This window comes from Flavobacterium bernardetii (genome assembly GCF_011305415.1).
Lineage (GTDB): Bacteria > Bacteroidota > Bacteroidia > Flavobacteriales > Flavobacteriaceae > Flavobacterium > Flavobacterium bernardetii.
Genome location: NZ_JAANOQ010000006.1, coordinates 57672 through 115342, shown reverse-complemented (window position 1 = coordinate 115342; position 57671 = coordinate 57672). Strand labels below are relative to the sequence as shown.

The 57671-nt window shown below is 31.7% G+C and carries 59 protein-coding genes, 1 tRNA gene and 1 riboswitch (2 of these 61 cut by a window edge); of the genes, 22 read left to right on the top strand and 38 right to left on the bottom strand.

Annotated features, from left to right (window positions below; all coding sequences use genetic code 11):
- Both G6N05_RS11650 and G6N05_RS11645 read left to right on the top strand, forming a co-directional pair.
- Positions 1-46: the final stretch of a cell division protein FtsX gene (locus G6N05_RS11650; RefSeq protein WP_166129270.1), read on the top strand. It extends 830 nt beyond the left edge of the window; only the last 46 of its 876 coding nucleotides appear in the window; its start codon lies beyond the left edge, outside the window; the stop codon is at positions 44-46.
- 55 nt (positions 47-101) lie between these two features.
- A complete protein-coding gene (locus G6N05_RS11645) occupies positions 102-347 on the top strand; it encodes a DUF3098 domain-containing protein (protein WP_166129265.1) in 246 nt (81 codons plus the stop codon).
- 272 nt (positions 348-619) lie between these two features.
- Here the strand turns inward: G6N05_RS11645 and G6N05_RS11640 are convergent, their stop codons facing one another.
- The 5 genes from G6N05_RS11640 to G6N05_RS11620 all read right to left on the bottom strand — a co-directional run bounded on the left by G6N05_RS11640 (position 620) and on the right by G6N05_RS11620 (position 7633).
- Entirely contained in the window at positions 620-1561 is a 942-nt protein-coding gene (locus tag G6N05_RS11640) for a hypothetical protein (protein ID WP_166129261.1), read from the bottom strand.
- Positions 1562-1583: 22 nt separating this feature from the next.
- A complete protein-coding gene (locus tag G6N05_RS11635; RefSeq protein WP_166129258.1) occupies positions 1584-3251 on the bottom strand; it encodes a beta strand repeat-containing protein in 1668 nt (555 codons plus the stop codon).
- A gap of 381 nt (positions 3252-3632) precedes the next feature.
- Positions 3633-4259 carry a response regulator transcription factor gene (locus tag G6N05_RS11630; protein ID WP_166129255.1) on the bottom strand — a complete coding sequence of 209 codons (627 nt, stop codon included), beginning with the start codon at positions 4257-4259 and terminating at the stop codon, positions 3633-3635.
- Positions 4260-4318: 59 nt separating this feature from the next.
- Positions 4319-5680 (bottom strand): glycoside hydrolase family 19 protein, encoded by a 1362-nt coding sequence (locus G6N05_RS11625; protein WP_166129250.1) that lies wholly within the window; start codon positions 5678-5680, stop codon positions 4319-4321.
- An 87-nt stretch (positions 5681-5767) separates the two neighbouring features.
- Entirely contained in the window at positions 5768-7633 is a 1866-nt protein-coding gene (locus tag G6N05_RS11620; RefSeq protein ID WP_166129247.1) for a tetratricopeptide repeat-containing sensor histidine kinase, read from the bottom strand.
- A gap of 81 nt (positions 7634-7714) precedes the next feature.
- Between G6N05_RS11620 and G6N05_RS11615 the strand changes: the two genes are divergently transcribed.
- Positions 7715-8524 (top strand): undecaprenyl-diphosphate phosphatase, encoded by an 810-nt coding sequence (locus G6N05_RS11615; RefSeq protein ID WP_166129243.1) that lies wholly within the window; start codon positions 7715-7717, stop codon positions 8522-8524.
- The gene (gene truB / locus G6N05_RS11610; protein WP_166129239.1) at positions 8524-9228 is read left to right on the top strand and encodes a tRNA pseudouridine(55) synthase TruB; all 705 of its coding nucleotides are present in this window, start codon (positions 8524-8526) and stop codon (positions 9226-9228) included. The genes G6N05_RS11615 and truB overlap by 1 nt, the downstream gene beginning before the upstream one ends.
- Here the strand turns inward: truB and G6N05_RS11605 are convergent.
- The gene (locus G6N05_RS11605; RefSeq protein WP_166129236.1) at positions 9194-9784 is read right to left on the bottom strand and encodes a thioredoxin family protein; all 591 of its coding nucleotides are present in this window, start codon (positions 9782-9784) and stop codon (positions 9194-9196) included. The genes truB and G6N05_RS11605 overlap by 35 nt on opposite strands.
- Before the next feature lie 117 nt (positions 9785-9901).
- On the opposite strand from G6N05_RS11605, the gene G6N05_RS11600 reads away from it, so the two are divergent.
- The 3 genes from G6N05_RS11600 to frr all read left to right on the top strand — a co-directional run bounded on the left by G6N05_RS11600 (position 9902) and on the right by frr (position 12167).
- Positions 9902-10681, top strand: coding sequence for a patatin-like phospholipase family protein (locus tag G6N05_RS11600; protein WP_166129232.1), 780 nt, complete (start codon positions 9902-9904; stop codon positions 10679-10681).
- A 101-nt stretch (positions 10682-10782) separates the two neighbouring features.
- A complete protein-coding gene (gene pyrH / locus G6N05_RS11595) occupies positions 10783-11490 on the top strand; it encodes a UMP kinase (protein WP_166129228.1) in 708 nt (235 codons plus the stop codon).
- Positions 11491-11603: 113 nt separating this feature from the next.
- Positions 11604-12167 (top strand): ribosome recycling factor, encoded by a 564-nt coding sequence (gene frr / locus G6N05_RS11590; protein ID WP_166129224.1) that lies wholly within the window; start codon positions 11604-11606, stop codon positions 12165-12167.
- A gap of 164 nt (positions 12168-12331) precedes the next feature.
- Here frr and G6N05_RS11585 read toward each other — a convergent pair whose 3' ends face one another.
- The 3 genes from G6N05_RS11585 to G6N05_RS11575 are packed head-to-tail and all read right to left on the bottom strand — an operon-like array spanning position 12332 to position 13916.
- Positions 12332-13348 carry an NAD-dependent epimerase/dehydratase family protein gene (locus G6N05_RS11585; RefSeq protein WP_166129221.1) on the bottom strand — a complete coding sequence of 339 codons (1017 nt, stop codon included), beginning with the start codon at positions 13346-13348 and terminating at the stop codon, positions 12332-12334.
- A 50-nt stretch (positions 13349-13398) separates the two neighbouring features.
- Entirely contained in the window at positions 13399-13701 is a 303-nt protein-coding gene (locus G6N05_RS11580; protein WP_166129217.1) for a type II toxin-antitoxin system RelE/ParE family toxin, read from the bottom strand.
- A complete protein-coding gene (locus tag G6N05_RS11575; RefSeq protein WP_225875171.1) occupies positions 13701-13916 on the bottom strand; it encodes an addiction module protein in 216 nt (71 codons plus the stop codon). Before G6N05_RS11575 ends, G6N05_RS11580 begins: the two co-directional genes overlap by 1 nt.
- A 122-nt stretch (positions 13917-14038) precedes the next feature.
- Here G6N05_RS11575 and asnS point away from each other — a divergent pair, with 122 nt between their 5' ends.
- The 3 genes from asnS (at position 14039) to G6N05_RS11560 (ending at position 17676) form a co-directional block, all read left to right on the top strand.
- On the top strand, positions 14039-15490 hold the full coding sequence (gene asnS / locus G6N05_RS11570; protein WP_166129210.1) for an asparagine--tRNA ligase: 1452 nt from the start codon (positions 14039-14041) through the stop codon (positions 15488-15490).
- Between the two features lie 70 nt (positions 15491-15560).
- Positions 15561-17033, top strand: coding sequence for an RNA polymerase factor sigma-54 (gene rpoN / locus G6N05_RS11565; protein ID WP_166129206.1), 1473 nt, complete (start codon positions 15561-15563; stop codon positions 17031-17033).
- A gap of 31 nt (positions 17034-17064) precedes the next feature.
- Entirely contained in the window at positions 17065-17676 is a 612-nt protein-coding gene (locus G6N05_RS11560) for a hypothetical protein (RefSeq protein ID WP_166129202.1), read from the top strand.
- Here the strand turns inward: G6N05_RS11560 and G6N05_RS11555 are convergent.
- The 11 genes from G6N05_RS11555 to G6N05_RS11505 all read right to left on the bottom strand — a co-directional run bounded on the left by G6N05_RS11555 (position 17664) and on the right by G6N05_RS11505 (position 27936).
- Positions 17664-18329: a porin family protein gene (locus G6N05_RS11555; protein ID WP_166129199.1), complete on the bottom strand. Its 666-nt coding sequence runs from the start codon at positions 18327-18329 to the stop codon at positions 17664-17666. The genes G6N05_RS11560 and G6N05_RS11555 overlap by 13 nt on opposite strands.
- A gap of 14 nt (positions 18330-18343) precedes the next feature.
- Positions 18344-18428 (bottom strand) — tRNA-Ser (locus tag G6N05_RS11550).
- Positions 18429-18432: 4 nt separating this feature from the next.
- A complete protein-coding gene (locus G6N05_RS11545) occupies positions 18433-19470 on the bottom strand; it encodes an asparaginase (protein WP_166129196.1) in 1038 nt (345 codons plus the stop codon).
- Entirely contained in the window at positions 19454-20599 is a 1146-nt protein-coding gene (locus G6N05_RS11540) for a 1-acyl-sn-glycerol-3-phosphate acyltransferase (RefSeq protein ID WP_166129192.1), read from the bottom strand. Before G6N05_RS11540 ends, G6N05_RS11545 begins: the two co-directional genes overlap by 17 nt.
- A 57-nt stretch (positions 20600-20656) precedes the next feature.
- On the bottom strand, positions 20657-21424 hold the full coding sequence (locus G6N05_RS11535; RefSeq protein WP_187003016.1) for a TatD family hydrolase: 768 nt from the start codon (positions 21422-21424) through the stop codon (positions 20657-20659).
- A gap of 53 nt (positions 21425-21477) precedes the next feature.
- Positions 21478-21771, bottom strand: coding sequence for a GIY-YIG nuclease family protein (locus G6N05_RS11530; protein WP_166129188.1), 294 nt, complete (start codon positions 21769-21771; stop codon positions 21478-21480).
- A gap of 58 nt (positions 21772-21829) precedes the next feature.
- Complete coding sequence (locus G6N05_RS11525; protein WP_166129184.1) at positions 21830-22810, bottom strand: LuxE/PaaK family acyltransferase; 981 nt, start codon at positions 22808-22810, stop codon at positions 21830-21832.
- Between the two features lie 106 nt (positions 22811-22916).
- Positions 22917-24671, bottom strand: a complete 1755-nt coding sequence (locus G6N05_RS11520) for a T9SS type A sorting domain-containing protein (protein ID WP_166129181.1) — start codon at positions 24669-24671, stop codon at positions 22917-22919.
- Between the two features lie 104 nt (positions 24672-24775).
- On the bottom strand, positions 24776-26500 hold the full coding sequence (locus G6N05_RS11515) for a T9SS type A sorting domain-containing protein (protein ID WP_166129177.1): 1725 nt from the start codon (positions 26498-26500) through the stop codon (positions 24776-24778).
- Between the two features lie 178 nt (positions 26501-26678).
- On the bottom strand, positions 26679-27017 hold the full coding sequence (locus G6N05_RS11510) for a T9SS type A sorting domain-containing protein (RefSeq protein ID WP_166129173.1): 339 nt from the start codon (positions 27015-27017) through the stop codon (positions 26679-26681).
- Positions 27018-27138: 121 nt separating this feature from the next.
- Positions 27139-27936: a THC0290_0291 family protein gene (locus tag G6N05_RS11505; RefSeq protein WP_166129169.1), complete on the bottom strand. Its 798-nt coding sequence runs from the start codon at positions 27934-27936 to the stop codon at positions 27139-27141.
- A gap of 219 nt (positions 27937-28155) precedes the next feature.
- On the opposite strand from G6N05_RS11505, the gene gdhA reads away from it, so the two are divergent.
- On the top strand, positions 28156-29499 hold the full coding sequence (gene gdhA, locus G6N05_RS11500) for an NADP-specific glutamate dehydrogenase (RefSeq protein WP_166129165.1): 1344 nt from the start codon (positions 28156-28158) through the stop codon (positions 29497-29499).
- 86 nt (positions 29500-29585) lie between these two features.
- Here gdhA and G6N05_RS11495 read toward each other — a convergent pair whose 3' ends face one another.
- The 4 genes from G6N05_RS11495 to G6N05_RS11480 form a co-directional block, all read right to left on the bottom strand.
- A complete protein-coding gene (locus G6N05_RS11495; protein ID WP_166129161.1) occupies positions 29586-30230 on the bottom strand; it encodes an HD domain-containing protein in 645 nt (214 codons plus the stop codon).
- Positions 30231-30306: 76 nt separating this feature from the next.
- Positions 30307-31296, bottom strand: a complete 990-nt coding sequence (locus G6N05_RS11490; RefSeq protein WP_166129156.1) for an acyl-ACP desaturase — start codon at positions 31294-31296, stop codon at positions 30307-30309.
- 5 nt (positions 31297-31301) lie between these two features.
- Positions 31302-32036, bottom strand: a complete 735-nt coding sequence (locus G6N05_RS11485; RefSeq protein WP_166129152.1) for a lysophospholipid acyltransferase family protein — start codon at positions 32034-32036, stop codon at positions 31302-31304.
- A gap of 95 nt (positions 32037-32131) precedes the next feature.
- Positions 32132-32542 carry a BrxA/BrxB family bacilliredoxin gene (locus G6N05_RS11480; RefSeq protein WP_166129149.1) on the bottom strand — a complete coding sequence of 137 codons (411 nt, stop codon included), beginning with the start codon at positions 32540-32542 and terminating at the stop codon, positions 32132-32134.
- A gap of 150 nt (positions 32543-32692) precedes the next feature.
- On the opposite strand from G6N05_RS11480, the gene G6N05_RS11475 reads away from it, so the two are divergent.
- Entirely contained in the window at positions 32693-33520 is an 828-nt protein-coding gene (locus G6N05_RS11475) for a hypothetical protein (protein ID WP_166129144.1), read from the top strand.
- 133 nt (positions 33521-33653) lie between these two features.
- On the opposite strand, the gene G6N05_RS11470 is transcribed toward G6N05_RS11475, so the two are convergent.
- The 5 genes from G6N05_RS11470 to G6N05_RS11450 form a co-directional block, all read right to left on the bottom strand.
- Positions 33654-34790 carry a lycopene cyclase family protein gene (locus G6N05_RS11470; protein ID WP_166129141.1) on the bottom strand — a complete coding sequence of 379 codons (1137 nt, stop codon included), beginning with the start codon at positions 34788-34790 and terminating at the stop codon, positions 33654-33656.
- Positions 34791-34831: 41 nt separating this feature from the next.
- Positions 34832-35218 (bottom strand): acyl-CoA thioesterase, encoded by a 387-nt coding sequence (locus G6N05_RS11465; protein ID WP_166129137.1) that lies wholly within the window; start codon positions 35216-35218, stop codon positions 34832-34834.
- A 9-nt stretch (positions 35219-35227) separates the two neighbouring features.
- Entirely contained in the window at positions 35228-35710 is a 483-nt protein-coding gene (locus G6N05_RS11460) for a PAS domain-containing protein (protein WP_166129133.1), read from the bottom strand.
- 71 nt (positions 35711-35781) lie between these two features.
- A riboswitch (adenosylcobalamin (AdoCbl) riboswitch) is annotated at positions 35782-35916 on the bottom strand.
- Positions 35917-36062: 146 nt separating this feature from the next.
- The gene (locus G6N05_RS11455; RefSeq protein ID WP_166129130.1) at positions 36063-36686 is read right to left on the bottom strand and encodes an HmuY family protein; all 624 of its coding nucleotides are present in this window, start codon (positions 36684-36686) and stop codon (positions 36063-36065) included.
- Positions 36687-36711: 25 nt separating this feature from the next.
- Positions 36712-38781: a TonB-dependent receptor plug domain-containing protein gene (locus G6N05_RS11450; protein WP_166129126.1), complete on the bottom strand. Its 2070-nt coding sequence runs from the start codon at positions 38779-38781 to the stop codon at positions 36712-36714.
- Between the two features lie 114 nt (positions 38782-38895).
- Here G6N05_RS11450 and G6N05_RS11445 point away from each other — a divergent pair, with 114 nt between their 5' ends.
- Positions 38896-39807, top strand: coding sequence for a DUF6607 family protein (locus G6N05_RS11445; RefSeq protein WP_166129122.1), 912 nt, complete (start codon positions 38896-38898; stop codon positions 39805-39807).
- A gap of 7 nt (positions 39808-39814) precedes the next feature.
- A complete protein-coding gene (locus G6N05_RS11440) occupies positions 39815-40165 on the top strand; it encodes a DUF6686 family protein (RefSeq protein WP_187003017.1) in 351 nt (116 codons plus the stop codon).
- A 53-nt stretch (positions 40166-40218) separates the two neighbouring features.
- On the opposite strand, the gene G6N05_RS11435 is transcribed toward G6N05_RS11440, so the two are convergent.
- Positions 40219-42261: a TonB-dependent receptor plug domain-containing protein gene (locus G6N05_RS11435; RefSeq protein ID WP_394351476.1), complete on the bottom strand. Its 2043-nt coding sequence runs from the start codon at positions 42259-42261 to the stop codon at positions 40219-40221.
- Between the two features lie 83 nt (positions 42262-42344).
- Between G6N05_RS11435 and G6N05_RS11430 the strand changes: the two genes are divergently transcribed.
- From G6N05_RS11430 to G6N05_RS11420, 3 genes are read left to right on the top strand one after another with little or no spacing between them, the layout of a single operon-like run.
- The gene (locus G6N05_RS11430) at positions 42345-42992 is read left to right on the top strand and encodes a metal-dependent transcriptional regulator (RefSeq protein ID WP_166129114.1); all 648 of its coding nucleotides are present in this window, start codon (positions 42345-42347) and stop codon (positions 42990-42992) included.
- A gap of 1 nt (position 42993) precedes the next feature.
- Entirely contained in the window at positions 42994-43812 is an 819-nt protein-coding gene (locus G6N05_RS11425; protein WP_166129111.1) for a ZIP family metal transporter, read from the top strand.
- Between the two features lie 20 nt (positions 43813-43832).
- Entirely contained in the window at positions 43833-44231 is a 399-nt protein-coding gene (locus G6N05_RS11420; protein ID WP_166129106.1) for a hypothetical protein, read from the top strand.
- A 1-nt stretch (position 44232) separates the two neighbouring features.
- Here G6N05_RS11420 and G6N05_RS11415 read toward each other — a convergent pair whose 3' ends face one another.
- From G6N05_RS11415 to G6N05_RS11400, 4 genes are read right to left on the bottom strand one after another with little or no spacing between them, the layout of a single operon-like run.
- Positions 44233-45075, bottom strand: coding sequence for a hypothetical protein (locus G6N05_RS11415; RefSeq protein WP_166129103.1), 843 nt, complete (start codon positions 45073-45075; stop codon positions 44233-44235).
- Positions 45076-45115: 40 nt separating this feature from the next.
- Positions 45116-45235, bottom strand: a complete 120-nt coding sequence (locus G6N05_RS11410) for a FeoB-associated Cys-rich membrane protein (protein WP_166129100.1) — start codon at positions 45233-45235, stop codon at positions 45116-45118.
- A 1-nt stretch (position 45236) separates the two neighbouring features.
- Positions 45237-47330 carry a ferrous iron transport protein B gene (gene feoB / locus G6N05_RS11405; protein WP_166129095.1) on the bottom strand — a complete coding sequence of 698 codons (2094 nt, stop codon included), beginning with the start codon at positions 47328-47330 and terminating at the stop codon, positions 45237-45239.
- Positions 47331-47549 carry a FeoA family protein gene (locus G6N05_RS11400; RefSeq protein ID WP_166129689.1) on the bottom strand — a complete coding sequence of 73 codons (219 nt, stop codon included), beginning with the start codon at positions 47547-47549 and terminating at the stop codon, positions 47331-47333. It lies immediately after the preceding gene.
- A gap of 145 nt (positions 47550-47694) precedes the next feature.
- Between G6N05_RS11400 and G6N05_RS11395 the strand changes: the two genes are divergently transcribed.
- Together G6N05_RS11395 and G6N05_RS11390 are read left to right on the top strand one after the other, a co-directional pair.
- Entirely contained in the window at positions 47695-48432 is a 738-nt protein-coding gene (locus G6N05_RS11395; protein WP_166129092.1) for a metallophosphoesterase, read from the top strand.
- A 591-nt stretch (positions 48433-49023) separates the two neighbouring features.
- Positions 49024-51135, top strand: coding sequence for an autotransporter outer membrane beta-barrel domain-containing protein (locus G6N05_RS11390; RefSeq protein ID WP_166129088.1), 2112 nt, complete (start codon positions 49024-49026; stop codon positions 51133-51135).
- 543 nt (positions 51136-51678) lie between these two features.
- On the opposite strand, the gene G6N05_RS11385 is transcribed toward G6N05_RS11390, so the two are convergent.
- Entirely contained in the window at positions 51679-52341 is a 663-nt protein-coding gene (locus tag G6N05_RS11385) for a transcriptional regulator (RefSeq protein ID WP_166129083.1), read from the bottom strand.
- A 451-nt stretch (positions 52342-52792) separates the two neighbouring features.
- Here G6N05_RS11385 and G6N05_RS11380 point away from each other — a divergent pair, with 451 nt between their 5' ends.
- Together G6N05_RS11380 and G6N05_RS11375 are read left to right on the top strand one after the other, a co-directional pair.
- On the top strand, positions 52793-53317 hold the full coding sequence (locus G6N05_RS11380) for a DUF6646 family protein (protein ID WP_166129080.1): 525 nt from the start codon (positions 52793-52795) through the stop codon (positions 53315-53317).
- A gap of 3 nt (positions 53318-53320) precedes the next feature.
- Complete coding sequence (locus G6N05_RS11375) at positions 53321-53896, top strand: PhnA domain-containing protein (protein ID WP_166129076.1); 576 nt, start codon at positions 53321-53323, stop codon at positions 53894-53896.
- Positions 53897-53999: 103 nt separating this feature from the next.
- Here the strand turns inward: G6N05_RS11375 and amaB are convergent, their stop codons facing one another.
- From amaB to G6N05_RS11360, 3 genes are all read right to left on the bottom strand, one after another.
- Positions 54000-55553, bottom strand: coding sequence for an L-piperidine-6-carboxylate dehydrogenase (gene amaB / locus G6N05_RS11370; RefSeq protein WP_166129071.1), 1554 nt, complete (start codon positions 55551-55553; stop codon positions 54000-54002).
- Between the two features lie 95 nt (positions 55554-55648).
- Complete coding sequence (locus G6N05_RS11365; RefSeq protein WP_166129068.1) at positions 55649-56176, bottom strand: 3-hydroxyanthranilate 3,4-dioxygenase; 528 nt, start codon at positions 56174-56176, stop codon at positions 55649-55651.
- Positions 56177-56286: 110 nt separating this feature from the next.
- Positions 56287-57381, bottom strand: coding sequence for an endonuclease/exonuclease/phosphatase family protein (locus G6N05_RS11360; protein WP_166129065.1), 1095 nt, complete (start codon positions 57379-57381; stop codon positions 56287-56289).
- A 137-nt stretch (positions 57382-57518) separates the two neighbouring features.
- On the opposite strand from G6N05_RS11360, the gene G6N05_RS11355 reads away from it, so the two are divergent.
- Positions 57519-57671: the 5' portion of a carboxypeptidase-like regulatory domain-containing protein gene (locus G6N05_RS11355; protein ID WP_166129062.1), read on the top strand. The gene runs 2631 nt beyond the window's last position; only the first 153 of its 2784 coding nucleotides appear in the window; the start codon lies at positions 57519-57521; its stop codon lies beyond the right edge, outside the window.

Here is a 57671-nt window from a genome sequence, read left to right as displayed (position 1 = left end):
TGCAACTACACGTTTCTTAAATTTAAGAACGGACGATTTGTACTAGAAGAGTCAAGTAAAAAGAGCCAAGTAAAAAGTAAAAAGAGTCAAGTAAAAAAATTATGAAAGAAGATACAAACAAGCAGGAATTTTTATTCGGTGCTGCGAATTATAAAATATTAATTATCGGATTAGTCGTGATTGCCATAGGTTTCATTTTAATGAGCGGTGGTGCAAACGAAAACCCAAATGTTTTCAATGAAGAAGTGTATAATTTCAGAAGAATCAGATTAGCGCCAACAGTGGTGTTAATTGGTTTTGGAATTACTATTTATTCGATTCTTAAGAAAAGCACAAAAAAAGAGTAATCTCCTTAAAAGGATAGTTATAAATTATAAAATAAAAACATAGCTGTACTTATACAAAAAAAGAAAACCAACAGAAGAGTAAGTTCTATATAATCTAGTTCAGTTAGTATTTCTTTAATTTTATTTTTCATATTTTGTGTTGTTAAATTAGTTAAATGGATAATACTCATAGCTTTTTATGATTATTATCCATTTTTTTCATTCGATAGTCCAAGATTTGAATTCAAATGGTAGTGTAATTACATCAAAATATTTTACCCAACTGGTTTTTGTCAATTACATATAAGTTGTACAGAATAAATCGTACCATTATTACTAGCTCCAGAAAAAGCACTAAAATCTAACAAAACAGATGCGGAATTATTTATGTTATAGCTCATAGTTCCGTGACCTGAGCCTACATTTCCTGTAGCATCAGATGCTCCTAACCAAGTACATCGAACGCAACTTCCTGAAATAAATGTTCTACAAGCTGCCGTTAGTGTTGGCGTTACAGCTAATCCACTCGTTTCATTAGTCACACATAATTGCTCGCCACCCATTGCATTTGCCACAATAATTATTCTACCGGTAAAATGATTAGAAAAAGTTAGTCGTAAATCACCATCAGAACTGCTACTTGAAAAAAATGGACCAGTAGCAACAGAAACAGAACAAGCAGTTTGGGTAAATGAAAATGTCGTTGTTCCATTTAATGCAGTTGCAGTAACCGATCCTATACCAAAAGGAAATGTTCCAAATCCTGTTAGCGTTCTGCTAGCGCCAGAAACATTACATAATGGTGGTGCGGGGTTAACTATTCTAGTAAAAACACAAGTTTGCCCACCAATAACAATAGTAAAGGAAGCTGTTCCTCCTGTAATACTTGATAGAGTTCCTGTAATGGTAAATATTAATGTTCCTGAACCCGCAACAAAGTTACCTGCTGTAAGTGTGGCTGTTAATCCTGTTACTCCTGTTGAGGCTATACTCAAACCAAGATAATACCCTCCATTTCCTCCTGTATATGGTATTGAAGTACTTACGCCCGAAGCAACTTGTCCTCCAACCAATGTGCCAATATTTGTAGCTGAACCACAGTTTAGTGCAGCTATTGATCCAACAATTCGATTTGGTCTTATTTGTCCACCAAATAATTGTGCTTGAGTATTTATAACTATAAATAAATTAATAATTATAAATAAAACTTTTAAATTTTTGTTTTTAAAAAGCATATGTAATATGGGGTTTGAGTTATTAATTTTCTACAGACATTGAAACATAACATACTGTTCCAACAACTATTATACTATAAATATGTCTTTTACTTGTAACTCTAGGGAATGTACCCATATAAGCAAAAGTAAAACCTGCTGCCGTAAACACTACATTGCCTGCAGTAGCAGTTGTACTTGAAAAAATAATTGTATATGCAGCGCCATCTTTTAGGTTGGTTAATGTAATAGCGTTAGTAGATGCAGATGTAGTTGCTAAATTGCTTGTTGCTAAGTCAATTGTTGTTGATGCACCAGCATTAAAAGTACTAGAATTTGCAGCTGCTCCATTAACTTCCAATTTAACAGTTTGAGTTGAAGTGCCCACTCCAACATTACCGTTGGCATCAACATTAATTCTTCTATTTCCAGCTCCATCAGCCAAAACAATATTATTTGAAGTTGCTGCGGGCAAGCTAATATTTGAACCAATTATGGTGTTGTTTGATCCATTGCTTATTGTAGTTCCTGTGTTATGACCAACAAATGTATTGTTATTACCACTAGTAATATTTGTTCCAGAATTTTCACCAATTGCAATATTTCTAGACCCAGAATTATTTAAAAATAAAGATTGATTACCAATAGCAATGTTGCTACTTCCTGCACTATTAGAAAATAAAGTTTGATATCCCAAGGAGTTATTGTTTTGTCCAGATAAATTATTTAATTGCGATTCATGACCAATACTTGTGTTATTAGATGAAGATTGATTATTAAATAAACTTGAAGCTCCAATGGCAACATTATTACTACCGTTTGTATTTCTTTCTAATGCGGATTCACCAATTCCAACATTATTATTTCCGGTTTGATTATTATAAATAGCATTTGTACCGACTCCAACATTATAAGAACCAGAAAAGTTGCGTTGTAATGCAGAATATCCTAATCCCACATTATTGTTACCTCCTAAATTATTGAATAAACTAGAATTTCCAACAGCAGTATTTAAAATTCCAGAAGCATTTCTTGTTAAGGCATTGTATCCTATTGCTGTATTGTAACTTCCACTTGTGTTTAAAGATAAACTAGATGAACCAACCGCAACATTTTGTAATCCAGTTGTGTTAGCTTCTAAAGCGCCATAACCTGTAGCAACATTATCGCTTCCTGAAGTCAAATTTTTAAGCGTATTTACACCGATTGCCACAGTTCTTAAGGCTGTAGTACCTGAATTTGACAAAGCTTCTACTCCAAAAGAGGTGTTTGAAGTAGTTAGTTTTCCAGAAATTAAATTATTTCTTTTGAATACGAAATCAATATTGTCTGTAGTCCCAATAAAATTAGTGGATGAATTTGTTCCAGAATTTCCTAAGATTGTCCAGTCTTGATTAATTGCTGAAGGCTGACTTGTTAGTAAAAGCCACTTTGTTCCATCCCAAAAATAATATCCAGGAATAACATTATTAGGAGAAGTTCCAGAAGTTGCTGTATTGTAAACCAAAGTGCTTATAGCCAGCACACCTCCATTTGGATTTATAACAGGTAATGCGATATTTGATGCCGTTAAAGCTACTCTTGGTGTAAGCAATCCTTGATTATTTGAATTAATGTCTAGAGCAGCGTTTGGAGTTGTAGTTCCAATACCAACTTGTGAAAAACAGTTGATGAAACTACTTAAGAACAAGATGATGTAATAATTTTTCATAAATTAGCTTTAAGGTTAATAATTTATAAAAACAACTCAATCAATTAGTTAAAAAAACATTTGTTTTCTGGTGTGATTTTTAACTTTAATTAAATGATTTAATTGATTTTTATTTTTTAAATTTTAATGGGATAAAATTCAATATTATTAATCTATTCAAACCAATGGTTTTCAGGGGTGTGTTTAATTTTAAAAAGAAATCCCCGCTTATGTTTAATAATTTAATTATGAAGAGAAAAAAATTACGGGGACTTCTTTATATTTGAAGTGTGTTGTAGGTTTAGTTATGTGTTGTTTTACTTCAAATTTTTGTAATAATAAATAATTAACAACTTATTATTATTTTTTTGATTTTTTTTGGAAAAAGAAACGATTGCATGTTTAAAATATATTATTTAGCAAAGAATATTTAATTAATCCAACCACATTTTTTGAATTGGTTTTCTGCATTAAATTTTTCCTATGACCTTCAACTGTAAATGGAGAGATTTTAAGTTTTTCAGCAATTTCACTAGTTGTTTTTTCTTCTAATATTAATTGAAGTACATCTAATTCGCGTGTTGTAAATTCTACAGAATTTGATTCTGTATTAGCGCTAATAAATGCATCGTAAATTGATTTTTCAAAGTATTTTTCGTTTTTCAATACTTTTTTTATCACATTCAATAATTCTAATTGGGATACATTTTTACTTAAATAAGCATTTACTCCTAGGTTGTAAAATTGTTTAAAAACTTTAATTTTCGAGTAACTAGTTAGAATAATATATTTAGGAATTTTTGGCAAATCACTTTCAATGGTTTTGATCTTTTTTATAAAATCAAAACCATTTATTTCAGGCATTTCTACATCAGTGATAACAATATCATAAGCTTCCGATTTTAAATATTTTAAGGCTATTTCTGCATTATTAATATTTTTAACATCGAAACCATGGTTTTCTAAAACCATTTTTAAACTTTCGGAGAAAACTTTATGGTCATCAACAATTAATATTTTTTGATTCATAATACCTGATTAAATAAAACAATTAAAACGTAAAAGTGTTTCATGTTTTTAATTTGTGATTATTTTTTTACCCAATTTATAACAGCCTGATTTTTTTGACTTTTGATATGTATTAAATAAAATCCTGATGGAAAATTTTCAGTATTTAATTTAACATTTAGTGAATTGGGTTGAAATGTTTTTATTTTTTGTCCTAATGTATTATATATTTCTATAGAATTTATGACGTCGCTGTGATTTACAAACAATTCATTATCTCCTGGATTTGGATAAATCTCAAATAAATTTAAATCAAAATTTTCAGTATTCAAAACAACTTGCGAACAACTTAGATAGTCTTGCATAGTATTGGAACTATTTTCATAACACAAAGTAGAATAATTTCCAGAATCTTCTAAAGTAATTTCAGTTGGTGTTAATCCTAAAATAGATAAATAATATTTATACAATTCTGATCGCAATACTACTTTTTGTGTGAAAGCTGCTGTTGAAGTATTTCTACATTCTAAACCACCATTAATTATGTTGTTTGTATGTGCAAATCCTTTTTTATACATTTTTGTTGAGGTATATTCTCCCGTTTGAGGCAACCATAATTCTTGCATGGCTTGATGGCAGGAAGGTTTAGGACATTGCGGCATCATCCAAAACCAAATAGCAGATTTAAATGCTAAAACGCCATCTTGCTGCACTAAATTTGGATTATTCAATAGAATATATTTATCATTATAAAGAAACTTACTAAATTGACCGTAATTATAGTTCCAAGATAATTGGATGGGACCTCTACCATAATAACATTGCCCAGGAGTTGGAGGATAATCCAAATTTCCAGAATCACTATAAACATTACTATTACAGTTAGCGGAAGTCAAACCTACTTCATGGACAAAGTATAAACCCCATTGCGCATAATCACCTGCCGAATTTCCACCCACAGGAGTTTGCCATCCACCAGTTGTTTCTTTTGAAATGTTAGCTAAAAAAGCAGCTAATTCTCGTTTGTTGTTATAAGCGGAATTTGTATTTACAAAATCAGCAAAATCCACATTTATTACAACTTCAGGTGTCGAATTTGTATACCACCAGCTATCCACTTGTGAATAGTTATAGGTTTGATTGGTTGACTTTTTTGTAATAGTTGTTAATTCTCCCCACACACCTGGCTTTTTTCTAATTTGAACTAAATAGTCACTCATTTCTGTGACGGCTTGTTTAAAATTTAGATAAGAATAAAAATCGGTTGTGTAACCTTGAGGATGTGCTCCATAGGTTCCAGCTCTTTTGGGAAAGAGGGAATTCCATTGTGTGCTTGTTAATAAATCATCTACGTTTTGTGCTGAATTACTTTGAGCATTTAAAGGCAAAATTGGTCCCAAAATAAGGATTAACGTATAAAAATAAAATAGAGTTACTTTCATAAAGCTTGAATTTTTAATTAATATTAGCAAAATTCACCATAATTAAACAACATTAAGTAACTGTTTTCAGGGGTAACTAATAAATCATTATTTTGTCTTTTTTGGTATTTTAATTAATATTGTTGTGCCATTTTCTATATTAGTAAATTCATAGGTTCCATGAAGAAATTCTACTCTCTTCTTTATGTTATTTAGCCCAATACCTGTTTTTTCTATAGATTTATTAATTAATCCAACGCCATTATCTTTTACAAAAAATATTAATTCCTCATCATCTTCATATATTTCAAGCTGAACTTCAGTTGCATTTGCATGTTTGATTATATTATTAATTATTTCTTGTAAAATTCTATATAGGTTAATTAAAACAGCTTCGTCTAAACTATCTATGTCTTTTGTGATGAGTAATTTTTTATTTGTTTTGATTCCTTTCCTTTCAATTAATGAACATAAATTGTTTACCAATTGTGAAAACTCAACTTCTGTAATGTTTTCAGGATCTAGTTCGTGAGAAAAATTCCTAACATCCTTATAAAGCTTGTCTATTTTAGAAAGTATAGCATCTAGATTTTCGTTATTTAACTCGGAGTCGTTGGAAATATTTAATTTTAGGGAACCAATTTCGTTAGCAATACCATCATGTAACTCCATAGAAAGTTTTTTTCTTTCATTAAATTTTTCCTTAATAATTTCTCGTCTTTGATCTTCTTGCATTAATTTTAATTGCTCATCATGTAACTTTTTCTGACTTTTTCTTAATTTTTTTTGAATACTTATTTTATAAAAATAAATAAAAAGTAGGATAACAATTAAAATAAAAAGTAAACCTATACCTAAACCATACAATACTTTTATTCTCGCATCTTTTTTAATGATATTTTCTTTATGACTTATTTCTTTTATGCTTTCTTTTAATTGAAATCGCGATTCAATATCTGATTTTAATTTTCCTCTTTCTAGATTTAATATGCTGTCATTTATTTTGTTGAACTTTATGGAATAGTTGTTTTCGTTATCCAAATCTCCGAGTTTTGAGTAAAATGTTTTAAATCCTAAATAAATATCTTTTTTTAAATAAATGTCATCTTCATTAGCTTCCAAAGCTTTAGTTAAATAGTCTTTTTCTAAAGTAGGGTTGTTTTGAAGTTTTGCTAAATAATACAAGTTCAAATACGCTTCTGATGTTAGATTGTTAAATCCATTTTTGTTTTGAAAATTTACAGATTCTAATAAGGTTTCTTTTGCTTTTTTTGTGTCCTTAAGCATCACATAGGTATAGCCTAATTTGTTTAAAATTATCGGATATGCATAGCTGTGTTTTTTATCTACATAGTTCAGCGCATTTAATAAAAACTCTTTAGATTCTTTATAATTTTGTTTTTTGATACTAATGCTGCTTTTTCGTACATAATAATCTACTTTAACTAATTTCCCTGTTATTAAGCCAAATGATTTGTCAAAATAATTGTTGGCTTTATCTACTTCTCCATCTCTAAGTAAAATATCGCCTAATAGCATAAACATCAATCCTTTTTCTTTAGGAAATTTTTGTTCATTAATATCGCTTAATCCTTCAGTTAGTTCTTTAATTAAAACATAGCTGTCAATAATTTCCATTCCTTGATTGGAATAATCGATTATAGCTTGGTAATAATCTTTGGTGTGTTTAAAATGTTTTTTAGCAAAATTTAACCTGGTTTGTATATAAAATCTAGTAGAGTCTGTATTGCCTAAAAAATTGTGTACATAACCCAAATATTGATAAGCTGTGTTTTTTTCAACATTTGTTTTGGCTAATTTTTTTAATAGAATGACATCTTTTAGCGCTGCTTTTGGTTCGGTAAAATAGTTTTTTTGAACACGCTTTTGTACAGCCTCAAAATCAGTTTGTTTTTGAGACAATAATATAGAAGAATAAAAAAAGAGTAAAAGAAAAAATCTAGTAAATTTCATTTAGATTTGGCGCTTACGATATTTATAAAAGTATAAAAAATTATTAACTAGTAATTATAAAATAAATATTATTTTTGCCTTATGGATTTACTACAAGCTATTATTATCGCCATTGTTGAAGGTTTAACGGAATATTTGCCGGTTTCTTCAACAGGTCATATGATATTTACGAGTTCTTATTTCGGAATTGAAAAAGAAGAATTTGTGAAATTATTTCAAGTATCTATACAATTCGGAGCCATTTTGGCGGTTGTAGTGTTGTATTGGAAAAAGTTTTTCGATTTCTCGAAATTACAATTCTTCATCAAATTAGCTTGTGCGGTAGTTCCAGCCTTAATTTTAGGAAAATTATTCGATGATAAAATCGAAGCTGTTTTAGAACATCCAACTCCAATTGCCATTGTATTAATTATAGGTGGAATTATTTTATTATTTATTGATAGATTTTTTCAAAGTCCAACCATTCACAAAGAAGAAGATATTACGATTAAAAAAGCCGTAGCTATTGGTTTTTGGCAATGTTTAGCCATGATGCCAGGAACTAGTAGAAGTGCTGCGAGTATAATTGGTGGTATGCAGCAAGGTTTAACACGCCAAGCCGCGGCTGAGTTTTCGTTCTTTTTAGCGGTGCCAACTATGTTAGCGGTAACCTGTTATTCAGTGTTTTTGAAAACATATGATAAAAGCGGTTTAAAAGGTTTCGAATTAATTCTAAAATCAGAAGAAAATACTAAAATGTTTATTGTTGGAAATGTTGTTGCCTTTGTGGTAGCGGTTTTAGCGATTAAATTTTTTATAGAAATCATCAAAAAATACGGATTTAAACCTTGGGGTTGGTATCGAATTATCGCAGGAATTCTGTTATTAGCTTACTTTAATTTATACAAATAATGACTCCAGAAGACTATTTAGAAGGGCAGATTTTATTGATAGATAAACCACTAAAATGGTCGTCTTTTCAAGCAGTAAATAAATTAAAGTTTGGTTTAATTAAAGAATTAAAACTACCCAAAAAATTCAAAATTGGACATGCGGGAACGTTAGATCCATTAGCTTCAGGCTTATTGATAATTTGTACCGGAAAATTCACGAAAAGAATTGAAGAATTACAAGGTCAAGCCAAAGAGTATACCGGAACAATCACAGTTGGAGCCACAACACCTTCATACGATTTAGAAACAGAAATCAACGAAAGATTTCCAATCGAACATATTACAGAAGCATTAATTCACGATACTTTACCGAAATTTATTGGTGAAATCGATCAAAAACCACCTGTTTTTTCAGCAATTAAAAAAGATGGAAAACGTTTGTACGAATCTGCTCGTGCTGGAATTGAAGTCGAAATTAAAACTAGAAAAGTAACGGTTTCAGAATTTGAAATTACCAGAATTGCCTTACCAGAAATCGATTTCAGAATTGTGTGTAGCAAAGGAACATACATTCGTTCAATTGCTTACGATTTTGGTTTAGCTTTAAATTCAGGCGGACATTTAACCGCACTTCGTAGAACAAAAATCGGTGATTATTCGGTAGATAATGCTGTGGAACCGGAAGCTTTTATTGAAGCATTGCAACAATCTCCTTCATTGTAGAAATTCCTTTATCGTCCAAATACCATTTTTGTAACGCGATTTTTGCAGGTTCATCTACAATTCCGTGTTTCGCTTTGTAATCGATAATTAGGTTTTTCGCACCTTCTGGTCGTGGTCCCCAATGATTGATTAGGTTTGCATTTTCATCTAAAATCAGTAGTTTAGGAATTGATTTCGCGCCATTTGTTAAAAACTGGTTGATTAAATCTTCGTGTTCATCACGTAACACAATTTTCAAATCTATATTTTCAGAAGCCTCAGCCATTAATTTGATAATCGGTAAAATTTGAGCGGCATCACCGCACCAACCTTCGGAAATCACTAACCAAGTTTGTTTCGATTTTAAATTTTGTAGTTTTTCAAGAACTTCCGAATCCATTTTCAAGGTTTTCTCTAAACGGTTCATGCGTACTTCATTCAATTCTGAATAATGTAACAAATCGGCACTTTGTTCATTTCCTGTCGATTTTCCATCGTCAATTAATTTCGAAACTAAAGTTCGGTATGCACTATAAGAAAGACTGTTTTGTAACGCAGATTGGATGATAGATATCATAATTGATGTATTGTTTCTACAAAATTAAAAATAATTAATGAGGAATTGTGTAATATAAGTTACACATAATATTTCTTCTGTATTATTCGTTACTTTTGTATAGATAATCTTATAATAATGAAAAGTAATACAAAAAATAATGGTTTCGTTTTTTCGGGTGGTGGTTCTAAAGGAATTGCGCATGCAGGCGTACTGCAATATTTTCACGAACAAAACATTAAGCCAACATGTATTGCTGGTTCTAGTGCAGGTGCTATTGTTGGTGCGATGTATGCTTTTGGTAAAAAACCAGAAGAAATTTTAGAATTTTTTAAATCTATTTACTTTTTTCATTGGAAACATTTTACTTTCAAAAAAGCCGGAATTGTTGATTCTGATTCGTTTAAACATTATTTTCATGAAATATTTGGCGATGTTACTTTAGGTGAATTAGAAATTCCAACCTACATAACAGCAACAGATATGGTGAAAGGAAAATTGAAAATCTTTAGCCCGGAAACTAAAATTGTAGATGCTATTTTAGCTTCAACTGCCGTTCCAGGAATGATTTCGCCTTATGTCATAAATGGAGATTTATTTAGCGATGGTGGAATTTTAAATCATTTTCCTGCCGATTTATTAGTCGGAAAATGCGAATCTATTATTGGCGTTTATGTGAGTCCGGTACAAAATTTGGAAGCTAAAAATCTAAATTCTATAAAATCGGTAACTTATAGAGCGCTTGAATTATTGACAGCCAATTCCAGTTTTCAAAAATTTAATTATTGTGATTTAATTATCGAACCCAAAGAATTAGCTAATTTTAATACGTTTGAAACTAATAAATCAAAGATGGATTCGATATATAAAATTGGTTATGACGAAGCCAAAAGAAGTTTTGAAAATTTAGTCACATAAATGTTAAAAACATATTTTTTAGAAAAGAGCTATTTAACTATATTTGCATCAGAATTTCAGAATTGTTAATTCTGTAAACAAAAATCAAATAATCCAACACAATGAGTTACAAAAGAATCCTTCTTAAATTAAGCGGAGAAGCCTTAATGGGCGAGAGACAATACGGAATTGATCCTAAAACTTTAGCAGATTATGCTTCAGAAATTAAGCAAATTCACGATCAAGGTGTAGAAATTGCGATTGTAATTGGTGGAGGAAATATTTTTAGAGGTGTAGCAGGTGCTAGTAATGGTATGGATCGCGTACAAGGTGATTATATGGGAATGTTAGCGACAGTAATTAACGGAATGGCGTTACAAGGCGCTTTAGAAGATGCTGGAATGCCAACTCGTTTGCAAACTGCTTTAAAAATTGAAGCCATTGCAGAACCATATATCAAAAGAAGGGCAACGCGTCACTTAGAAAAAGGAAGAATTGTAATTTTTGGAGCTGGAACAGGAAATCCTTATTTCACAACAGATACTGCTGCCGTTTTAAGAGGAATTGAAGTGGGTTGTGATGTGATTTTAAAAGGAACACGTGTAGATGGAGTATATACAGCTGATCCTGAAAAAGATACAAATGCAGTAAAATACGATACGATTACATTTGATGACGTATTAGCAAAAGGATTAAATGTGATGGATACAACAGCTTTCACATTAAGTCAAGAAAATAAATTACCAATTATTGTTTTCGATATGAACAAAAAAGGTAACTTACTTAAAATTTGTAACGGAGAAACAGTAGGAACAACGGTTACTATCTAATTACGAATTTAGAATTAGGATTTACGAATTTAGAAATATAAAGTTAGTAAGAGTTAGATAGGAAATAGAACATGTGTTTTAACCTGAAACTTGAAACTTGAAACAAGAGTATTATGACAGAAGAAATTAATTTTATTATCGACAGTGCTAAAGAATCTATGAATGGATCTGTAGCGCATTTAGAAAAAGAATTTTTAAACATCAGAGCAGGTAAAGCGTCTCCTCAAATGTTAGGAAGTGTTTTTGTAGATTATTATGGTGCACAAACCGCTTTGTCTCAAGTAGCAAATGTTGTGGCAGCTGACGCAAGAACATTAACAGTAACGCCTTGGGAAAAAGCGATGTTACAACCTATTGAAAAGGCGATTATGATTGCTAATTTAGGTTTAAACCCGATGAACAATGGTGATAATATTATCATAAGTATTCCAGCATTAACGGAAGACAGACGTAAAGAATTAGTAAAACAAGCTAAAGCGGAAGCGGAAGATGCTAAAGTAGGTATCAGAAACGCAAGAAAAGACGCCAATAGCGACATTAAAAAAGAAGAAAAAAACGGAACGTCTGAAGATATTTGTAAAGTAGCTGAAGATTCTGTTCAAAAATTAACAGATTCGTATATCAAAAAAATTGAAGAAGTATTAGCGGTTAAAGAAGCTGAAATAATGAAGGTATAAGTTTCTTTTAGAAAATATATTAAAGAATATAGAATAAAGAAAACCCTGCAAATAATAAGTTTGCAGGGTTTTTTGTGTTTGTATTTTGTCATTCTGAACTTGTTTCAGAATCTCAAGGCGAGAACCTGAAACAAGTTCAGGTTGACAAGACTAGGCTGGTTTTTTTATTTCGTTTTTTCTATCAATCCTTTCAAATACATTTTCATATTACTAAACTCAAAATCTATCGCTTTTTTGATTTTGCTCGTATCATGAATTTCTAAATTGTATAAAGAATTTATAGTGGATTGGCTCAGCATTCTGTTTCTAAAAAATAAGGTTGCGAAAATAAATTCCAATATTCGTGCAACTTGCACTTGCCATTTTTTGACCAAATATTTCGGTTTTTTTATTCTTTTGTCATTCTGAACTTGTTTCAGAATCTCAGCAATGCGGTCAAATAATTCTTTATAAGTTACATCTTCAGCAACTAAAATAAATCTTTCTCCAGAAATGGTGCTTTTCATTAAAGTCGTCAAGGCTTTTACCACATCTTCCACAGCTACAATTCCGAGTTTGCCCAAAGTATAAAACGATTGTCCGTCTTTGATATTTTGAATGAATAATGAACTTCCTTCTTTAGGAAATCCGTTTCCGAAAATTACACCTGGATTGACAATCACCACATCCAAACCTTCTTGAAAGCCACGCCAAACTTCCATTTCTGCTCCAAATTTCGAAATCGAATAATCGCTTCTAACTGCTTCATTATTTCTCTCCGTTTCTTCGTTGATGATTAAATTATGCTCTGTTCCATTTCCTAAGGCAGCAATCGAACTCACATACGCTAATTTTTTTACGTTTTTCGAAAGGGAAATGTTAACCACATTCGCCGTTCCAACAATATTATTTTGATAGAGTTTGTCTTCGTCTTTCGGATTAAAAGAAACCAAAGCGGCGCAATGATACACTAAAGTAACATCTGTAAAAGCTAATTCAAGCGCGGGAACATCTAAAATATCAGCTTGCATCCAATCAATTTTTTCAAATGCAGCAAGTTGGTTTGCAGCTTGGAATAAATTTTTAACGTGTTGTAGTTTTTTCTCCGATCTATATATTGCTCGAATCGCTTCCTTTTCTTGAGAAAGTTGCAATAATAAATGTAAACCCACTAAACCTGTTCCGCCTGTAACTAAAATCATTTCGTAAAAATATGGAATAAAAAATTATGCTTTAAAAAGTTAAATTTGTTTTATACTCTTTTCTTAATCTTTTCAAAACTTTGTTTTTGTGCTAAAACTCCAATTACAAGAATGGTTTTTAGTTCTTCTTCAATGGTGTAGTAAATGGTATAAGGAAATCTTGTTACAAATGCTTGTCTGATTTCGTTATGTTTTTTTTGATAATTTTTTGGAAATTGATTGATGTATTCAAATTCCTGATTTACTTTTTCTTTAAAATCGTTTGCTAATTCAGGATTAATAGTGGTGTACCATTTTTTAGCTTTTTGTAAATCTTTATAAACAAACGGTACTAATTTTAATGAATATTTCATTACCATTTTTCTTTCAAATCAGACCAATTTAAAACGTTTTCAGGATTTTTTCTATATTCTTCTAAACGTTTTTCAAGTTCTAACTTATGGTCTAATGGGATTTCAGATTTTTCAGTTTTCTCTTTTTTTAAAATCTTTTCTAATTTCTCAAAAATTTCATTTTCTATAGAAAAAACTTCCTGAATAAAATTATACTTTCTCGTTGCTAAGTCCATAATATTATAAATATTTGTAATACAAATATACAAAAATCCTAAATACAATAAACTGTAAAAACACATTTCTAAAACTCAATAATTCGCACTATATTTGCACTTTAAATGAATAGTAGTAAAAGATGAAGAAGCACATAAGAATTATAGATTTATTAGAAAATACAAAAACGATACAAGAAGTAAACGCAAAAGGTTGGGTAAGAACGTTTAGAAACAATCAGTTTATTGCTTTAAACGATGGTTCAACACTTAATAATATTCAGTGTGTAGTAGATTTTGAAAACACGCCTGAAGAAACGTTAAAGCGTATCACAACTGGAGCGGCTGTTTCTGTTATTGGAACTTTGGTGGAAAGTCAAGGTGCGGGTCAGAAAGTAGAAATTCAAGTAACTAAGCTAGAAATTCTAGGAGATTCTGATGCGGAAAAATTCCCAATACAACCCAAAAACAAACCAAGTTTAGACTTCTTAAGAGAAAATGCCCATTTACGTACGAGAACAAATATGTTTGGTGCGATTATGCGTGTGCGTTCTACGTTGTCTTTCGCGGTGCATAAATATTTTCAAGAAAAAGGATTTGTGTATGTAAATACACCAATTATTACAGGTTCAGATGCTGAAGGCGCTGGAGAAATGTTCCAAGTTTCGGCTTTACCATTTGACAATACACCAAGAACAGAAGAAGGAAAAGTAAACTACAAAGAAGACTTTTTCGGAAAACAAACGAATCTTACGGTTTCTGGACAGTTAGAAGCAGAAACTTATGCGATGTCTTTAGGTCAGGTTTATACGTTCGGACCAACGTTCCGTGCGGAGAATTCAAATACGTCTCGTCACTTAGCGGAATTTTGGATGATTGAGCCAGAAGTAGCGTTCAATGATTTAGCTGCGAACATGGATTTAGCAGAAGATTTTATTCAAAATGTGATAAAATACACGATGGATAAATGTTCTGAAGATTTAAAGTTCTTAGAAAACCGTTTAATCGAAGAAGAAAAAAACAAACCACAAGCAGAACGTAGCGAAATGCCGTTATTAGAAAAATTGAATTTCGTTTTAGAAAACAATTTCAAACGTGTTTCATATACAGAAGCTATCGATATTTTAAAGAATTCGAAACCAAATAAAAATAAAAAATTCCAATATTTAATTGACGAATGGGGTGCCGATTTACAATCAGAACACGAACGTTTCTTGGTTGAAAAACATTTCAAATGTCCAGTAATTTTATTCGATTATCCTGCGAAAATTAAAGCGTTTTACATGCGTTTAAATGACGGAACAGAACCAGGAAAAGAAACGGTAAGAGCTATGGATATTTTATTCCCTGGAATTGGAGAAATTGTTGGAGGTTCTCAAAGAGAAGAACGTTTAGACGTTTTAATCGAAAAAATGAAAGCTTTAGGTATAGATGAAGAAGAATTATGGTGGTATTTAGATACTCGTAGATTCGGTTCAGCCGTGCATTCAGGTTTCGGATTAGGTTTCGAAAGATTGGTATTATTCGTAACTGGTATGACAAATATCCGTGACGTAATTCCTTTCCCAAGAACTCCAGATAACGCAGAATTTTAATAAGGCAATAGGCATTAGGCAATAGGCAATAGGCTTAAAGCATAATGCATACAGCTTAAAGCAAAATATAATGTTAAAACACAGTTTAAATTTCAAATTATCGCAAAAATTATCTCCTCAACAAATTCAGTTGATGAAGTTAATTCAATTGCCTACGCAAGCTTTTGAGCAACGTTTGCAAGAAGAAATGGTTGAAAATCCAGCTTTAGAAGGAAGTTTAGATGACAATAATGAATCGTTAGATGATTATAATGATAATTCAAATGACGATGATAATTATGACGATTACGACAACGATCAAATTGACACTGGCGACATCAACATCGATGAATATTTAAGCAACGACGAAACTCCAGATTACAAATACCAAAGCAATAATTATAGCGATGACGACGAAGACAGAACGATGCCCATGCAAGCACAAGTTAGTTTTCATCAAGATTTAATTAATCAGTTAAATACGTTTATTCTTACGGAAAACGACAGAGAAATCGCAGAGTTTTTAGTCGGAAGTATCGAAGATTCTGGTTATATCAGAAGAACGATTCAAGATATTGTGGATGATATGGCGTTTACACAAGGTGTCTATACCGATGAAAAAACAGTAGATAGAATCTTACACATCGTACAGCAATTAGAACCTTCTGGTGTTGGTGCAAGAGATTTGCAAGAATGTTTGTTAATTCAACTAAAACACAAAACGCCAACAGATTCTGTAAATTTAGCGATTGCTGTAATTGAAAAACAATTTGATGCTTTCACCAAGAAACATTACGATAAATTATTACAAAAATTCGATTGTACGAAAGAGCAATTGAAAAAAGCCATTGATGAAATTGAAAAACTAAATCCAAAACCAGGAGGAAGTTATGATAGCAACAGTAGAATGGTGGAACACGTAGTTCCAGATTTTACGATTCGAATTGTAGATGGCGAATTAGAATTACTTCTAAACGGCAGAAATGCTCCAGAATTGCACGTTTCTAAAGATTATCAAGAAATGTTGCAAACGTATAAAGTCTCTAGTGATAAATCGAATTCACAAAAAGATGCCGTTCAGTTTATCAAACAAAAATTAGATTCTGCGAAATGGTTTATTGATGCGATTAAACAACGTCAAGAAACACTTTTTGTGACGATGAATGCGATTATGTATTTCCAACAAGAATATTTCTTAGACGGCGAAGAATCGAAGTTAAAACCAATGATTCTGAAAGATATTGCCGATATGATTGGTTTAGATATTTCTACAATTTCTCGTGTGGCAAATAGCAAATATGTAGATACGCCTTACGGAACGAAATTAATCAAAGAATTCTTTTCTGAAGCGATGAAAAACGACCAAGGAGAAGATGTTTCTACCATCGAAATTAAAAACATTTTAGAAAGAGTTATTGCGGAAGAAGACAAAAGCAAACCTTTACCAGACGAAGATTTAGCAGCCATGTTAAAAGAAAAAGGTTTTCCAATTGCTAGAAGAACTATCGCGAAATACAGAGAACAATTAGAAATTCCTGTGGCTCGTTTGAGAAAAAAAATGTAGCTTTAGTGATATTTTCTAAAAACTATTCAGCTTGAAAACAAAATACCTTTTACAACCGTTTTCATACATTTTTCATCCCATATTTATCTCAATTTATGGAGCTGTCTTATATTTTTTATTTACTAAAAACATTTCCTTACTACTCGAAGTCTATTTGTCTTTCATTCAGATTTTCATACTAACGATACTTTTACCGATAAGTTTTTATATGTTGTTAAAAGCTTTGAAAAAAGTAAAATCTTTCACTGAAGCTACCATAGAAGAAAGAAGATTGCCCATTTTTATACAAATCATATTGTTGTATATTTTGTTGAATTTCACAGTTTTAGAAATTCATTTTCCTGAATTATATAAGTTTTTTCAAGCCGGATTTATCAGTTCTTTTTTGGTTTTTGTTTCCGTTATGTTGAGGTTTAAAACCAGTTTACACATGATTGGCATTACATCATTATTTGTTTTCGTTGTGATGCTAACCAGTTATTTAGAAATTGAAGCGACTTATACTATTGCGTATTTAATAATGTGTGTAGGTTTTGTTGCTTCTTCACGTTTATACATGAAAGCACATACGCCAATTGAATTAATAGCAGGAATGTTTATTGGTGCGTTACCGCAAGTGTTTGTTTGGTTTTATAGTATGTAAAACTGAAAGCCAATATTAAAATTACTCATCTTCGAGCCGTCTTTAAAAATCGGGTTCAAACCGTAATAGACGTAGGGATTCCAAGTGTTAAATCCAACCGAAATATAAGCACCATATTGCCAACGATTAATTTCTTCTGAAATGGATTCTTTGGTTGTTCCTTCTGAAGATTGAATTTTTAATTTAGAATTAAATACATAAGTAGCTTTAAAACCGGTATAAATTCTCCAGAAATTATGACTTGTCGGATTAGAATTTCTCCATCTTACTTCTAAAGGAACTTCAATGCCGTGAGTGGTAATAACTGTTCTAATGTTTTCTGAAAGTTCACTAATATCATTACCTGCAAGTTCATCAGAATTAATAAATTGTTTAATATTATTATACGAATACCCTAAACCAGGTGCAATGGCCCAATGTCTGTTTTTTGAAATTGGGAAATCTCTTAAAAACCCAAACGTTATTCCTGGTGAAAAAGAAAATTGTTTAAAACCAGAAGGTCTGTTCTGAACTAAATTATAACTTAAAGACGCATAAAATTGGTCTTCTCTGTAAAGTGAATCTTTTTCGGTTAAATTCGTCTCAGCTGGTTTTATTTCTTGAGAGAAACAAAAAAACGGAATCCATAAAAAAAACAATATTTTAATTTTCATCACTTAGTTTTTTGCAGAAAGGAAGGGATTCGAACCCTCGATATGTTGCCATATACACGCTTTCCAAGCGTGCGCCTTCAGCCACTCGGCCACCTTTCTAGTTTTAATCGTTCATTTCTCCGCGTAAAGGAGTCTCAAAAATAGTCTTAAATACTGAACTTGCCACGTTTTGACCTAACAAATACATTAATTTTGTAATTGCAGCTTCAGTTGTGATGTTTTTTCCTGAGATTAAACCAATTTCTTTTAATCTTGTGCTAGTTTCATACGTTCCCATTAAAACGCTTCCGCCGCTACATTGTGTCACATTAACGATATGTAATCCGCGGTGTATGGCGTTTTCAATTTCACTAATAAACCAATTTTCCATTGGCGCATTTCCTGATCCGTAAGTTTCCAAAATTACACCTTTTAAATTTGGTGTGTGCAAAAGAGAATGCAAAATCGTCTTGTTGATACCTGGAAATAATTTTAATATCAAAACATTATCGTCAAAATTAGTATTGACTTTAAGTTTTTTCGTGGTTTTTTGTTTTAATAAAATAGCGTTGTTTATGTTCAAATGTACGCCAGATTCCACTAATTCTGGAAAGTTTGGTGACGCAAATGCATTAAAATGTTCAGCACTTATTTTTGTAGTTCTGTTTCCTCTATATAATTTGTATTCGAAGTATAACGAAACTTCTTGAATCATTGGTTTTCCTTTGTCTTGTAAGGAAGCAATTTGGATGGCTGTAATCAAGTTTTCTTTTGCATCCGTACGCAAGTCACCAATTGGTAATTGGGAACCCGTAAAAACAACTGGTTTGTCTAAATTTTCGAACATGAAACTTAAAGCTGAAGCACTATAAGACATCGTATCCGAACCATGAAGCACTACAAAACCATCGAAGTTTTTGTAATTTTCTTCGATAATTATCGCAATTTTTTGCCAATCTGTAATTTGCATATTAGAGGAATCGATTGGGTTTTCAAATGAAACCGTTTCAATCTCACAATCCAATAATTTTAATTCTGGTATGCCTTTTATTAGTTTTTTAAAGTTGAAAGCTTTTAGCGCTCCAGTATCGGCATCTTTTATCATACCAATAGTTCCACCAGTGTAAATTAGTAAAATTTTGGGCTTAAGAATGGCTTTCAATTTTTTGATATTTTAATTTATTAGTTACCGGATTGGCATACATAGCTAGGAAACTTTCTTTCATTTTCGCATCATCAGCATTAATTCTCAATTCTAATCTACGTTTGAAGAGTTGTTTTTCTTCTTCGGTATATTTTTCAGAATAAAGAGAGGTGTTGTTTATCATGTCGTATGCAATATAGTTGGTTGGCCAAAGTTTGTACGATTGTAAAATAGAATCGTCCACAACTTGAGCTAACGCAAACATTTGTTTGTTAGAATTTGTGGTTTCTGCAGTAATAGCATCTAATTCTTTATCTAAAACATCACCAACATGAATGTGAATGCGCTTTTTCTGACCAATAATTCCGCTTAAAAGTGTAATAAAATCTTCGTTTTTTTCTTTCGTGTAAATTTCATCATTAGCTTCAGCCATTAATTGTGGCATTTTCAAAGCATCTGTTGGATCATATTCATACGAAATGGAAACAGGAACAATTCTTACTTTTTTGAAGAAATCCATACTGTTTTTTTCGTCAGAAGCCATGGCCATCATCTTTAAAACACCTGGATGTGTAGCGTCATTTCCGTCTTTGGTTCTTCCTTCACGTTGTGCAATCCAAACGGAACGATTTTCTTTCGAAACCAATCGGTACATATATTCTGAAAGCAATCTTGAACTTTCTAATAATTCTCTCGGTGTGAGATTTCTTTGCACTAAAAAGTTTCTATTTAGTTTTGAAAGCATTAATAAAAAATCTTTCTTCACTAAATTATCTCCAATGGCAGAAGCTGTCATTACTAAGCCGTGTTCGTGTAAGCATACGTTTAATAGACAAGTATCTAAAATGATATCTCTATGATTCGAAATAAAAAAGTAAGAGGTGTTTGGTTCTAATTTTTCAAAACCAGATGTAGTTAGTCCGTCAGAACTTTTCTCCAAAATCTTTTTTATGGCATGATAAGCAAAATTAATTTGAAAATCTCTAATGGAATGCGTGCGAAGCAATTGCTCTTTCCAAACGCTTTCTTCAACATTGGGATAAGCAAAATCCATCAATGCTTTCATCATAGGATGATTGATAGAAGCACGAATAGCATCGTTAACTTCTGCATCATAATAAGGACGTATTTTATCAAATTTCGACATACTTTATTTTATATTTACAAAAAAACGAAAAAAATAGGAATTAAACGTTATCAAATATTAAAATCCGAAGACATTTATGCTATTTTGTGTCGTAATTGCTGCAATTTCTTCTAAAGGCAAGTTATAAATTTCCGATAATTTTTCTGCAACTAATTTTACATAACTACTTTCATTACGTTTTCCACGAAATGGAACCGGAGCTAAATAAGGAGCATCCGTTTCTAAAACGATATTTTCGATGTCAATTTCATTTAAAAACTGGTCAATTTTTCCGTTTTTGAATGTCGCCACGCCACCAATTCCTAATTTCATGCCGCAAGAAATGGCTTGATTTGCTTGGTTGATATCGCCAGTAAAACAATGAAAAATTCCCCAAAGTTCAGGTGATTTTTCTTGTTCTAAAATTTCTAAAACTTCGTCAAATGCATCTCTGCAATGAATATTTATAGGTAATTTATACTGTTTCGCTAATTGAATTTGTCGGGTAAAAACTTCTTCTTGTTGTTGTAAGAACGATTTGTCCCAAAATAAATCGATGCCAATTTCGCCAATAGCGGCAAATTTTCGTTTCGATAATTCAGATTCCACGTGTGCTAATTCCTCCAAATAATTTTCTTTCACATAACAGGGATGTAAACCCATCATTAAAAACACATTTTCAGGATATTGAGCTTCTAAATCGTACATTTTTTGCGTATAACTGCTGTCAATGGCAGGTACGAAAAGTCGCGAAACACCAACGTCAAAAGCACGTTGTAACATAATGTCTCTGTCTTCTGAAAATTCTTCTGAATATAAATGCGTGTGAGTATCTGTAAAAATCATTTTGTTTATTGTTGTTGTTGCCTGAGGCTCTCGAAGGCAACATTAGTGAAATTTTATTGTTGTTTATCTCTATATGCAATTGAAAGTTCTGGTAACAAATTCTTGTTATTTTCAATTAATGCTTCTTTTTTAATCCTGCTCCATTTTTGAACTTGTTTTTCTCTGTAAAAAGCTAAATCAATTCTTTCGAATTCTTCAAAATAGACTAATTCAATTGGTAGTCTTTTTTTGGTATGATTTGCTCCATTTCCATTTTGGTGTTCATCAATTCTTTTTTCTAAATCTATTGTACTTCCTGTGTAATAACTTCCGTCAGAACAAAGTAAAATGTACATAAATCCTTTCATATTAATATTGTTTTTAAAGTAGATGTGGCTTCGAGAGCCTCAGCCACCGTTAAACCTCTTAGTAAACCATCAAATTACAACCTCTAATGTCAGAGTTGTCAAATCGACCTAAAACTTCAAACGTTTTGTTTTCGTATTTTTTCCCTAAATCTTGTGTGGCGATAAATGAACAAGAATTTATGTTGGCCAAATCAATTACATTGATACCACCGGTTTTTCCGTTTTCAACATAATTTAAAGCATCTTCCGTATCGCGAATTAAAACATCCATCCAAATTGGACATTCAAAAATTCCGTTTCCTAAAGAATAAGCTTGCGATAATAATTCGGTCATACCATATTCGGAATGAATTGCGGTAACTCCAAATCCATCACATAGTGTTTGATGTAATTCTTCTCGGATGATTTCTTTTCTTTTGCCTTTCATACCACCAGTTTCCATTATGATGGTGTTTTTCAATTGGAATTTTTTGTATTCTATTAAATCCAATAAGGCATAGGTTACGCCAATTAAAATAATATTCTGACCTTCGTTTTCCAATTCGATAATCTTATTAGAAAGTTGTTCTAAATCGTTTAAATAAAAACCGCTGTCTTGGTGATTACTTCTGGTGATTAAATCTTCCACCATATAAATTAATGACGAGCCATCTCGTTCCAAATAGGATGGAAGCAAGGCTAAAACATAATAATTTTCAATGTTGCCGTAAAACTGTGCAAAAGCTTTGTTGTAGCTGTTTTCGTAAAGAGAAATATCAGTCACAAAATGTTTGCTTTTGATCATTCCGGTTGTGCCGCTGCTTGTGAAAATAACTTTTGGCTCGTCGATCGTACTTACAATTTTATCTGATTTAAAAAACTGAATTGGTAAAAAAGGAATATCTGGAATTTGCTTTACGTTGCTCGGGCTTTTGCCTAAATAGTTACAAAAAGAGTGATATACTTTATTGTTTTCGTATTGGAAACGAAAGACTTTTAAAGTGATTTTTTCAAATTCTTTTTTTGAGGCAATAGAGAAAATGTCTTCTTGTGAAATCATACTACAAAAGTAGAAAAAGATTATTAGTTGTACGTTGCTTTTCTGTTTTTTGAGCATAAAAAAAGCACCAACTAAGTGGTGCTTTTAAGATATTTTGAAAAACTAATTACTCGATAATTAATTTTTTAGTTGAAGTTTTTCCTTCTTCAGTAATTTTTACGATGTAAAGACCAGAAGTTAAGTTTGCAACATTAACTGTATTGTTAACTACATTAGCGTTTACAACTTCTTTACCTAACATGTTTATAATTGAAACATTGATGTTGCTATTTAAAGCAGTTTCAATAAATAAATTATTTTTTGTTGGGTTTGGATACATTTTTAATCCATCAATTTGAGAGAAAGATGCAGATCCTAAAACCACATTTAAATCAGCTGTATTTCTTGAAGTAACATGAGGAACTGCAGCACTTCTTCCTACAATAGCGTAAATATTAGTTGCAGCTACTGGTTTCGGAGTATTCATATAATTTGCTTCAGTAAATAAAGTTCTGAATAAGATTACGTCAGCTCCTGTATTAATATTAAAAGTTGTAGCAGTAGTTGGGAAATTAGGAGAAGTAAGGTCAAAAGTTACATTGTTAATTTGTACTAATTCACTTTCGTAAGTTGCTGCTGTTGTTGCAGCATTAATGTCAGCAATTGTAACTACTTGTGGAGTAACAACGTTTCCTGAAGAGATTACAGTTGCGTTAGTTGAAGGAATAAATTGTAATAATGAACTAAATAAAGTCGCTTGACCTTTTAATCCACCAATTGCATCACCAGCTACCATTGGAGTAGTAATTGTACCAGCTACATCATCAATTAAAATTCCGCCTGTAGCATCTTGAATGTATTTTTGGTTTCTAGAAGCTCTTGCGTAAGTAATAACTGGATTACTTGTAACTTGGTAATATTTATTTGCACCATTTGCAACAACATCAGCTCTTACTGCAGCTAAATCAGCTGCAACAGTGTAAGAAGCAATAGTGAAAGTAAAAGTAGTGTTTACTGCAGGAACTATAGCAACATGAGAATTATCTACTAATTCTAAATAAACTGTATAAAGACCTGGAGTTAAACTTGTTAATGAAATTGGTGTCGTGTCATACTTCATAACAACTGAACCACTATTAACTGTATAGTGAATGTGTCCGTTTCCAGTTCCGTTAGCTACATTAAAATTATTAACACCTAAAGTTAAAGACATTGAAGTTGTTTCTGGGCTGTATGTTAAACCGGTTGAAGGTGAAGTTACTGATAAACTTGGTGCTGTACAGCTATAAGCTGCAACTGTAGAGTTTCTTGGATTTACACTTGCTAAAGCAAAATCTGTTGAATTGTTATCTGTATCAGTACATCCGTTGTTTCCTCTATGGAAAGCAAGAGTATTGTTAGTTCCTGTAGTTGGAAATGCTGCAGTTTCAAAAGAAGATGCAGTACCAAAACCTAATAAATCTACATATCCAGTTGTAACAACAGTTCCTGATAATGCAGTAGTATTATTTACTAATGCAACTTTACCATTTGCTCCAGCCATATTTATAGGTGAAGTAGTTATATCTGCGTCTGGTGTTGGTAATGCAATTCCAACCGCTGCTTGCGACGCTAATTTAACTAAAAAATATTTTCCAGCTCCAATTGTAGAAGCAGCTGGGATTGCGTTAACAGCCCAAGTACCAGTTGCTGCAGGAGCATATTGTATAGACCATCCAGAAATGTCTACAGATGCTGCACCTTTGTTGTATAATTCAACAAAATCGTGAGTGTAGGTTGCGCCAGCGTTTCCGCCACCACCATAAACTTGACTAATAACTACTTGTGCTTGTGCAGAAATAGTTACAAAAGTTAATAATAATAAAGAGTAAATTTTTTTCATAATTATATAAATTAAATTGAGTACAAAGGTATGAACAAAAATAACTTTTTGGATATTTTTTGTTTTAAAATTAATGTAAATTTAACAAAAGGCAGTTTTTTTATCTAGTTAACTATTAATTTTTTAGTTGAAGTTTTTCCTTCTTCAGTAATTTTTACAATGTAAATTCCAGAAGTTAGGTTAGATAGGTTTACCGTGTTGTTAATCACTTCAGTATTAATTACTTCTTTACCTAACATATTTACAATTGAAACATTGATGTTGCCGTTTAAAGTTGTTTCAATGAATAAATTGTTTTTTGTTGGGTTCGGGTACATTTTTAATCCATCAATTTGAGAAAAAGAAGTTGAAGATAAATTGAAGTCCATTACAGAAGTTGATATTTTTAATTCGTCCACTTTAATTGTAGGTGTAGTATTTGCAGCGTCTTGTCTGAATAAAAACCCTCCTAAAGTTACAATCGCTGTAGTTGTTGCTGTTAATGTTGCTGGTGTTGCATTTGTGAAAGTCAATAAATCTGGATTAATCCATGCTTTTGCAATTGTGTTAGTTGTAAAATCATATCCTATTATTACATATACTACATCTCCAATATTTCTTAAAGTTGCATCATAGTTTGTTGTAGTTGAAGCGCTGTCAAAACCAATTTGGTATTGAGTACCAACTCTTTTTGTAAAAAGTCTTAATTTAAAAGTTAAAGCTTGATCTGTAAAAACTGCAAAGTAAGATTCATTTCCGTCAGATACGCTAGTTACATCTGTAACTGAAAGCATAAATCCTGCATATACTGTACCTGAAGATGTTGGTGTAAATCTTGTGATTACATCGTTTCCTAGTCCGGAAAATGAAGCAGAATTACCTGTAGCAACTAATGGTGCATAAGTTAAATTTCCAGCTTCTATTAAAATTGGGTCGCCAGAACTTACATTGGTCCACTTTTGTTCTGATCCTAATGCATTTCCTACTGTGTAATTGAAAGGTTCGTTAAAAGGTAATGTATTAGTTGGTTTACATTCAGGAGAATTTCCGGTTGTTGTGAAATTACAAGTTCCTCCAGTAACATTTACTGAAAATGCTGTTCCTTCTGTTATTCCTGAAATCACAATGTTTCCACTTACTACAGAAGTTGGATTATCACCACCAATTGTACCTGAAGATGGTGTAATTACATAAGTCGCATTACCAGCACCAGAGAAAGGTATAGTTACATTATAAGTGTCTAAAGCTAAAGTTGAAGCGTTACAAACGGCACCGGGAGCACCTAAAACTAAAGTACATGATGCGGAAACACTAGCAAGTTTAATGTCGTCAATTCTCATTTGTGCACCAGCTGGTTGTGTAAAACGTAATGATAAGGTTGTTGAAGATGGGATTTGATTGCTAGCAACAGTAATTAAATTCCAACCTGTATTCCCTGGTTGAGTAAATGTAACTGGATTCCAAACGGTACCATTAGTTGATGTTTCAACAACCATTTGAGTTCCGATATTACCTGTTGAATGTCCGAATGATAATTGAATGTCTGCTTGTAAGTAAGCAGATGAGTTTATACCTGAAATAATTAAATGTCTTCCAGCTGTAGTAGTTAAAAACACGTTACCGTCTCCTGAAGCACCAGAATAACCAGTTGAAGTTGCGTTAACTCTAACATCACCTGTTCCAGTGTAAGTAATTGGTGCAGCGTTTTGAAATGTAGCTGGTGTTGTTCCTATTGTGTAATTCGCAAGAGTTGTTGTTCCAGTAGGAATACCGAAATTTTCAGTGTAAAACGTTTGTGCGAATGATAATGTTCCAACGAACATTAATAATAAAGAGTAAATTTGTTTCATATGTAAATTTTTTATTTTTTTTTATTGCCATATAATATCGCTTTATTTTCAATGTTGTTTGCTTATACAAACTTGTTGTTAATAGCGATGTCATATTTTAATATTGAGGGGTTTTTAGACACAAGTATTCCTATATTCATAATAATATAATTATAAATATAGGAATATATTAATTTAATTAGTTGATTATAAGTTTTCTAGTTGCAGACGAGTCTCCTTCTTTAATCTTAATGATATAAACACCAGGGTTTAAATTTGAGATGTTAAGTTCTTTAGTGTAAAGTGTAATATCAATTACTTTTTTACCTAATACATCAAAAACCTCTACTTTTTTGTCAAGGTTTAAACGAGAAGTGATATATACTTTCCCTGTATTGTTGGGATTTGGGTATAAACTTAATCCTTCAATAGTAGGTTCTTGAGATTTAGAAGCATTACCATTCTTGCCTTCTTGTGCACTGGCGCTTAAACTAAATGTTAAGAATAAAAGTATAATATAAATGTAATTTTTTGTCATAGTTTCTATTTGTGAAGTAAAGTTATAAAATAAAAATCAATTACCGTGCCATTAGATAAAAAAACTCGTCTAATTTTAATAATTTTAGACGAGTTTTTTCAAATTTATATTTCTTTGTGAATTAATCTAAATAATAAATATAACCAAAGTTTAACCATACGTTCCAGTCATTTACTTTGTTTTCTGGATATTTTGCTTGATCAGGACTTAAACCATCAACATAGTTTGAAAAGTAATATTGCCATCTTAATTCTACAAATAAATCTGACATTTCATTTAATTTATATCTTGAACCCACACTTGAAACAATACTCCAAGTACTTCCTCCGTCATTGTTAACAGCTCCATTTAAAAACTTTTGACCATCATCTATTGCTCCTGTTGTTTGTGAAGTGATTTTTCCACTACCTATTGAAGAACGCACGTTTGGTTTGTAAAAGTTATAATGCGCTCCCAAACCAATAAATGGTCCCCAAGCACCATCCGTAGCGGTAAATTGACGAATACTCCATGGGAAGAATTCCAATTGCATACCAATATCGGTTACTTTAGCTTCACCGTCCATAGCTCTTAATTGCTGTCCACCTAAAGATTGTTTTTCTGCCCATTCACCAAAATGATCTAATTTGGTTTTAGTAAATGAAAGTTCTGTTCTTAATTTGAAGTGATCATTAAAGTATGTTTCTGGCGTATAACAGTTACATTCAGCTCTGTATGAGAAATTCATATAATGTACTAAACCAACTCCGAAACCAGTATTTCCTGCGTTTGTTGTTAAATCGCGTCTTTCACCGAAATCTGATTGAAACGCAACTGGTCCAACAAAAGCACCAACCTCATGCGAAAAACCAAACTGAGCGCTTGAGAATTGGGAGATTCCGATTACTAATAATAGGCTATAAATTATTTTTTTAGTCATTGCAGGGAAATTTTATCCGACAAATATAAAAAAACAAACTTCATATTAAAATATTTTTTTTGTTTTATTCTAAAATTGACGTTTTTTTCATGATTTCTTAGTATGATTGAGACTATTTTCTTTTTTCTTAAAAAAAGGTTATTTTTTTTACGAAAACGATGTAATTTTTTTTAATAACTGTATATTTGCCTTCAGAAAAATTTTTTTAAAAACATAATTATGAGTCAAAGTGTTACAGCATTTTTAGGCGAAGTAGCTAAAAGAAATGCAAATGAACCAGAGTTTATGCAAGCCGTAAGAGAAGTTGCAGAAACAGTTATTCCGTTTATCGAGGAAAACCCTAAATACCAAGGCAAAATGTTATTGGAAAGAATGGTGGAGCCTGAAAGAGTAATTATGTTCAGAGTAGTTTGGATAGATGATAAAGGTACAACTCAAGTGAACAGAGGTTACAGAATTCAAATGAACTCTGCAATTGGACCATACAAAGGAGGAATTCGTTTCCATCCTTCTGTAAACTTAAGTATCTTAAAATTCTTAGCTTTTGAGCAAACTTTCAAAAATTCATTAACTACATTACCAATGGGTGGTGGAAAAGGTGGAGCTGATTTCGATCCAAAAGGAAAATCTGATATTGAAATCATGAGATTCTGTCAAGCATTTATGACAGAATTATCTAAACATATTGGTAGTAATACTGACGTTCCAGCTGGAGATATCGGTGTTGGTGGACGTGAAGTTGGTTACATGTTTGGTCAATATAAAAGATTAAGAAACGAATTTACAGGTGTGTTAACTGGTAAAGGAATTTCTTTCGGTGGATCATTAATTCGTCCTGAAGCTACAGGTTACGGAGATGTATATTTCGCACATAGTATGTTAAAAACTAGAGGTGAAAGCTTTGATGGTAAAACTGTTGTGGTTTCTGGATCTGGAAACGTAGCACAATACGCTACTCAAAAAGCAACTCAATTAGGTGGAAAAGTAGTAACTATGTCAGATTCTTCTGGATATATTTATGACGAAGCTGGTATTGATGCTGAGAAATTAGCATACGTTATGGAAATTAAAAACGTAAACTACGGAAGAATTTCTGATTACGTGAAAAAATATCCATCTGCAAAATTTGTAGAAGGAAAACGTCCATGGGAAGTTAAATGTGATATCGCATTACCATGTGCTACTCAAAATGAATTAGATGAAGCTGAAGCTAAAACTTTAGTAGCTAACGGATGTATCTGTGTGGCTGAAGGAGCAAATATGCCTTCAACTCCAGAGGCAGTTACTGTTTTCACTGATGCAAAAATCTTATTTGCTCCAGGAAAAGCATCTAATGCTGGTGGTGTTGCAACTTCAGGTTTAGAAATGTCTCAAAACTCTTTACGTTTAAGCTGGACTTCTGAAGAAGTTGACGACAGATTAAAAGTAATTATGAAAGACATTCACGAAGCATGTGTACAATATGGTTCTGACGGAAATGGTTATGTAGATTACGTTAAAGGTGCAAACATTGCAGGTTTCGTAAAAGTTGCAGACGCTATGTTAGGTCAAGGTGTAGTATAATATACATTTTAAATTATATAGAAAACGGCTTTCAAGAAATTGAAAGCCGTTTTTTTATCTCCAAACTTATTACTAAAAATTCCCAACTAAAACTTTCCGTTCCATTCATTATAAAACTGTTCTAAAAACGTTTCCATAAAAGTATGGCGTTGTTGTGCGATTTTCTTACCTGATTCTGTATTCATTTTGTCTTTTAGAAGTAATAACTTTTCATAAAAATGATTGATTGTTGGTGCTGTCGAATTTTTATATTCTTCTTTTGACATCTTTAAATTTGGTTCGATTTCCGGATTATAAATTTCTCTATTTTTATAACCGCCATAATTAAAGGTACGAGCAATTCCTACTGCTCCAATCGCGTCTAATCTGTCCGCATCTTGAACAATTTCTAATTCTTTAGAAGTAAATTTCTTTTCGAAGTTGCCGCCTTTAAACGAGATGTTTTCAATAATCGCCACAACATGATTAATAGTTGTTTCCGAAACATTTTCAGAAGTTAAAAAATCTCTAGCGACTTTCGGACCAACCGTTTCATCACCATCGTGAAATTTACTATCGGCAATGTCGTGTAGTAAAGCGGCAAGTTGTACTACTTCTAAATCACAACTTTCCTCTTTCGCAATCAGTAAAGCATTGTTATACACACGTTCCATATGAAACCAGTTGTGGCCGCTTTCCGCGTTTTCTAATTTTTTTTTTACGAAGTTGATCGTGTTTTCTATTACTGACATAGGTGTTAAAATAAAAATTCCAAATTCAAAAGTTACGTTTTAGAATTTGGAATTTATGTTATTGATTTTTTGAAATTTATCTAATTAAAGCTGGTTCTACCCATTTAAAAATATGTCCTTCTTCTGGAATGATCAATCTTTCAGAAATTTTTCTCATTCTTTCTGGTAATTTCATTAGATAATCTCTTGCTTTTTCAGCTTCAGCTGTTAAGCCATTGATGTTTCCAATGTCCCATTTTTCATTTAATTTCTGTAAGATATCTACATAATCTGAAGCAGTGTAAACTCCAATTCTTTGTGCAGAATCTGAAAACGCTTCAAAAGCTGTTCCGATTTTATCACCCGATTCACGTAAGAAAAGTGCTGGCATAGTAATTTTTTGCTTCATCATGTATTGGAAAGCCAACATCATTTCACTTGGATCTACTTTGAAAATCTGATTCACAAATTCGCTATAGGCTAAGTGATGACGCATTTCGTCTCCAGCAATAAGGTTACACATTTTGAATAACTTTTTCTCACCGTATTTCTTAGCAATTAAAGCTACTCTATTGTGTGAAACGAAAGTCGCTAATTCTTGAAAACTAGTGTAAACAAAGTTTTTATATGGATCTCTTCCAGTTCCAATATCAAAACCATCAGCAATTAAATGCTGTGTAGTTTGTTCAATTTCACGCATATTTACTCTTCCAGAAAGATATAAATATTTGTTTAGTACATCACCATGACGGTTTTCTTCACCTGTCCAATGGCGAACCCATTTGCTCCATCCATTTCTTTCTACATTGTCAACACCTTCTACGTCCATTAACCATGATTCGTAGGTTGGAAGTGCTTCTTCTGTGATGGTATCTCCAACTAAAGTTACCCAAAAGTCGTAAGGTAAATCTTTAGATATTTCTCTTAATTCCTTAACTTCTTCTAAAAAATTTTCGTTGTTAGAATCTGGTAACAAATCTGTAGGTTGCCAAATTTTTTCTACTGGAATTAAAAATTCATCCATAAAAGAATCAATTTTTCTTTCCAATAATTGCATGACTTCAAGTCTGATGTTATGTAATGACATGGGCTTTATTGTTTTATATTTTTTTTAATAACTTGTTCTGTTTTTTCGAAAATTTCTTCAAAAGAATACTCAGAAACTTTTAATGGTTCGTGAATTTCTATTGAAATATTTGTGCCTAATCCTAAAGGGAATGCTCCAAATTTATTCATTTTCCACGAGTTATTAATACTAATAGGTACAAAATAGGCATCTGGTGCAAATTTGTACAACATTTTTAATCCATTGGTTGCGAATTCTTTAGGTGCTCCAGTTTTACTTCTGGTTCCTTCAGGAAAAATAACAACGGAATACTTATTTGTATTAATATATTCTCCTACTTTTTTTATTTCTGTTAAGGCTTGTTTTCCGTCTTTTCTATCAATTAAAGCCGAACCACCAATTCTTAAATTTAGCGAAACACTCGGTATACCTTTTCCTAATTCCTTTTTACTAATAAATTTCGGATGCACTTTTCGTAAAAACCATATTATTGGAATAATATCGTGCATACTTTGATGATTACAAACCAAAACTAAAGGTTGGTTTTCTAATAATTTCTCTCTTCCAATAATATCATACGTTGTACCTAAAATATGAGACGTTCTTAAAAGGAAAAAATTTAAAACCGCAACGGATATTCTGTGCGCGTTGTAACCAAATACGTGGTAACAAACCAACTGAATCGGGTGAAAAATTATCAACCACATTAAAAAAACTATCGCATAAAGTACCGATAATGGATACGAAATAATTTTTTGCATACTTTTTTATTCTGATTTTTATGTTGCCAAAGATACTAGTTATAAATAAAAAAAACCACCAAAGCGGCGGTTTTTATAGTATGCTAGCATAGTAGTTAGCAAAATTCGTTATAAGCGTCTTTTAAGTTTTCTGCAATAAGTTCTGCTGGACGACCTTCAATATGATGACGTTCTAACATGTGAACCAATTCACCATCTTTAAACAAAGCCATACATGGCGAAGATGGAGGAAAAGGAAACATGTGTTCTCTTGCTTTGTCAACAGCTTCTTTGTCAACACCAGCGAAAACCGTAACTAAATTACTTGGTTTTTTAGCATTTTCTAAACTCATTTTTGCACCTGGACGAGCATTTCTTGCTGCACAACCACAAACTGAATTTACAACTACTAAAGTTGTTCCTGTTTTACTTATTGCTTGTTCAACTGTTTCAGCTGAATATAAATCTTGAAAACCAGCATCAGATAATTCTGCGCGCATTGGTTTTACCATTTCTTCTGGATACATATTTTTGTATTTAAATAGCGTTTATAAAGTACAAATTTACAAAGTTTTTAGCTTTACACATATAAACTTATCATAAAGATTTGTTATCGTTCTATAAATTTCTTCAAATCCTGAAAATAGTATTTTATATTTGCATCAATTATTTAAGTTATGCGATATTTTATTATACTTTTTTTAAGCGTTACCTCATTCAGTTTTGCCCAAGAACTTAAAGATGCCGAAATTGAAACGGTTAATGTGAAAAGCAAACCAAAAATTGCGACTATTTTAAAAAGACTAAACAAACAATTGCTTAAAAAAACGGATACTACAAGTTTTGTTTTCGATTTACGTCAAATTAATTTAAAGAATTCCGATACGATTATCAATAGAAAAGAAGACCAAATTCTAAAAATTACGAATTTCAATAATTCGTTTTCGAAAAAGAATGTGATTGAAAATAAAGACAATTGGTTTTCTAATTTTAAAGAGATTTTTAAACACTATTCCGCTGATGAATCACCAATTGGTTGGCTTTCTGGTTTTCCGATTCGTAAAAATTTAACGACTACCGACCTTGATTTTTTTAGTCATCCAAACGGTTATGTTTTTACTAGAGAATGGTTAGATAACGATGAATTGTTAGTCACTTTTGTGTCGAAAGGGTTTTATAAAGGGAGTTTTATTGTGGATAAAAACTACAATTTATTACAACTGAATTATGAAACGCAAGAACCGTATCCGTTTTTTTATACAAGTGAAGAAAGTATTGGTAAAAACCATAAATTCACTTCCAATTGGATTTACCAAAGAGAAAAAGTGGCCATGAGTTTTGAAATCGTAAAGAATAAAATGGTTTTAAAATCGTTAACTATCGAAGAAAAATTACGAGATTTTACTTTTAAACGTTTTGATGAAAAAGGAGTTGTTTTTACAGATGCGAATAATTTTTACACGAATTTAAAATTGGTGAATAAGAAGTATTTGGAAGAAGAATAAAAATTTAGCCACGAATTGCCGAATTATATGCTAAGTTTAAAAAAATTAAATCGACGAAGTCGATAAATAATTCGAATCTAAGCGTTAAGAAAAACATTTTTTTTAATTCGAGAATTCGTGGCAAAAATAATAACTAGAAAATTCTCTTCAACAAAGCTTTAATAAACAAACCTTTCGGGCACATCCAAATGACTTTTAGATCTTCCCAAAAAGATGTTTCTTCGTCTAAGAATTTAAAAATTAATGGTGCTTTTTCGGTTTTAAACATACTCGAAAAAATAGCGCTTCCATGTTGATTGGTTTGGTACAAAATGTCAATTAACAACAAATCGTAGCACCAAAATTTATTGATTTTATGAAATTTGGTAAAGTCTTTTCCTGTTTTTAAAAACCGAACTAATTCTTTAGATTTTTTTACCGAATTTTTAAACGTATAACCCGTGCTAGCTTTGCTCCAACCACCAGCTGAACCAATGTTTATGATGTTTTTACTGTTATTTTTCCAAAACGGAAAACAAGTCATGGGAATGTTACCTTGTTCTTTTTCTACAATTTCGTATTCTGTGATTCCTAATTTTTTGATGTAATCTTCAATTTCTCTTTCGTATTCTTCTTTCGATAATAAGTCTTTCGAAAACAATGTGTATTCTAACAAAGCTTCTGTTGAAGAAGTTGGTAACACATACATAAATCGTGTGTTTCCTTTCTGCTCGACAGAAAAATCCATAAAAGTTGTGCAATTTTCTGTGAAAACAGCTTCCTTACTTTTGATAAACCAACCAATAAAATGTTGTTGCACCAAAGGAATTTTTTTTTGCGATTTTACAAGTTCTGGATTGTAAATACTATTGAAAACTTTGTTACAAGTAAACGATTTAGTTTTGGTTTTCACTACACAATGATTGCCTAATTCTGAAAAATCAACGACTTCATCTTGAAACATATCAATGTTTGTATGTTTGGCAATTTCATCGAAAATTAACTTATAAAAATCTGCACTTCGAATCATTTTATATTCGTACGGATTTAAATTTAACTGATTGGTGAAGTCTTTGTTTTTAAACCAAGCTAGTTGCCATTTTTTAGCACTAATTTCATCAAATAAATTTTTGGTATCCCAAAAACACCAGGTTCTATCGTTTTTGTTTTTCGAATCGGAATCTATCAGCAATATTTTTTTATCAGAAAATCGGCCAGATTGAATCATTTCAAAAAGGGTTAATAAAGCTGATAATCCGTTTCCGGTAAAAATGTAATGATAGTGGTTCATAGTTTCAAAAGTACTTCTTTTAAGTTGAATTTTAAAAAAGATTATTCCACTTTAACAGCTTTTTTGTTTTCGTCAATCGCAACGAAAGTAAATTCGCCTGTAATGGCTTTTTCTCTAGAATTCGAATACATTTCTTCAATAAAAATATCTACTCTAACTTTTAAACTGGTGGTGCCTAAATACGTCACTTTTCCAATCAGTTCTATAATTGTTCCATGTGGAATTGGTCTTTTAAAATCTATTTTATCACTACTTACGGTTACCATTTTTTGGCGACTATATCTGGTTGCTGTGATGAAAGCAACTTCATCCATAAATTGCATGGCAGTTCCACCAAATAAAGTATCGTAATGATTGGTTGTGTTTGGAAATACGGCTTTAAAAACTCTTGTTGTAGAATCTTTAATTTTTTCTTCTTGTGTTTTCATATATTTGGATTAAGAGGCAATTCTTTCGAATGCAATGTAATTTACTAAGTTGTTGTTAGAATCAAATTTAGGATAGGCTTCAATTTCGCATCTATACATGGTGCCATCTTTTTTATAATTAATGACAATTTCTTTAAAAGGATGATTTTTGCTAATTGCCATTCTGATTTTTTCTCTAGTTCTATCATCCGTTAAAGCACCTTGAAACATTTTTGGCGTTTGTCCAATAATTTCAGAAGAACGATAGCCCGTTAATTCAGAAATTTCTTTTGTAGTAAACAGAATAGTAAGATTTTTATCAGTAACAATCACAGATTTATTGGCTATTTGATTGTGATAATCTTCTTTATTGATCCATTTTTTTTGAAGGGAATTAAAAGCTGTAATTTCTACATTCGGATGGCTAAAAATATCCCATGAAAGTATCGGTAAAGGCAAGATTCTTAATTTTTTCTGATATTTCGCCCAAGCTAAGTCATAGTTGTCAAACATATTTTATTCATTTTTAAAGTTTTGAAAATGAATAAAACAGAGCTTTTCTTCATTGTAGTGAAATGAAGAAAATTCTAGCTTATGCACTTTCGTGATGCGTAAACAAAAATCAATTATATGTATCTGACTTATTTCTAAAAGAAAATCACAGTTGCACGACAGTTCGAGAATTTAACTCGATTCCACATTGAAAAGTAAAAACTACTTCTCAGAAATTAATTTTAATATTTGGTAAAGTTATGAATTTAAAAATAAAGACTGCTCAAAAAGGGCAGTCTTTAATCAAACACAAACAAAATTCAAAGTTTAAAAGAAACTCTGGTTTTTTTTTCTATTTTTTTATAGAATAATTTTAAAAGTTTTTGCTTCCATTAGGTTGATATACATAGTTAAATTTGTAATATCTTGATGGTTCAGTTCCTGTTGGGTTTGCAGGTGCGTTTTGATAATAACTTAAAATTTCCATTTTTGCGTATTTTCCATCGTGGGTTTTTATCACAATTACTTTTCCAGCAATTGGAGACACAACATTAGTAGCACCATTATAATTGTACCATCCATTACCTGAACCTGTAGGTATTGCGTAACTTGTTGCTGTATCTTGTGCAAATAAATTATCCGTTGGAGCTGTTATAATGTTTGCAAAAGTTCCTGTAACAACAGATGCAGCTGCAATACCAGTTCTTGCTGGTTGATCAGTTCCTGCAACCCCGCCATTTACAAGAATTGTAGTAGAGCGAAAAGCAATGTCCCAATTGTCTCCTGCGGTTACAATTTGTCCTGTTGCAAAATTGAATTTTACAAACTCTCCACTTACGGGTTGCCCACCACCACCTGTAACTGGCGCATGCAAATTAGAAAAGGTTTTTACGGTTAGTGTTGTTGGTGTAGCAGTTGGTGTTGGCTCATCGTCTTTTGAGCAAGATAAAAAAGCAACTGAAATTGCTAATACTAAAATTGTTTTGAAATTTTTCATAATGTATTAATTAGGTTTAAAATAGTTAAAAATTGTATTGCACTTTGCAATACGTTAATCTTCCTGCGTAGTTACTCGCATTTTGTGTATCTGTAAAATTCAAAATATTATCGATGCCGAATTGTATTTCAAATTTTTCTTTTATTTTTTTGGTTATTGAGGAGTCAAAAATCACATACTCTTTTGCAAAAGCATCATAATTGTCTAGAATTGCATTATTGTTAGTGTCGAATAATCCGTACTTGCTTCTGTAGGTTGCTCTGAAATTGTGATAGAGTTTCCAATTTGGTATTTTTAAAAAATATTTGAAGTTTGCAGTATGCTTTGAACGATTGAATAATCCGAAATAATCCGATTGTTTTAGTTCAAACGATTGTGATGTGATTGGGTCACGAGCAAATACTTTTTTGTCTTTAATGTCTTGTATAACATCATTGTCTTTTGCAATTAGATACTGATATCCGCTCGAAATTTCAATGTTTTTAGTTATTTTGACTGATGAATTAAATTCTAAACCTTGCGTGAAAACTGAACCGATATTCGAATAACTAAAAATATTTTGTCCGTTGGTTAATCGCGCAATAGCTCTCGTATCTATTAAGTTTTTTACTTCGTTGTAGAAAATATTTATAGAATTTTTTATTTTTTCTCGATTGAATTTTATACCGAAATTATAACCTACACTAGTTTCAGGATTTAGTGAGTTATCGAAAAAATTAGGAGATACCAAACTGTTTTGAATACGTCCTTGCGATTCTAATTCAGTTAAACGATTTGGAGCAACATTATAACCCAAAACAATATAGCCCACGCCAACATTTTCGAAATTGAAAAATAATTGTCGTAAATCGGGTGCTTTAAAACCGTAACCAACAGAACCTTGAATTGAAAATTGTTTCGAAAATTGATAATTCAAAGCTAATTTCGGACTTAAAACGGAAGCATAAGCTAAATTTTTGTCATAACGTAATCCTGCTAAAACATTAATCTTTTCTTTTAGATTGTAATCGTATTGTAGAAATCCATAATAAGAATTATTGACTGCTTTTTGTTCAAAATAGGTGCGTTCCAAATTGTTAAAATTATAACCAAATCCAGAAGTGTAAGTTGTATTTCGTTTCTTGTAAGATATTCTTATTTCCGGACGAAGTAAATTTTCTTTAAAAAAATCATTGTATAAAATTGTATTGGTGTCGTTAAAACGCACGTCATCTTTTATGTAATATTGAGTGGCATAAAATTCTCCTACGAAACTCAAATTGTTATTTGGATTATAAAAAAATCTAGAATGACTATTGTATTCGTTGGTTTTGGTTGTACCCGATGCGTTTTTGTTGTTTACAATAGTTTCAACATCGTTATTTTGATTGAAATATCGATTGGATACTACTAAATTTGATTTATCCGAAAATCTATAATCAAGTTGCAATTGTGAAGTTAAATTTCGGTAGGGTAAAACCGTTTTCTCATTATCTGTTTTTTCTAAATCATAGCCGTCTGTTGAAAATGAATTTATTGATGCATTGATGTTTAATTTATTGATGCCAAATCCAAAATTTAGATTGTTATCAGTTGTAAAAAAGGTTCCTATACGACTATTTAATTCACCTGTAAGTTTTTTGTTTTTTGGACTTTCCGTAATTATATTTATTACACCACCTAATGCTTCAGAACCATACAAACTAGACGATGCTCCTTTTACAATTTCAATTTGTTTGATGTTGTTTATAGTAACTCTACTCAAATCTAGCGATCCTGCCGAACGACCAACAAGTGGCACGCCATCTATCAATATCAAAGTATATTGAGCATCTAAACCTTGCATTTGAATTCCAAGAACACCACCAAAATCTGGAACTATTATAAGTCCAGTTTGTTCTTCAAGTATATCATTTAGTTTTAACGCTCCAGTTTGTTTAATTTGTGCTTTCGTAATTAATTGTACCGGTAGAGGCAAAGATGATAATTGTCTTTCTGTTCGAGTTGCCGTTACAACAACTTCTTCTATTAAGACACTTTTAATCGTGTCTTTTTTTTCGTTTTGTGAAAAGGACTTAAACGCCAATAAAAACAAGATATATCTGATATTCTTCATTATATTAAATTAGACTTAATAAAATTATTTCGACAAATATATATATTATTTTTATTTAGAATGAATAAAAATAAATATATTTGCATCAGAAATTTAATCTTAAATCATAACATTATGAAAATCAACACATTTATTTTAACAACCACATTATTGTTAATTGGCTTTGTAGGAAGAAGTCAGGATGTAAAAAAGAAAGAAGACGTAAAAGCCATTAAATCGATGTGTGGTTGTTACGAAGTGCAGTTCAATTTTGCGGAAACTTTTAGTTATTCTAAAGACAGTTTGTATAAAAAATCGCCTGTAAAACATGAAACCGCTTTAGAATGGGTAGAATTAATTGAAGACCAACCTAATAAAATTTCGTTACAGCATTTATTAATTACAGGAAAAACAGAAGAATCAATTGTAAAACATTGGCGTCAAGATTGGTTGTTCGAAAACACAAAATTTTATACCTTCAATAAAGAAACGACTTGGGATTTTAATCAATTATCGCCAAAAGAAGTGAAAGGACAATGGACACAAAAAGTATATCAAGTGGATGATAGTCCGAGATATGAAGGAACAGCGACTTGGGTTCACGTAGACGGAAGACATTATTGGGTAAATACAACAGATGCTCCTTTACCAAGAAGAGAACATACAATTAGAAATGATTATAATGTTTTGAAAAGAACAAATGTGCAGGAAATAACTACAACTGGTTGGATTCATGATCAAGATAATGCTAAGTTGATTAGAAAAAATAATGAAAAAGACGTGTTATTAGCGCAAGAAAAAGGTCATGATGTATATACAAAAGTGGATGATTCTAAATGTAAAATCGCACAAGATTGGTGGAAAAAGAACAATTCGGTTTGGAAAAAAGTCAGAGACCAATGGGAAATTGTTTTCTTAAAAAATAAAGATTTGACTTTAGAGAAAAAAGTGGACAATCAGCCATTATTTATGAAATTATTCGACTTAAAAGCAGATGCTTCAAGAGAAGAAGTGGCTAAAATTATAGAAAGTTACATCTCAAAATAAGATAGTTATGTGTTGCAATTTTACAAAAGTTAAAGAAACAAAAAATGGAATTTTAATTTATATGAATAATTGCAAGAAATTCCAATTGAGTTTTAATAACCTACATTTTAGTTTAGATATAATCGAATTAGAAACATTTAAAGATTTTTTACGAAAAGTAGATATCAGTTATTGGGAAAACGAATATGAAAATTCTATTTATAATAAGAAAATTCCAATTCCTACGTTACAGAAAAATTTTATCATTCTAATTGATAGATATGAATTGTTTGAACTGTTGAGCTTGCTCGATTTTGATACAGAAAAAAAAGGTTTTTTAACCTATAAAGATTTTGATAATAATATCAACTTCAATTAATTTTTTAGAGTTATAAAGAAAAGCCCGCCTCATAAAAGCGGGCTTTTTGGATTTTATTTCAAATAATATCTTAATCCTAAGAAACCTCTAATTCCTTGATTGGGAGCGTACACATAAGCGGGATCAAAAGTTAAAGCATACGGATTTTCTGGAGTAGCAATGACATTTCCGTTTCCATCAAATTGCACATTTTCATCAAATGGATCATTTGGTCTTGCAATTAAAAACGCATTTTTTTTGTTGGGTGTCCAATTTAATAAGTTCTTAATTCCACCATATATTTCAAATGTATTGTTCCACTTATACGTTGCTTGAATGTTTTGAATGCTCCAAACTGGCGATGTTCCTGCTCTAGGATCTAAGCTGCTTAATAAAGGCAATCGCATCGGACCATATAAATTTCCGGTATAATCAAAAGATAAATTCCATTCTAAAATTTCATAAGTTATCGCCCAATTCGCGCTATATTTCTCCGTTAAAATTGGTGTTGAGGTTACGCCATCTTTTGTGTTTTCACTTTCTAAAATACTAGCTCCCAAAATTGCTTTTAATCCGAAATTCGACATATAATCGATATTCATGCTTATCCCTTTTGTTACCGCAAAACCATTTAAGTTTTTATAAATAATTTGATTTGGATTGGTGTCGTAATCCGGAATAATTTGATTCGAAAAATGAGTATACCAAGCGGAAATGTCAAAACCTAAAGACGAAGTATTTTCAAATCGCATCTTTTTTAAATAATTCACATTCACATTAAACGACTTTTCTGGTTTCAAATCTTCTTCAACAATTACTTCTCTTGAACCTGTAAGCGCGGCGTGTTCTTCGGTAAATAAATTCACGACTCTAAATCCAGTTCCAGCATTAATTCTAAAAATATCCGAATCAGTAAATTTCCATTTGTATGCTATTCGTGGCGTGTAAATGTATCCGTGATTGTTGTTGTAATCCAATCGACTTCCCAATAAAACACTGTGCATTTTTGCCAATTTTATTTCGTCTTGACCGAAAATACTATAAATGTTTGTTCTTTCTGGTGCAACTGTTGCGGTTGTATTGTCGTTATAAAATTGGTAACGATAAGCACTTCCTAATAAAAAGTCGTGATTGCCAATTTTTTTATCCCATGTTAGTTGTCCGAAACCAATTTGTTGTTGTGCTAAATATTTAGTGGTTCCATAATAAGAATCTTGATTGTGGTTAGTGGCTGAAAAGGAGAAATAAATTTTTTCTGAAACAGGTAATTGATACTTTCCAATTAATTCTTGACGAGACGTGTAAATACTTTCTCCATATACTTTATTAGTTCCTCGGTACGATTTGTTCCAATTCATTTCACCACCCCAACGATCTTCGTAAAAAAAACGACCAGCCAAAGTGAATAATTTATCATTTTTTCGGATGAAATTCCATTTGTTAAAAATCGAAATTCTTTCCTGTAAAGTGACATCGGTAAAATTATCGTTATTGTTGTCTATTGGCGAATTGTAATTGTAATAATTCAAGCCAATTAATGTATTTGCTTTGTTTTTTATGTTCTTTTTGAAACCTAAATCTAAATTGTTTTCTAACCATGAAGTCGTGAAAAAATCTGCAGAAAAAATTGGAGCTTGAGTCGCGTTTTTAGTGATAATATTGATTAATCCACCAACAGCTTCACTTCCATATAAAGAAGAAGCCGGACCTTTTACAATTTCAATTCGATCAATTAATGAATTAGGAATTCCAGATAAGCCATAAACCGTAGAAAGCGAACTTACAATTGGCATTCCATCAATCGTAACCATCGTATACGGACCTTCCAAACCATTAATATGAATGTCGCCAGTATTACAAATATTGCAATTCAATTGCGGACGCACACCATTTACGTTTTGCAAAGCTTCAAAAATGTTGGAAGTTGGATTTTTCTTTAGGAAAGTTGACGTATAAATTTCTACAGGAACTGGAGTTTCCAACCGAGAAACGGCTTTTAAAGTTCCTGTAATAACAATTTCATCAATGTCTTTATCTGTATTTTTTGCAATAGTATCTTTTATTTGCGCTTGAGAAAGAACAGAAAAAAAGAATAGCAGAAATATTTTTTTCACTATATATAATTTAATTTTTAGACAAATCTAAAAATATTATTTGTAGTAATGAAATATTATTCACTATTTTTGTTGAAACGTATTTTATGACCACTTCCGAAGAAAACTATTTAAAAGTAATTTATCATTTGTCAAACCTTTCGCCAAAAGGAGTGAATACGAATGCTATTGCTGGAATGTTAGATACAAAAGCCTCATCTGTAACAGATATGCTTAAGAAATTATCGGACAAAGAATTGGTGGACTATCAAAAGTATCAAGGTGTTTTTTTAACTGATAAAGGGAAACTAAATGCGAAAATGATTGTCAGAAATCATCGTTTGTGGGAAGTTTTTTTAGTAGAAAAATTAGGTTTTGCTTGGGATGAAGTGCATGAAGTTGCGGAAGAATTAGAACACATTCGTTCGGAAAAATTGATTAATCAGTTGGATAAGTTTTTAAATTTCCCAAGTTTTGATCCTCATGGCGACCCAATTCCGAATGCAAAAGGAGAAATTCCAACAATAGCAAAACAATTACTTTCTGAAATTGAAACAGGAAAAACCATCACGTGTGTTGGTGTAAAAGATACTTCAGTAGATTTTTTACAATATTTAAACAAACAGCAGATTTCATTAGGCACAAATATTAAAGTTTTAGAAAAAGAAGCCTTTGATGGCACAATAAAAATTGAAATTAACAATACTATTTTAGTTATATCAGACAAAATTGCTAATAATTTATACGTAAAATAATATGTATCAAGATTTAATAAAATATTTAGAAGGCATTGATCCCATTTTAGCAGCCTTTTACGCGACTATGTTTACGTGGTTGGTTACTGCAGCTGGAGCTTCTTTGGTGTTCTTTTTTAAAACGATGAACAGAGCCGTTTTAGATGGAATGTTAGGTTTTACTGGCGGTGTAATGGTGGCAGCAAGTTATTGGAGCTTATTAGCACCAGCCATAGAAATGAGTGAAGGCGAAGGTTTTACAAAAGTAATACCGGCTGCTTCAGGGTTTTTAATGGGTGCGTTATTCTTATTTGCATTAGACAAAACACTGCCTCATTTACATATTAATTTTAAAGAAACAGAAGGTATAAAATCACCTTGGCAACGCACTACTTTGTTGGTTTTAGCCATAACTTTACATAATATTCCAGAAGGATTAGCTGTTGGGGTTTTATTTGGTGGAGTTGCTGCTGGAATTCCGGAAGCTTCTATTGCTGGAGCTGTTACTTTGGCTATTGGAATTGGAATTCAAAATTTTCCTGAAGGAATTGCGGTTTCTATGCCTTTACGAAGAATGGGAATGAGTCGTAGAAAAAGTTTTATGTACGGTCAATCATCCGCGATTGTTGAACCTATTGCTGGAGTTATAGGTGCGTTTGCCGTAACTTTTTTTACACCAATTTTACCTTATGCTTTAGCTTTTGCAGCTGGTGCGATGATTTTTGTGGTAGTAGAAGAAGTGATTCCAGAAACGCAACAAGATAAAAATACAGATATTGCTACTTTAGGTTTTATTGGTGGATTTATTGTGATGATGAGTTTAGATGTAGCTTTAGGGTAAGATAATTTAATAAAATTCAGATGAAAAAATTAATTTTAGTTATTGTTTTATGTGCTTTTGTAGCTTGTAAATCTGTAAAAGAGAATTCAAATGAAATTACAATTACTTCTAAAAAGGAAATAGTGGTGAACGACTATACCATTGTGATTGATAAAATTATTTCCGATTCTAGATGTCCTCAAGGTGTGAATTGTGTTTGGGCAGGAGAATTAGTCATGGAAGTAAGTGTTTGGCAAAATAAAGCGCTAAATGAAACTATTCAATTGACATTCTCACCAAAAACTAGAGATGAAAATTTGGTTTGGTTTGAAAAGTATATTCCTCAAAATAAAAAACTGAAAAGCTATATAGTTTCGCCAACTAAAACTGAAAATCAGATAGAGTTAAAAGAGTATAAAATTCAATTGATTTTAGAATAATTTAAAAATAAAACCCAGCTCCAAAAGTCGCATAATTATAACTTGGTGAAGCAATTCTTAAATTCTCATAACCCATAGAAAAAAAGTGATTTTTCTTGTGGTATTTTCCTCTAAATTCGAAGGAGTTTACGGGTAATCCGTTGATTTTACTCCAAAGCATTGCACTATTAAAACTCACATTTTTAAATGGAAAAAAATCGGTGTTTAATCCGTAAGAGAAACCGGCTTTATTGATGTCGTTAGCAATATACGTTGCGCCAAGCGTCCAACCTAAATTGAATTTTTCAAAACGTATTCGGTCATAACCTAAATTAAATTGAAATAAGGATAAGTTAGAAGTTGTTTTTGCGAATTTGTCTCGTTCTATTAATTCTCTATAATCGGCTTGCAGATAGAAATATTGAAAAGGCCTGAATTTCCCCTTCATATGATTTCCAAAAGAAGCATTATTTCCATACAAAAAATGGTTTTCTACATCAAATCGCATTAAGTCTTCCGATTCATCTTCAATATCAGAACTCATATAATTTCCAGATTTGTTATTGCAGTAAGGATATGGTGTTAGTTCGCTAAATAAATGATCTTCGTTTTCGTAATCGCCAATTCCTCCGTATAAAAAAACATAAAACCCAACCTTTCCAAAAAAAGCTAGTGTGCTTAAATCGTCAGAGTCATCGCTTTCACGAGCAGTTGTAGTGGTGTTTTGATAAGTGGGTTCGGTAGGTAAGGGTGGGCGATTATCTTCTTTTCCTGATTTTAATTCGTCCTTAGATTTGTCAATTTTTTGAGCGTAAAAGCTACTTGAAAAAGTAAAAAGGATAAGTAGTAAAGTATTTTTTAGCATAAAGAAGTTTTTCTTTTTCTTTCAAAAATAATGCCGAAAATTACTTACAACCACAATCATCACCGCAGCCTTTTTTGTTGGCTTTTTTCTTCCAGAAGAATTTTTTAATCAAAAATCCAACTGCCAATGCTAAACAGATATATGTTAAAATTTCTTGCATGTTATTTCAATGTTTGATAAGCAATTAACGCCACAACATAAGCAAATCCACTCATGAAAACCAATTGAATTAAAGGCCACTTCCAAGAGTTGGTTTCTTTTTTCACAATGGCAAGCGTACTCACACATTGCATCGCAAAAGCGTAGAATAAAAGTAGTGAAATTCCTGTTGCAAAATTGAAAATTCTATTACCATTTGCATCAATATCTTCTGCCATTTTCATTTTTATAGTTGATTCTTCATCACTTTGATTTCCTACACTGTAAATGGTGGCTAATGTTCCAACAAATACTTCACGAGCCGCGAACGAACTCACCACAGCAATTCCAATTTTCCAATCGTAACCCAAAGGTTTGATAGCTGGCTCTATGGTTTTACCCATAATTCCCATGTAAGAATTTTCTAATTTGTAAGCGCTAACCTGATTTTCAAAAACACCTTCTTCTAAACGTGTATTGGTGTTTTTTTCTGCGATAATTTTTTCAGCATTATCAAAATTTGATGAACCATGCGAACCTAAAAACCATAAAACAATGGAAATCGCTAAAATTATTTTTCCAGCTCCAGTTACAAATGCTTTAGTTTTTTCTAAAACATTTAAGGCTACGTTTTTAAACATTGGGACTTTATAACTCGGCATTTCTACTACAAAATACGATTTGCATTGTAGTTTTAATAACTTGTTTAAAATATAAGCAGAACCAATTGCGACCACAAAAGCCATTAAATACAAGGCCATTAAAGTTAAACCTTGTAAACTAAAACCTAAAAAGCGTTTTTCTGGAATGATTAATGAAATTAAAATTGCATAAACAGGTAATCGTGCCGAACAGGTAATGAAAGGTGTGATTAAAATCGTAATTAAACGTTCTTTCCAGTTTTCGATATTTCTAGTGCTCATAATAGCTGGAATCGCACAAGCTGTTCCGGAAATTAAAGGCACAATACTTTTTCCAGATAATCCGAATCGGCGCATGATTTTATCCATTAAAAACACGACTCGACTCATATAACCGCTTTCTTCTAACACCGAAATAAACAAGAATAAAAAGGCGATTTGCGGAATGAAAATCACAATCCCACCTATTCCAGGAATGATTCCGTCGGAAAGTAAATCGGTGAATTTTCCGTGCGGAAGATTGTCTTTCGTAAGTGCGCTTAATTTGGAGAAACTCGTATCAATAAAATCCATCGGAATGCTACTCCAATCGAAAATTGATTGAAAAATAAGCATTAAAACTCCGAAGAAAATTAGGTAACCAAAAACTTTATGCGTTAAAATATTATCTAGAGTGCTTTGAAAATCTGTCGCTTTAGATTTGTCAATTTTTTGAGCCACTTTCAACGTGTCATTAATAAATTGATAGCGTTTTATGGTTTCTTTTTGTTGTAGTTTTTTTAATTCCGTGTGTGAACGTGTGAACGTGTTTTCAATTTCATTACGTTGTAAATTCAAGAAATTAACGTCTTGCGTAATTACCAACCATAATTTATATAATAACTGATTTGGAAACGCTTTTCGTAATCGGTTAAAATATTCTACATCAATAGAACTCGCATTTAAACACGCTTCTGTTGAAAGGTTTTTATAATTTATAATCAATTCTTTAACCTTATCAATTCCGATATTTTTTCGAGAACTAATTAAAGCGATTTTCGTTTTTAAAGCCGTTTCCAATAACGGAATATCTAATTCAATCCCTTTTTGTTTCATTCGGTCACTCATGTTAATGACAAGTAACGTCGGAATTTCAAGGTCTTTTATTTGAGTAAAAAGTAATAAATTTCGTTTCAAATTTTCTACTTCCGTCACCACAACAGCAACATCTGGAAAATCTTCATCGTTTTTATTTAAAAGCAATTCAATCACAACATTTTCGTCAATAGAATTCGCATTTAAACTGTAAGTTCCAGGTAAATCTATAATTTTTGCTTTGGTAATTTGGTTCAATTTTGAAATACCAGTTTTTTTATCAACTGTAATTCCAGGATAGTTCCCCACTTGCTGATTTAAACCTGTCAATTGGTTGAATACAGAAGTCTTTCCAACATTTGGATTACCAATTAGCGCAACTTTTATGATTTTTGGAGTCATTTATTTTATAGATTCTAGGCTGATATAAATAGCTCGCGCTGTTTTTTTTCTAATAGCCACTTTCGAATCATTAACGTTAAAAAATAGAGGATCGCCCATTGGAGCAATTTGAATTAATTCAATGTCATTACCAGGCAAACATCCCATTTCAATTAATTTCAAAGGGATTTCATCAATATTAATATCGATAATTTGGGCGCTTTGACCTTTTTTCAGCATGGAAGCATTAGATTCGCTCACGAACTTATTTAGATTGAATTAAAATACAAAGATAAGTAATTCTTAAAATATAAACCTAACAAATATCATGTTTTGCATTTGAAGTTTTATTTGTACATTAGTCCATATATTTTACAACCTATAAATGAGCAGAACATTAGTAATTGGCGACATACACGGAGGATTAAAAGCAATTGAACAAGTTTTAGAAAGAGCAAAAAATACCTTAAAAGATACTTTGATTTTTTTAGGAGATTATGTTGATGGTTGGAGTCAATCACCTGAAGTCTTAGATTTTCTAATTGATTTATCAGAGAAGCAAAACTGTATTTTTATAAAAGGCAATCATGACGAATTACTTTTAGATTGGTTACAAGACAATCATGAACATTTAAATGAAGAGATGTGGTTTAAACATGGAGGAAAAGCCACAGTTGATGCTTATTTGAATGTTTCAAGCCTAACCAAACAAAAACACATTCAGTTTTTAAAATCCTTACAAAATTATTATTTAGACGAACAAAACAGGTTGTTTGTTCACGCAGGATTTACCAATATGAACGGTGTGAAACTTGAGTTTTTTCCAAAATTATTGTATTGGGACAGAACGCTTTGGGAAGTGGCTTCATGTTTGGATGAAGCAATAGATGTGAATTCTGAATGGTATCCAAAAAGATTAAAAATTTATTCAGAAATTTATATTGGACATTCGCCTATTTCTAAAACAGAAAAAGTAGCACCTTTATTTAAAAATTCAGTTTGGAATTTAGATACAGGAGCAGCTTTTAAAGGCGCCTTAACCATTATGGACATTGATTCAAAAGAATTTTGGCAAAGTGATGTGTTGTCTGAATTATACTCTAATGAAATTGGAAGAAATTAACCAAAAGATTGTTGGTTTTATAATATTATTTATAGTCTACAATTCTAATATAAATCAAACATATATTGGATAAAATAAAAAATCCGTCTGAGTTTCTCAGACGGATTTAATTCAATTGACAACCCCCCAGTTGTTATATGAAAATTTACTATAGCGAAATTAGTTGTAATTGTGTTTACTAGCTTACGGTTATGCCGTAAATGATGTTAAATTTTCATTTTATAAAAAAATCCGCCTGAAAGTTTCAGACGGATTTTACTCATTTTACAACCCCCCAGTTGTTTGATGAAAAATTTACTTATGTAAATGTATTAATATATAAGAATTAATAATTACGGCTTTGCCGTAAAAGAAGTTAAAATTGCAAAAGCCTTTATTTTACTTAATTGATAGTTCTTTCTCTGTGTTATTGTTTTTTTTAAAATTTTAACACTTTTGTCTTGTTTTCATCAGGTTGCTTTGTTCTGTAAATTTAACAAACATTACGGCAAATCCGTAATTGCGTTCTTAGTTAGCAAATTATCTTTATAAAATTATAAAATCTTAATTTGTTGTTTTATTAAAATAGAGTAATTAACAAAAATAATTAATATGATGAACTTGACTTTAAAATCTTTTTTTTTAACTTTTCTATTTTCTCTTTTAGGGAATAGTAATTGTAATGCCCAAGTTGGTATTGGAACCGTTTCTCCTGTAGGAGCATTGGATGTCACTTCTACAGATGAAGGGCTTTTAATTCCAAGAGTTGCTTTGTCTGCAACAAACGTGGCTACGGTTTTAACTCCAACAGTTTCTGAGTTGGTGTATAATACATTTACATCTGCGTTAGGTCCAAATCAAGTTGCGCCTGGATTTTATTATTGGAATGGAACCATTTGGGTGCCAATTCCAACAGGTAGTCTTACAGCTTGGTCATTAACTGGAAATACTGGTACTGTCGCAACTACAAACTTTATTGGTACTACAGATGCTGTAGATTTTGTTACAAGAACAAATAATACGGAAAAAATGAGAGTTACCTCGGCTGGTAATGTTGGTATAGGAACTACAACCCCTACAAATTTATTAGAAATTGGGAATGCAAGTAGTGGTAGTAGCTCTGCTATAGCTATAAAAACAGCCACTTCAGTCTCAAGTTTTACCCCTGCAACATATGCAGATTATAATGGAGGCGTAATTCAATCTACTTATCCCGGTGGAGTAATTGGGCAAAATTTGAACATAGTAGCTACAGGTGCCAATTCTGGAAATTGGCCTTCTAATATTGCTTTTCATACTAGAAATAGTGGAGGAACAAATACATCTGAAAAAATGCGTATTATTCATAATGGGAATGTAGGAATTGGAACTGCAACTCCAGCCGCAAAATTAGATGTTGCTGCAGGAGTATCTACCGTGAATTCTGTTGTAAATGCAACTGGAAGTATAAATGATTATTTGCAATTTAACGTTCAAAACACTAGTACAGGAACGCAAGCACAAAGTGGGTATTCTGCTACTGCTGATAATGGAAGTGCCACTACAGGTTTTGCTTGGCTAGGAATAAATAATTCAACGTTTAATTTTCCAACTGCTTATAATATTGGTGTAGCAAATGACGTAAGTTATGTAGGTAGTGGGCAAGACATGTATATTGCTAATGCTAATAACACAAAATCAATTATTTTTTCTACTGGTAGAGCTACTACACCTTTCTTTAATGAAAGAATGAGAATTAGATCCGATGGAAGTGTTGGAATAAACAATACAGGAGCTGCTTCTGAAAAGTTAAAAGTTGTACACGCAGGAGCTGGAAATGATGCGATAAACGCAGTAAATAATGATGATAATGTAGGAAAGGGAAATGCTGTTTGGGCTACAAATAGTAATGCAACGGGTACAAGTATAATAGCAAGTTCTGGGGCAACACCTCCAAGTGTTTTACCTACAATTGGGGCTGGAATTGCAGGTTCACATGTTGATGGTTTTGGCGTGTATGCTAGTACAGGGAATGGTTTTCCTAATACAGCCGCTCACAATGGTCATGCAGCCGGAGGTTTTTCATTAGATAACGATAACAATACTGCTACTTCTGGTTCAAGTGCTTTTGCAAAATTGGCAGGTAAAGATAATGTATCGCCAAATGGTATTTTAGGCGCTCAAAATGTGTTATATGGAGGTTATTTTGAGGGAGGTGTAAGTGCACAATCCTATTCTTTTGCGGGTTTAAAATACAATCACAATGGTACAGGTGGTGGTGGAACAGATTATAAAGTAATTGGAAACGGAGTTGCGTCTACCATTATTTTAGATGAAAACAAAAAGCCTAGAATTATGTTTTGTCCAGAAGCTCCTGAAGTGTTATTTGAAGATTATGGTGTTTCAAAATTAATTAATGGAGAAGCTTTCATAACATTAGATAAAATTTTAGCTTCATCAATGAAAATTGATGAGAAGCATCCTTTAAAAGTTTTTATTCAATTAGAAGGGGATTGTAATGGAGTTTTTGTTACAGATAAATCAAATATTGGTTTTAGAGTTAAAGAATTAAATAAAGGGAATAGTAATGTTAGTTTTTCTTGGCATATTGTTGGAAGTAGAGCTGATAGCAAAGATGAAAATGGAAACATAAATTCTGAATTTGAAAATTTAAGACTTCCAATTGGTCCAACAAAGTTGAAACATGATATCATGCTGGAAAAAAATTCTAGTAAACAAAAATGATGCCCTAAATAATATTAGTTACTATATAAAAAAACTGTGTCAAATCTTTTTGACACAGTTTTTTTATTTTAAGTAGTTTTGAAACGCTGACTTCGTCTAGTTTGTTTATGTCTTTTTTTTATTGGTAATTACTGTGTTTTAATTACTTATTAAAGGAATTAGATTTTGACGTATTGCATTATAAATCTTCTATGAAAAATAGTTTTCCAAGCCCTGTTTCTTGAATATTTTTTCTTTGAGAATGACGTTTTTAGTCTAAAATAGTTTGTAGTAAAAGCATTAATGTATTTAATTAAGGTTCTAGATCCCTTAATGCTTCTTATATATAAATAAAGATCAAATTAATTATTTTATTTTTAAGTAATAACGGCTCTAAGCTAAAGGAAGTTGGCTTTATTATTAGCTAAAAAAAATCCGCCTGAAAGTATCAGACGGATTATGCTCATTTTACAACCCCCCAGTTGTTTGATGAAATATTTACCTATGTAAAGGTAACGGTACTCTTTTGTTTTTAATTACGGTTTTGCCGTAAATAATGTTAAATTAAATAAAACCTTGTTTTTTTACTTCAAAAATAAGCTCTTCATCTGTGCTTTTATTCGTAAGAAAAAAATCTTTAATCTTTGATTTTCTTTTTTCTACTGTGCTTTCGCTTAATCCCAATTGTGTAGCAATAGTTTTGTTTTTAAATCCTTGAGCTATTAATACGATAATTTGTCTGTTAATATTATCTAGGTAATCTTCTCGAGTTAATAAATCTTTCATATTATCCGTAACGGTATGACTGTAATAAGTTTTGCCATCAACAACTTCATGGAAAGCATCTAAAAGAACATCTACAGTAGCATCACTTTTTATGATTAAACCATTTGGGTTAACATTGTGTATAATGTCATAAATGATAAAGGTTTCTGCATGTCCAGTTAAGATGATAATTTTGGCTTTTGTTTGATGCTTTTTTGCTAGAATGGCTAAATCTTCACCTGATTTCATGTTCTTTTCATGAAAAGGAGGTAAACTACGGTCTAGTAAAATAAAGTCAAAAAAATCCGCATGTATAGGCTTGGTAATCTCGTTATATGCTTCTTCACAATTGTAGCAAAATGTTGGAGAAAGTTTTAAGTCTTTATGATTAAGGCCTAAAATAGATATATAACCATTTAAAATAGCTGGATGATCGTCGACCAGTAATATATTTGAAATCATGTTTTGTTTTAATACTATTGTTTTCTTTTAGAGTAAGGATGTAAATCTTGTAATCTTTTTAAACTACACAAAAAAATAATTTAACTCTGGATATTTATGAAAGGTTAAAGTTGTTTGTTTTAATGTTATACTTTTTGGTTTGTAAAGTTAGAATATTACATTGCTTTTATGTTGTTTTTTATTTCTAATTAGGTTAGTTCAAAACGAAATGTATATTTAAAGTTAAATTCGTGTTTTTTTTCATTTTAAGTTTTGAATTTTTCATGTTTTTATAACTTATTTTGAATTTTATCCCCTATTTGTTGCTATAAACACATATCGTTTTTTTAAGAATTGTTTAAAGTACTTTCTACGGTGTAAAAGTAAATTTTTTTAAGTAATTTTTATTACGGCTTTACCTTAAAAAATGTTAATTTTCTTTATTTTTGCAAAGAATTTAAAAAAATGTAGAATGAAAAAACTAGTACTTGTTGCATTCTTAGGAATGGGACTTTTAGCCAATGCGCAAGCTTATAAAGGAAAAGAAGATTTAAAATTACAAATTGGTGCTACCATTCAAAATGGTGGAACTGGGATTGTTTTAACTAACGATTATGGAATTGGTGAAAATATGTCATTCGGTTTTTCGGCTAGTTATATGCTTAGTGCCGATAATGGTGTGAGAATTAACGAAGTAACATTTTTACCAGAAAATGAAAAACCAAAATTTCAAGACAGAGCAGATCTTAAAGTTCGTTTTAATGCTAACTTGGGTAATGTAATTGGTTTAGAAGATAATATGGATATTTATCCAGGTATAAATTTAGGGACAAGAAATTTTGGAACACATTTAGGTTTCAGATATTTCTTTACTGATGGTTTTGGTGTGTATTCAGAAATGAATTTACCAATTGCAGAATATGACACTACTCCGGGTGTTTTCGGACATTATAACAACCAATTTACTTTTCAAATTGGTGCTTCATTCAATTTATAAGAAATGAGTATAGTTACAGAAAAAAGATTAAAAGACAGAAGCGGAAGTGTTTGTGAAATTAGCGGAAGCGATGAAAACTTAGTAGTTTATATCGTAGAGCCTAAAACAGAAGCCATTCCAGAAAACTGTATTTTAATTACGAAATCATTAAGAGATCAAATTGAAAATAAAGATTTGATGAACGCCAACGATTGGAGAGGTTTGTCAGATAGTATGTGGAATGAAAATTTACCAGTACAAATTGTATCTTGGAGAATGCACGCACGTTTAAAAAACAACGATATGTTAGAAATGATGTATTTTGACGAAGATGCCTTAGAATGGGCAAAAGCAACAGGTGAAGACGAAGATGAAGAAGGAAAAATCATTCATAAAGATTCTAACGGAAACATTTTATTAGACGGCGATTCTGTAGTTTTAATAAAAGATTTAGATGTAAAAGGCGCTACTTTCACTGCAAAACGTGGTGCAGCAGTTCATAACATCAAACTAGTTTGGGACAATGCCAATCAAATTGAAGGTAGAGTAGAAAACCAACATATTGTTATTTTAACGCAATACGTGAAGAAGACGAAATAATTTTAGATGCTGAAACAAGTTCAGCATGACAAATTGAAATAATCAAAAAACCCTGCAAATATTATATTTGCAGGGTTTTTCTATATTCTAAAATCTATAAAGATTACAAATCAAATTTAATTCCTTGTGCTAAAGGTAATTGATCAGAGTAGTTAACTGTGTTCGTTTGTCTTCTCATGTAAACTTTCCAAGCATCTGAACCAGATTCTCTTCCACCACCAGTTTCTTTTTCTCCACCGAAAGCACCACCAATTTCTGCACCAGAAGTTCCGATGTTTACGTTAGCAATTCCACAGTCAGAACCTGAAAATGATAAGAATTTTTCTGCTTCTTTCATGCTGTTTGTCATAATCGCAGAAGATAAACCTTGAGCTACACCATTTTGTTTGTCAATTGCGTTTTCTACTTCACCTTCATATTTCATTAAATATAAAATTGGAGCAAACGTTTCGTGTTGAACAATTTCAAAATGATTCTCAGCTTCAATAATTGCTGGTTTCACGTAACATCCAGATTCGTAACCTTCTCCAGATAAAACGCCACCTTCAACTAATACTTTTCCACCTTCAGCTTTAGCTTTTTCAATAGCCGCTAAATACGTGTTAACCGCATCTGTATCGATAAGTGGACCGATATGGTTTTTTTGATCTAATGGATTTCCAATTGTTAATTGTCCGTAAGCACCAACAATCGCATCTCTTACTTTATCGTAAACTGATTCATGAATAATTAATCTACGAGTAGAAGTACATCTTTGTCCAGCTGTTCCAACCGCTCCGAAAACCGCTCCAGGAACTACTACTTTTAAATCAGCAGTTGGAGTAATAATAATGGCGTTGTTTCCACCTAATTCTAATAATGATTTTCCGAAACGTTGTGCTACAGTTGCACCAACAATTCTTCCCATTCTTGTAGATCCTGTTGCAGATACTAAAGGAATTCTTACGTCAGTAGTCATCATTTCACCTACTTTGTAATCTCCATTAATAATACAAGAAATTCCTTCTGGTAAATTGTTTGCTTTTAATACATCAGCAATAATATTTTGACAAGCGATCGTACAAATTGGCGCTTTTTCAGAACCTTTCCATACACAAACGTCACCACAAATCCATGCTAAAGCGGTGTTCCAAGCCCAAACCGCTACTGGGAAGTTGAAAGCTGAAATAATTCCAACAACTCCAATTGAATGCCATTGCTCTCTCATTACGTGACCTGGACGTTCAGATGGAATCGTTTGTCCGTTTAATTGACGTGATAAACCTACTGCGAAGTCGCAAATGTCAATCATTTCTTGAACTTCACCGTAACCCTCTTGTAACGACTTACCCATTTCGTAAGAAACTAATTTCCCAAGTGGTTCTTTTAATTCTCTTAATTTATTTCCAAACTGACGAACAATTTCTCCGCGTTGAGGTGCTGGCATAGCGCGGAAAGATTTGAAAGCTTCCGTTGCACTTTGCATCACTTTTTCGTAGTCTGCTGCAGTTGTTGTTTTTACTTTACCGATTAATTGACCATCAACTGGTGAATAACTTTCGATTATTTCTCCTGAAGAAAAACTGTTTGAACCTGTAGAAGTTCCGTCGTTTACTTCTTTAATTCCTAATGCTTGTAATGCTTCTTGCATTCCGAATTGTGATGCTATTGTTGACATATGTAACTTTATTATGTGTTTTTGTTATTTTTATGCAAAGGTAATAAATAGATTTGAATTGCAATGCAAATCAATGGAATCCCTAAAAAAGTGAGTTATTTCACAAATTTCGGATTAGTTTCCATCACTGTTCCGCATTTGTCACAAGTTCTTTTTTTTTCTGAAGAATAAAAATCTTTGAAATGTTGCAAAAAATCTTTTTCGATATCATTTAATCCGAAATACACTTCATGAAGTTTGTGATTGCAATTGTCGCAAAACCAAAGTAAACCGTCTTTGCCTTCTGTTCTTTTTCTTTCGATAACCAAACCAATGGAATTTTCGGTTCTGTTAGGAGAATGTGGTGTTTTTCCGGGTAATAAAAACATATCGCCAGCAGAAAGATGCATGGCTTTCTTTTTACCATCTTCCTGAATATAAATCGTAATATCTCCTTCTAACTGATAAAATAATTCTTCCGTTTCGTTATAATGAAAATCTTTTCTGGCATTTGGTCCGGCTACAATCATTACAATATAATCGCCAGAATCAACATATAAATTTTTATTGGCAACTGGCGGAACTAGAAGATGACGATTTGCTGAAATCCACTTATTTAGGTTGAAAGGTTTGACTATTGACATATTGTAGAGTTTTTTTATGTTTAACGAATTTACACCGATTTTTTGAAACAGACAAAAAATAAAAAACCGCCTCAATTTTGTTGAGACGGTTCATTTAATTTTATATGAATTTATTTTTTTGCTTCTTTAATAAGGTATATGTAAGAAGGAAAGTGATCCGAATATCCCGGTCCAGTATTTCCATTTCTCAAAGCATAACCTTTATATTGTCCGGTTTGTTGAATCATGAACGGAGCGTTATAAACTCCAGCTTTCCAATATCTCCAAGAAGTATAATCTCTTCTTAATAAAGGTTCAGATATAATAATTTGATCGAAGAAATCCCAAGAATCTCTGAATGCTAATGTTCCTATTCCTTTATTCATTAATTTTTCTGCAGGATTGTATAAACCTAGAGGTTTTACTTCTTTTTCATCACCTTTAGCACCTAAAACTTGTTTTACACTTTTGTTAAATGGTCCGTCATTTAAATCTCCCATGGTAAAAATCTTAGCATTTGGGTTGATTACCTGTAACGAATCGATGATTTTTTTGTTTAAAGCTGCAGCAGCTTCTCGTAATGGGCTACTTCTTTTTTCACCACCTCTTCGAGAAGGCCAGTGACTTACAATAAAGTGCATTTCTTCACCATCTAATAAACCAGTCATTAATATTTGGTCACGAGTAAAGATTCTCTTTGTTTTTGTATCTACCACATTATCGTCAGTGTCTTCTACTTTTTCTTTGTCTTTCGCTTTTTTATCGGTAAGATCTTCCGTTACAATTAAAGGGTAGTTTTTGTAACTCGTTGGAGTAAAATGTCCTTTTTGGTATAAAAAACCAGTATCAATTCCTCTTTTGTCTGGAGAATCAAAATGAATAACGGCATAACCTTTTGCTGCTAATAAAGGTTGTTTGCATAAATCTTCTAAAACTTGTCTGTTTTCTATTTCAGCAACACCTAAAACAACTGGAGAATTTTTTTGTTCTGCACTTGTTCCTAATTGAGAAATTACTCTTTCCAATTTTTGTAATTTATCTTTATAGTTTTCAGGAGTATAAATGAAATCCTCATCATTAATTGTAGGGTCATTAATAGTGTCAAATAAGTTTTCTAAATTATAGAAAGCTATTGTGTTTACCATGTAGTTTTTTTTCTCTTGTGCAAAACTCGTTGTAACAAACAAAATAACTGCTAAAACGCTGTAAAATGGTTTTATTTTCATATCCAAGGTTAAATTATGATTAAATGTTAAAGCAAAATTGAGGCCAAAGGTAAATAATATTATTAAATGTTGTACATTTGCCCGCATTTAGTTTTTGTAAATTAAATGTTAGTTAAAGTATTAATTTATAATTAAGTATGAAAAAACTTGCATTAAGTCTTTTATTTTTATTTCAGGCCGTTTTAGTAATGGCTCAAAATCAATCAACTGTTAAAGGAAAAGTAGTTGATTCTAAATCGCAAATCCCATTGGGTAGCGTAAAGGTTATGATTCAATCTAACGAACAATTT

Coding starts and splice junctions, on each gene's coding strand:
- G6N05_RS11635 (WP_166129258.1), bottom strand. CDS start 3,251: ATGAAAAATTATTACATCATCTTGTTCTTAAGTAGTTTCATCAACTGT.
- G6N05_RS11585 (WP_166129221.1), bottom strand. CDS start 13,348: ATGATTTTAGTTACAGGCGGAACAGGTTTAGTGGGTTTACATTTATTA.
- G6N05_RS11495 (WP_166129161.1), bottom strand. CDS start 30,230: ATGTCAGTAATAGAAAACACGATCAACTTCGTAAAAAAAAAATTAGAA.
- G6N05_RS11510 (WP_166129173.1), bottom strand. CDS start 27,017: ATGACAAAAAATTACATTTATATTATACTTTTATTCTTAACATTTAGT.
- G6N05_RS11385 (WP_166129083.1), bottom strand. CDS start 52,341: ATGATTTCAAATATATTACTGGTCGACGATCATCCAGCTATTTTAAAT.
- G6N05_RS11400 (WP_166129689.1), bottom strand. CDS start 47,549: ATGCTGAAAAAAGGTCAAAGCGCCCAAATTATCGATATTAATATTGAT.
- amaB (WP_166129071.1), bottom strand. CDS start 55,553: ATGTCAACAATAGCATCACAATTCGGAATGCAAGAAGCATTACAAGCA.
- G6N05_RS11505 (WP_166129169.1), bottom strand. CDS start 27,936: ATGACTAAAAAAATAATTTATAGCCTATTATTAGTAATCGGAATCTCC.
- G6N05_RS11425 (WP_166129111.1), top strand. CDS start 42,994: ATGTATCAAGATTTAATAAAATATTTAGAAGGCATTGATCCCATTTTA.
- G6N05_RS11600 (WP_166129232.1), top strand. CDS start 9,902: ATGAAAAGTAATACAAAAAATAATGGTTTCGTTTTTTCGGGTGGTGGT.
- G6N05_RS11490 (WP_166129156.1), bottom strand. CDS start 31,296: ATGTCATTACATAACATCAGACTTGAAGTCATGCAATTATTGGAAAGA.
- G6N05_RS11415 (WP_166129103.1), bottom strand. CDS start 45,075: ATGCTAAAAAATACTTTACTACTTATCCTTTTTACTTTTTCAAGTAGC.
- G6N05_RS11640 (WP_166129261.1), bottom strand. CDS start 1,561: ATGCTTTTTAAAAACAAAAATTTAAAAGTTTTATTTATAATTATTAAT.
- feoB (WP_166129095.1), bottom strand. CDS start 47,330: ATGACTCCAAAAATCATAAAAGTTGCGCTAATTGGTAATCCAAATGTT.
- G6N05_RS11375 (WP_166129076.1), top strand. CDS start 53,321: ATGAGTATAGTTACAGAAAAAAGATTAAAAGACAGAAGCGGAAGTGTT.
- G6N05_RS11630 (WP_166129255.1), bottom strand. CDS start 4,259: ATGAATCAAAAAATATTAATTGTTGATGACCATAAAGTTTTCTCCGAA.
- G6N05_RS11445 (WP_166129122.1), top strand. CDS start 38,896: ATGAAAATCAACACATTTATTTTAACAACCACATTATTGTTAATTGGC.
- G6N05_RS11575 (WP_225875171.1), bottom strand. CDS start 13,916: ATGGACTTAGCAACGAGAAAGTATAATTTTATTCAGGAAGTTTTTTCT.
- G6N05_RS11605 (WP_166129236.1), bottom strand. CDS start 9,784: ATGATATCTATCATCCAATCTGCGTTACAAAACAGTCTTTCTTATAGT.
- rpoN (WP_166129206.1), top strand. CDS start 15,561: ATGTTAAAACACAGTTTAAATTTCAAATTATCGCAAAAATTATCTCCT.
- G6N05_RS11540 (WP_166129192.1), bottom strand. CDS start 20,599: ATGTCGAAATTTGATAAAATACGTCCTTATTATGATGCAGAAGTTAAC.
- gdhA (WP_166129165.1), top strand. CDS start 28,156: ATGAGTCAAAGTGTTACAGCATTTTTAGGCGAAGTAGCTAAAAGAAAT.
- G6N05_RS11360 (WP_166129065.1), bottom strand. CDS start 57,381: ATGAAAATAAAACCATTTTACAGCGTTTTAGCAGTTATTTTGTTTGTT.
- G6N05_RS11365 (WP_166129068.1), bottom strand. CDS start 56,176: ATGTCAATAGTCAAACCTTTCAACCTAAATAAGTGGATTTCAGCAAAT.
- G6N05_RS11515 (WP_166129177.1), bottom strand. CDS start 26,500: ATGAAACAAATTTACTCTTTATTATTAATGTTCGTTGGAACATTATCA.
- G6N05_RS11395 (WP_166129092.1), top strand. CDS start 47,695: ATGAGCAGAACATTAGTAATTGGCGACATACACGGAGGATTAAAAGCA.
- G6N05_RS11450 (WP_166129126.1), bottom strand. CDS start 38,781: ATGAAGAATATCAGATATATCTTGTTTTTATTGGCGTTTAAGTCCTTT.
- G6N05_RS11465 (WP_166129137.1), bottom strand. CDS start 35,218: ATGAAAACACAAGAAGAAAAAATTAAAGATTCTACAACAAGAGTTTTT.
- pyrH (WP_166129228.1), top strand. CDS start 10,783: ATGAGTTACAAAAGAATCCTTCTTAAATTAAGCGGAGAAGCCTTAATG.
- asnS (WP_166129210.1), top strand. CDS start 14,039: ATGAAGAAGCACATAAGAATTATAGATTTATTAGAAAATACAAAAACG.
- G6N05_RS11535 (WP_187003016.1), bottom strand. CDS start 21,424: ATGATTTTTACAGATACTCACACGCATTTATATTCAGAAGAATTTTCA.
- frr (WP_166129224.1), top strand. CDS start 11,604: ATGACAGAAGAAATTAATTTTATTATCGACAGTGCTAAAGAATCTATG.
- G6N05_RS11625 (WP_166129250.1), bottom strand. CDS start 5,680: ATGAAAGTAACTCTATTTTATTTTTATACGTTAATCCTTATTTTGGGA.
- G6N05_RS11470 (WP_166129141.1), bottom strand. CDS start 34,790: ATGAACCACTATCATTACATTTTTACCGGAAACGGATTATCAGCTTTA.
- G6N05_RS11480 (WP_166129149.1), bottom strand. CDS start 32,542: ATGTATCCAGAAGAAATGGTAAAACCAATGCGCGCAGAATTATCTGAT.
- G6N05_RS11430 (WP_166129114.1), top strand. CDS start 42,345: ATGACCACTTCCGAAGAAAACTATTTAAAAGTAATTTATCATTTGTCA.
- G6N05_RS11485 (WP_166129152.1), bottom strand. CDS start 32,036: ATGCAAAAAATTATTTCGTATCCATTATCGGTACTTTATGCGATAGTT.
- G6N05_RS11475 (WP_166129144.1), top strand. CDS start 32,693: ATGCGATATTTTATTATACTTTTTTTAAGCGTTACCTCATTCAGTTTT.
- G6N05_RS11530 (WP_166129188.1), bottom strand. CDS start 21,771: ATGAAAGGATTTATGTACATTTTACTTTGTTCTGACGGAAGTTATTAC.
- G6N05_RS11440 (WP_187003017.1), top strand. CDS start 39,815: ATGTGTTGCAATTTTACAAAAGTTAAAGAAACAAAAAATGGAATTTTA.
- G6N05_RS11410 (WP_166129100.1), bottom strand. CDS start 45,235: ATGCAAGAAATTTTAACATATATCTGTTTAGCATTGGCAGTTGGATTT.
- G6N05_RS11615 (WP_166129243.1), top strand. CDS start 7,715: ATGGATTTACTACAAGCTATTATTATCGCCATTGTTGAAGGTTTAACG.
- G6N05_RS11555 (WP_166129199.1), bottom strand. CDS start 18,329: ATGAAAATTAAAATATTGTTTTTTTTATGGATTCCGTTTTTTTGTTTC.
- G6N05_RS11620 (WP_166129247.1), bottom strand. CDS start 7,633: ATGAAATTTACTAGATTTTTTCTTTTACTCTTTTTTTATTCTTCTATA.
- G6N05_RS11580 (WP_166129217.1), bottom strand. CDS start 13,701: ATGAAATATTCATTAAAATTAGTACCGTTTGTTTATAAAGATTTACAA.
- truB (WP_166129239.1), top strand. CDS start 8,524: ATGACTCCAGAAGACTATTTAGAAGGGCAGATTTTATTGATAGATAAA.
- G6N05_RS11460 (WP_166129133.1), bottom strand. CDS start 35,710: ATGTTTGACAACTATGACTTAGCTTGGGCGAAATATCAGAAAAAATTA.
- G6N05_RS11390 (WP_166129088.1), top strand. CDS start 49,024: ATGATGAACTTGACTTTAAAATCTTTTTTTTTAACTTTTCTATTTTCT.
- G6N05_RS11380 (WP_166129080.1), top strand. CDS start 52,793: ATGAAAAAACTAGTACTTGTTGCATTCTTAGGAATGGGACTTTTAGCC.
- G6N05_RS11420 (WP_166129106.1), top strand. CDS start 43,833: ATGAAAAAATTAATTTTAGTTATTGTTTTATGTGCTTTTGTAGCTTGT.
- G6N05_RS11520 (WP_166129181.1), bottom strand. CDS start 24,671: ATGAAAAAAATTTACTCTTTATTATTATTAACTTTTGTAACTATTTCT.
- G6N05_RS11455 (WP_166129130.1), bottom strand. CDS start 36,686: ATGAAAAATTTCAAAACAATTTTAGTATTAGCAATTTCAGTTGCTTTT.
- G6N05_RS11645 (WP_166129265.1), top strand. CDS start 102: ATGAAAGAAGATACAAACAAGCAGGAATTTTTATTCGGTGCTGCGAAT.
- G6N05_RS11525 (WP_166129184.1), bottom strand. CDS start 22,810: ATGATTTCACAAGAAGACATTTTCTCTATTGCCTCAAAAAAAGAATTT.